This is a genomic window from Saccharothrix australiensis (genome assembly GCF_003634935.1).
In the GTDB taxonomy this organism is placed as follows: Bacteria; Actinomycetota; Actinomycetes; order Mycobacteriales; family Pseudonocardiaceae; genus Actinosynnema; species Actinosynnema australiense.
On sequence record NZ_RBXO01000001.1, the window covers coordinates 733507 to 790630 of the forward strand.

Consider the following 57124-nt stretch of genomic DNA (forward strand, 5'->3'; position numbering starts at 1 on the left):
GGCGCTGTCGGTGGTGGTCGTTAGCCTGCGTGCCGTGGTGAAGAACGGTCGGGTCGCCAAGGCGACGAGCTACCGGTGCGCCGAGTGCGGCCACGAGGTGGCCAAGTGGGTGGGGCGCTGCCCGGAGTGCCAGGCGTGGGGCACGGTCGAGGAGCGCGGCGTCACCCGGTCGGCGGGCACCCGGCTGGTGGCGGGCGCGCCCAGCTCGCCCGCGCGGCCGATCGGCGAGGTGGACGTCGAGTCGGCGCGGGCCAGGCGCACGGGCGTCGGCGAGCTGGACCGGGTGCTGGGCGGCGGCCTGGTGCCCGGCGCGGTGGTGCTGCTGGCGGGCGAGCCCGGCGTCGGCAAGTCGACCCTGCTGCTGGAGGTCGCGTACCAGTGGGCGGTGAAGGGCGCGGTGCCCTCGCTGTACATCACGGGCGAGGAGTCGGCCGGGCAGGTCCGGCTGCGGGCCGAGCGGACCGGGAACATCCACGGCCAGATGTACCTCGCCGCCGAGAGCGACCTCGCGGCGGTGTACGGGCACGTGGAGGCGGTCCGGCCGGGCGTGCTGATCGTCGACTCGGTGCAGACGATGTCCTCGCCCGAGGTGGACGGCACGCCGGGCGGCGTCACGCAGGTGCGCGCGGTGACGTCGGGCCTGGTGGCGCTGGCGAAGGAGCGCGGGCTCCCGATCGTGCTGGTGGGCCACGTCACCAAGGACGGCTCGGTGGCCGGTCCGCGCGTGCTGGAGCACCTGGTGGACGTGGTGCTCCAGTTCGAGGGCGACCGGCACTCCAGCCTGCGGCTCGTCCGGGGCATCAAGAACCGGTACGGGGCGGCGGACGAGGTCGGCTGCTTCGAGCTGCGCGACGACGGGATCGTGGGCGTGCCGGACCCTTCGGGGCTGTTCCTCAACCGGCGCGAGCAGGACGTGACCGGCACGGCGGTGACGGTGGTCGTGGAGGGCAAGCGGCCGATGCTGGGCGAGGTGCAGGCGCTCGTGACGCCCACCAACCTGCCGTCGCCGCGCCGCGCGGTCAGCGGGCTCGACTCGGCGCGGGTGGCGATGGCGCTGGCCGTGCTGGAGAAGCGCGGCCGGATGTCGCTGCACAACAAGGACGTGTTCACCGCCACGGTCGGCGGGATGCGGCTCGTGGAGCCCGCGGTCGACCTGGCGGTCGCGCTGGCGGTGGCGTCGGCGGCGAGCGACCAGCCGTTGCCGCACGACCTGGTGGTGGTCGGCGAGGTCGGGCTGTCGGGCGAGCTGCGGCGGGTCAACGGCGTCGGTCGCCGGCTCGCCGAGGCGGCCCGGCTGGGGTACACGAAGGCGCTGGTGCCGCCGGACGCCGGCCCGCTGCCGCCGGAGACGCGGGCGCTGGTGGCGCACGACCTCATGGAGGCGCTGCAACTGCTCAAGCTGCGGAAGTGAGCCGGGCCGCCGTAGCCGTCGCACGGGCCTGACGGGTTCGCGCGGGCATCCGTCCGAACATGTGTTCGAAGTTGTCCACGGGTGTGGACAGCGCTGTGGACAACCCCGGAAAGCCGGTGGGGCCGTGCCGCGAACGAGTCGCGGCACGGCCCCACCGGGTCGTTCGGCGCGCTACTTCGCCAGCAGCTGGGCGCAGCGGATCAGGCCCAGGTGGCTGTACGCCTGCGGGTGGTTGCCCAGCGAGCGCTCCGCGATCGGGTCGTACTCCTCGGGCAGCAGGCCGGTCGGGCCCGCGGCGTCGACCATCTGCGCGAACAGCTCCTCGGCCTCCGTGCGCCGCCCGGTGAGCAGGTAGGACTCGATCATCCACGCCGCGCACAGGTGGAAGCCGCCCTCGTCGCCGGGCAGCCCGTCGTCCCGCCGGTAGCGGTACACGGTCGAGCCCGAGCGCAGCTCGGCCTCGATCGCGGTCACCGTCGCCTGGAAGCGCTCGTCGGTCGGGTCGATCAGCCCGGACAGGCCCACGTGCAGGGAGGCCGCGTCCAGGTCGTCGCCGTCGTACGCGGTGGTGAACGACTGCGCCTCGTCGCTCCACCCGTGCTTGAGCACGTCGTTCGCGATGGTGTCGCGCAGCACGGGCCACGACGGGTCGATCACGCGGCCGTACGCCTCGGCCAGCGTCACCGCGCGGTCCAGCGTCACCCAGCACATGACCTTCGAGTACACGTGGTGGCGCGGGGCGTGGCGCTCCTCCCAGATGCCGTGGTCGGGCTCGTGCCAGCGGCGGGCCACCGCCTCGGCCATCGCCTGCACCATGAGCCAGTCCTGGTCGGTCAGCTCGCCGCGCGCCGCCGCGAGCTGCGCCACCAGGTCCACCACCGGGCCGAACACGTCCAGCTGGACCTGCTGGTTGGCCAGGTTGCCGACGCGCACGGGCCGTGAGCCCGCGTAACCCGGCAGGGTGTCGATGACGGCCTCGGCGCCCAGCATGGCGCCCTGTAGCGTGTACAGCGGGTGCAGCCGCTCCGGGCCGGGCAGCGTGTCCAGCACGCCGTGCACCCAGCCCAGGAACGCCTCCGCCTCGCTCAGCGAGCCCACCGACACCAGCGCCTGCGCGGTCAGCGCCGCGTCGCGCAGCCAGCAGTACCGGTAGTCCCAGTTGCGGATGCCGCCCAGTTCCTCGGGCAGCGACGTCGTGGCCGCGGCCATGATCGCGCCGGTCTCGTGGTGCACCAGGCCCTTGAGCGTCAGCGCGGACCGCACGACGAGCTCCGACTCGACCGCGGGCACCTTCAGCGTGGCCGCCCAGTCCGACCAGAACGAGCCCGCGCGGGCCCGCCGCTCCGGCTCGCCGAGCGTGGACTCGGACAGGTCGTCCGTGCCGCACCGCAGCTCCAGCAGGATCGGGGAGCCCTCCCGGGGGCGCACCACGGCGGTCGCGGTCTCCTGGAGCCCGTCGGAGGTGATCTCCCAGTCGACGCCCGGCGACCGCAGCACCATCGGGTCCGACGTGCCGACGACCCGCAGGCCGTCGCGCTCGCGCAGCAGCCGCACCGGCACCTGCCCGAACTCGGGGCGCGGCGCGAACGTGACCACCGCGTCGGTCGAGCCCGAGACGCGCCGCACCAGGTCCGTGCGGTGCTTGGCCAGGTCGTGGTCCAGGTAGTCCGTCACCAGCAGGCGCGACCAGCGGGTCTCCACGATCATCGTGCCCGGCACGTACCGCTGGCCCAGCGGCAGCGAGCCGTGCTCCGGCTTGATCGAGAAGTGGCCCGCCGCCGGGCCGCCGAGCAGGTCGGCGAACACCGCCGCCGAGTCCGGCTCGGGGTGGCACAGCCAGTTCACGCGGGCGTCCGGCGTGAGCAGCGCGACGGAGCGCTCGTTGGCGAGCATGGTCAACCGCTCGATGGGCACCGCCTGGTCGCCGTGCAGCCAGGCCCGGCGCTCCTCCAGCAGGAACGCCAGCACGGTGGCGACGTCCACGGTGTCGTCGATGTGGAAGCCGGCCAGCGACTCGCCGTCGCCGACCTTGATGCCCACGTCGGGCCCGCTCAGCCGGGCGAACGCCTTCTCGTCGGTGACGTCGTCGCCGACGAACACGGCGGCGGTCGCGGACACGCGGTGCCGCAGGACGTCCAGCGCGTGGCCCTTGTCCGTCTGCACGACGGCCAGTTCGACCACGGCCTTGCCCTCGGTCACCTGCACGCCGTCCCAGGTGCACGGGCCACCGCGCACGGCGTCCAGAACCCGCTCCCCCACGGTGGGTTCGGCGCGCCGCACGTGGACCGCGATGCTCGCGGGCTTGACCTCCAGGCTGACGCCCTCGAAGCCCTCGACGATCGTCTCCAGTTCGGCTTCCAGCCGGCGGTGCAGCGCTCGCGCGTCGGCGTCGAGCGCGTGCACGAAGCCGACGTCGAACTCCGATCCGTGCGAGCCGACCAGGTGCACTTCGGACGGCAGTCGGGACAGTGTCGCCAAGTCCCGCAGGGCGCGACCGGAGATCACCGCCGTCGTGGTCTCGTGCAGCCCGGCCAGCGAGCGCAGCGCGCCCACGGACTCGGGCAGCGGGCGGGCGTCCTCAGGGTTGGCCACGATCGGAGCCAGTGTCCCGTCGTAGTCGCAGGCGACCAGCAGGCGCGGTGTGCGCGCCAGTTGCACGATCGCACGGCGAAGATCGGCGGGGAGGGCCTCGGCGGTCAACGCCCCTCCTCAAGACTCGGCGGGAAAGGTCGGGTGCGTGGTCTGAACCGATTCGGATGTCGTCCGGGTCAGACCGTAGACTGCGTACCCAAGGCGTCAAGGAACGAGCGAGCCCAGCGGTCGACGTCGTGCGTGAGGACTTGGCGGCGCAGCGCACGCATCCTACGGCGGCCTTCCGCCGGATCGAGCGTGAGGGCGGCTTCGAGCGCGTTCTTGACACCGTCGAGGTCGTGCGGGTTGACCAGGAACGCGCTGGTCAGCTCCGCCGCCGCGCCCGCGAACTCGGACAGCACCAGCGCGCCGCCGAGGTCGTAGCGGCTGGCCACGTACTCCTTGCAGACGAGGTTCATGCCGTCCCGGACCGGGGTCACCACCATGACGTCCGCGGCGGTCATGAAGGCGGTCAGCTCGCGGCGGTCCACGGACTGGTGCAGGTAGTGCACGACCGGGTGACCGACGGTGGAGAACTCGCCGTTGATCCGGCCGACGGCCTGCTCGATCTCGCCGCGCATCTGCTTGTAGTGGTCGACCCGCTCGCGGCTGGGCGTCGCGAGCTGGATCATGGTCACCTCGGTCGGGTCCACCCGGCCGTCGGCGATCAGCTCGTACAGCGCGCGCAGCCGGACGTCGATGCCCTTGGTGTAGTCCAACCGGTCGACGCCGAGCAGGATCTTCTTCGGGTTGCCGAGGTCGTCGCGGATCTGCCTGGCGTGCTGCTGGACGTCCTTGCTGCGCGCCAGCGCGTCCAGCCCGGCGGAGTCGATCGAGATCGGGAACGCGCCGACCCGCACCGTGCGGTCGCCGACCTGGACCACGCCGGGCCGGGTGCGCACGCCGACCGCGCCGCGGCTGGGCTCCAGGCCGACCAGGCGGCGGGCCAGCCACAGGAAGTTCTGCGCGCCGCCGGGCCGGTGGAAGCCGACCAGGTCCGCGCCGAGCAGCCCGCGGATGATCTCCGTGCGCCAGGGGAGCTGCATGAACAGCTCCACCGGCGGGAACGGGATGTGCAGGAAGAACCCGATCCGCAGGTCCGGCCGCAGCTCGCGGAGCATCGCGGGCACGAGCTGGAGCTGGTAGTCCTGCACCCACACGGTCGCGCCCTGGGCCGCGACCTTCGCCGTCACGTCGGCGAACCGCTGGTTCACCCGCACGTAGGCGTTCCACCACCGGCGGTGGAAGGCGGGCGGCGCGACCACGTCGTGGTAGAGCGGCCACAGGGTGCCGTTGGAGAAGCCCTCGTAGTAGTCGCGCACCTCGGCCGCGCTCAGCGTCACCGGGTGGAGCTGGAGGCCGTCCTCCTCGAACGCCTCCACCTCGGCGTCCGCGATGCCCGGCCAGCCGATCCACGCGCCGCTGTGCGCGCGCAGGAACGGCTCCAGCGCGCTGACCAGGCCGCCGGGGCTGTGCTTCCAGCGCTGGGTGCCGTCGTCCAGGCGTTCCAGGTCAACGGGCAGGCGGTTCGCCACGACCAGGAAGTCCGCGCCGTTCTCGCCAATGCTGCTCACCGGGTAACGCCTCCTAGGGGATTCGCCTCGCCCGCACCCGAGGTTATCGGGAACGCCTGTTCCGGATGCCCTTCCGTCGCACCCGTCACACCGGGTACGAGCAGGTTGGACGCACATCACGCCCGACCGGACGCCTACTCCAGGCGACGCCTGGCCGGACGCAGTGGGCCGGACAAGCGGGGCCCTGCCAGCTTCCGCTCCAGTCTGCTCAATCCCGAGCGGACCGGCCGGCCGAGGAACTCGCCCAGCACCACGCCGCTGGCCAGCGCCAACGCCGTGCCCGCGGCCAGCACCAGGGTCGAGAGGCCGGCCGCGTCGCCGTCGATGGTGAGCTGGTAAAGACCGCGGTAGGTGGTCCAGCCGGGCAGCAGCGGCACCATGCCCGCCACCGCGACCACGAGCGGCGGCGTGCGCAGCCGGCGGGACACCACCGCGCCGCCGAAACCCACGACCGTGGCGGCGACGGCGGCGCACGCGATGGCGTTCGTGCCGGTGAGCGCCAGCAGGCCGTACGACGCGGTGCCGACCGCGCCCGCCGCCGCCGCGATCAGCAGGGCGCGGGGCTGGGCGTACGCGGCCAGCGCGAAGAACGCCGAGGTCGCCGCGCCCGCCGCGAACTGCATCGGCACGTCGGAGATCAGCGGCGGCAGCGGGTCGGCGGCGGACGTGCGCACGCCGAACTGCACACCCGCTCGCAGGGTGAGCGCGATGCCGGTGATCAGGCCCGCCGTGAGCAGGGCGATCTCGACCGTGCGGCCGGCGGCCGTGACGTTGTAGCCGGTGATCGCGTCCTGCACCGTGCCGACCAGCGACAGCCCGGACAGCAGCACCACGATGCCGGTGGCGATCAGCAGCGACGGGCGCACGTTCGGCAGCAGGTGCGTCGCGTGCAGGGCCAACGCGGTGGCGGACGCCAGCGCGCCGCCCACCACCTGCTGGAAGAAGAACGGCAGCGCGCGCCGGTTCAGGATCCGCCCGACCCGGTCGATCATCGCCGTCACCAGGGCCGCGAGGACGGCCAGCACCGCGCCGCCGCCCACCAGGAACGCCACCGCCGCCGCCATGCCCGCCCACGCCAGCGTGGCCACCCAGCGGGGGTAGGGGTGGGGCTGCTTGCTGATCCGGTCCAGCTCGGCGTACGCGTCCTCGGCCTTGATCCGGTTGGCGGTGATCCGGCGGATCAGGTCCTCGACGGCCGCGAGCCGCGTGTAGTCCGAGCCGCGCGAGCGGACCACCCGCAGGGAGGTGATCGGGGCGGCCTCGGTGCCCCGGTGGCAGGACACGGTGATCGACGTGTAGATCACGTCGACCTCCGTGCGGGGCAGCCCGTAGGCGTCCGCGACGGCGATCACGGTGGCCGTGACGTCGGCGGCGGACGCGCCACTGGCGAGCTGCACCTCGCCCACGCGCAGGGCCAGGTCGAGTACCAGGTGGACGGTCGAGTCGTCCGGAAGGGACGGTCCCTCGACCGGTTGCCACAGGCCGGGTGCGGTCCTGGGGTCGTGGTACCGCCTGCGTCGCAGCCGCACGGGCATCCCTCCTCGCTCACGGTCGAAGCCTGCGCCACGCCCGACGGTGTCATATTCGTCGCTGTGTCATGCGCCACGCCTGGTCGAGGTACCCAGTGCGGGTGATTCGATCACATTGGGTTCAGCTCTGTTGATACCGCTGGCCAGCGGTTTTAGGATTTTCCTGGACCACTCGGACGGGCACGCCACCTCCGGATGGACCAATGGCGGCACACGGTGAGCAGACCGTTCGCCGCAGGTAGCACCCCGTGCGGACGCTTACGATGTTCCCGGCCTACCGCCGCGCCGGTGTAGCTCAATTGGCAGAGCACTCGCCTTGTAAGCGAAAGGTTAGGGGTTCAAGTCCCCTCACCGGCTCCACACAGCCCCTGACCAGCCACGACGGCTGGTTCGGGGTGGGGCTCGACCTCGGCGGACCCAAGCACAGCGCTCGGTGACACTCCGCTTGGAGGGTTCGAGCGTGTCGAAGACGATCACCCACCCCGGTGGTGACTGGGGCCTGCACGCGCGTGGCTGGTACCGCGCGTTGAAGGCTCACAACAAGTCGGACAACACCGCACGCATCTACGTGTACGCGGTGCGGCAGCTCGGCGACTGGGCGCTCGCGCAGCCGAGCCGCTCGAAGCCGACGACATCACACCGGACCACATCAACGAGTTCACGGCACAACTGATCGACAAGACGTCGGCGGCGAACGCGCACACCAACTACCGGGCGTTGCGGACCTTCTTCAAGTGGCTCGTCGAGGTCGAGGAAGAGATCGACCGCTCGCCGATGGACCGCACGAAGCCGCCGCGCGTTCCCGAGCAGCCGGTGCCGATCGTGAGCGACGACGGCGTCAGCGGGCTGCTGAAGGTGTGTTCCGGCAAGGGTTTCGAGTCGGTCCGTGCTTGACACCGGCGCAGCGCGCCTTGCGCGCCAAGCTCGCCGCCCATGCCTCATGGGCCAACACGGAAGATCGGACAGCCCGGACGGAAGCCGCTCGAAAGGCGGCCTCAGATCGTTTCCTGCGAGAGGTCGACCCCGAGGGGGAGCTGCCGCTCGCCGAGCGTGTCAGGCGAGCGGAGAGTGCACGCAAAGCCCACATGGCCCGGCTTGCCTTGCTGAGCGCACAGTCTCGGCGTCGTGGCGGCGCATCGGGTCGTTCGACAGGTCGAGAGGAACACGCGAAACGCTGAGAGGGTGCCCTGGGCACCCCCTCGCATCGTCGATGCAGACGGATGGGACGCTGCCGACCACCCCTGAGCGTTGTCGGCGTGGTCCTAGCGCAGGCCGCGCAAGAACGCCGCGAAGGCCGTCCGAGGCGTATGCAGCACAGGGCCGTCCGGGTTCTTGCTGTCACGAACCGCAACCCGCGTCGCGTCGACGGCGATCTCGACGCACTGGCCTTGACCGCCGCTGTAACTGCTCTTGCGCCACGTGACGGTGCCAAGGCGGTTCGGGCCAAGCGTCCCCATGTAGTTACTCCTAGTGAAGATCAGCGATCAGTCGATCGAGCATCGCCCGAGAGGCATCCTCGCTGAGAGCCTTGCTCTCGATCCGGCTGAACGCGAGCGTATAAGTGTCGGACTTCTTGACGTAGTCCGCGCCGGTCAGCCACTCGATGTAGGCGATGGTGCTCTTGGCACGTTCGAGGTAGAGCAGGGTGAACGGGTAGCCGATCGCGGGATGCGGACCTGCGTCGAGCGGCACGACGCGGAACGAGACGTGCGGCAGCTCGGAGAGAGCGCGAAGCCGTTCGAGCTGGCCCCGCATGACGGCAGGCGTCCCGACTCGTCGGATCAAGGCTTCCTCGCCGACCACGACCCACACGGCCGGGGCGCTGGGCTGGAACAGGGCGTTGCCGCGCCGCTCTCGATCCTCCGCGATCGGTCCGACTTCGGCGGCGGAGATCACGACCGACTCGGCGAGGCACTCGCGGGCGTACGCGGCGGTCTGCACCTGACCGGGGATCAGGTCACCGGACCACATCCGGATCTCGTTCGCCGAGTGCGACAGCGATACGAACTGCTTGAACCAGTCGGGCACTCGTGAGGGCGCGACCTTGCGCCGGGCCTCGCGGGCGAGCTGCTCGACCTCGGCGGCCTGCTGGCCGGTGACGCCGTACAAGCTGAGCAGCTCGGCCACCTCTGCCTCGGTGGTCTTCAACCCGCCGTTCTCGACCTTGTTCAGCTTGGTTCGGTACCACTTCGGCAGGCGTTCCTTGAGCTGCGTCTCGACCTGTTCGAGCGACATGCCGGTGCCCTCGCGGAACTCCCGCAGCCTGTCGCCGAGCAGCAAGCGTGCGACTACTGGGCCGGGCTCGTCCTCCGTCATGCCGATCAGTGTCTCGGAGTGGCTGTCAGTCAACAGGATTCTCCCATTCGGAGGTCTTACCAACTTGCTTAAGCAAGTGGCACTATCAAACAGAAGCTACGGGTTGAGTCAACCACTTGCGCACCCAACCTGTACGCAGAGCTGCGGGGCCGGAGGTCGTGACGCCAACCGGTCCGCCGGTCCCGCGTTCCACGTGCGCACAAGAAGGGGGTTGGCCGTGTTGCAGCTTGAGGCGGTCCTGGTGACCGCGGGATGGGTGCTTGGCCCGTTCTGTCTCGCCTTGCTGTTCCTGCGGTGGTTGCTGTCCGGTTCGTCCGGGCAACACGGGAACGCGGGAGATGGCGCGCTGTCGGTCTCGCGCCTGCGGCAGCAGCTCGAAGAGGAGGGTGCCGCACTCGCCTACGGGGCTCACGCAACATCTTCGAAGCTGGCGAGCGTGCACTCGCTGCGGCGACCTGGGGGCCGCTGCGATCCGGTGTGCTGCTCGCTCGACGAGGTGGCGTAGGAGATGGCTAGGACGATCAAGTTGAGGGCGAGGGCCTTCAGGAAAGCGGCGATCTTGGCCGGCTACGCGTCGGACTACGGGCTGGCGAAGGCGATGGAGGTCAACCGGTCCACGGTGGCACGGGTGCTCAATGGCGAGCTTCAACCGGGTCCGTTATTCATAGGCGGCGCGTTGACTGCGCTTGCGCCGATGCAGTTTGACGACCTGTTCGAGGTTGTTCCCTTCTGAAGGGTGGTCTCGGACGACTGGGCTTCCCTGCTGGCAGGGAATTGGTGAAACCTATTCGTGGAAGGGTGTGGGTAATTGAGTATCGCGTCACGGCCCGATATCACGCTCTCGGTCGGCTTCGATCGTGAGACAAGGATCGAGCACCGGCTCGGGGTGGAAGGGGCGGTGTTCTCCTTTCCGGGCGGGTTTGTCGAGCTGATTTTCGACGAAGGAGCGTTGGAGCGGATGATAGCTCAAGGGGTGGAAGCGCTGGCCGTCATGCGGGATCACACGGCGGACTAGTGGGGTCGCCTGTACTGGGCGACTGAAAGGAACTGTCGAACGCCGCTGCTGGCACCGTCAGCCCGTCAGGTTCGGACTCGTGTCTCTGGCGGGCTGGCTGCGCTCAGTGGCGCTCGTGCTGGGCGTTCGAGCACGTCCGGTCACGATGTCGCCTTTTTGGCGGTACGTGTCAGTTCGAGCCCTCGGCAATGTGGGTACGGCTTACTTGATCGGGAGCTTTCGAGTTGAGCGACCTTTCTTTCGTGTGGTTGGAGATCACCGGAAAATGTCAATTGCGGTGTACGCACTGCTACGCTGAATCCGGGCCGCAGGGCACCAACGGCCTGATGGTCAAAGCGGATTGGGAAAACGTCATCGACCAGGTGGCCGGCTTAGGTGCCGCAATGGTGCAGTTCATCGGCGGCGAGCCGACCTTGCACCGGGACTTGCCCGCTCTTGTGAGGCACGCGCGTAGTCGGGGGCTGCAAGTCGAGGTGTTCACCCAACCTCGTACACATCTCGCCGCAGCTCTGGGACGTGTTCGCGCAGCCTGGCGTACAACTCGCGACGAGCTATTACAGCGACCGTGCCGACGAGCACGAGCGCATCACCAAGGGCCGCGGTAGCTACACGCGCACCAAGACCAACATCATCGAGGCACTGCGCCGGTCAATCCCGCTTCGTGTCGGGGTGATCGACCTCGGTGACGGGCAGCGGGTCGAGCAGGCGCGCGACGAGCTTGCGGCGCTGGGCTTCGATGGTGAGGTGCGCGTCGACCACCTGCGCGGAGTAGGTCGCGGGTTTCGTGCCACGGCGCCCGACACGTCACAACTGTGCGGGCAGTGCGGCGACGGCAAGGTCGCTGTTGCTCCCGACGGTTCCGTGTGGCCGTGCGTGTTCTCACGCTGGCTGCCGGTCGGTAACGTGCGGGTCGACCCCCTTGTTGAGATCCTGAACGGACCGGCCATGCCGGCTACAACGGCGGCGCTGGCCGAGCAGTTCGCCCACGTGTCGCCCTGCGTGCCGAACATGTGCGACCCGCAGTGCGGGCCGAGCTGTAGCCCGGCGTGCAGTCCCGCGAACAACTGCACGCCCAAGGGGAAGTGCGTCCCGACCGAATACTGATCAAGGACACGCCATGCTCGCCCGTCGCGCGTACATCCCCGACGAACTGCTGCCCTCCGAGGCAACCGACTCGTGGCCGTGGCCGCTCACCGTGCCGTGCGTGGCGCAGTTGGCCGAGGAAGGCATGACCTTCGAGCGGCCGATCACGTTCCTGGTCGGGGAGAACGGGTCGGGGAAGTCCACCCTTGTCGAGGCGTTCGCCGAGGCGTGGGGACTGGACGCGCGCGGCGGGCGAGCGGGGCGCAAGTACGTCAACGACCGGCCGAAGACCCCCCTTGGTGAGCTGCTCCGCTGGGAGACCACGAGCGCGGGGGTCCGCCACAAGAGCGGTGCGCGGACCAAGCGGCGGGGGTACTTCCTTCGTGCCGAAACCGCGTTCGGGTTCATGGAAGCCGTCAGTGGGATGCGCGGCTACTGGGAAGAGGACACCAGCGAGATGAGCCACGGCGAGGGCTTCCTCACCGTGCTGTCGACCATGTTCCGCGAACCCGGCTTCTACCTCATGGACGAACCCGAGGCGGCACTGTCGTTCAAGTCCTGCCTGCGGCTGGTCAGCCTCCTGCACGACCTCGGTGAATCCGGCGCGCAGGTGATCTGCGCGACCCACTCGCCGATCCTCGCCGCCACGCCCGGCGCCGACATCATCGAGGTGGGCGACGACGGGTTCCGGCGAACCAAGTGGGCAGACCTCGAACTGGTCGACCACTGGCGCCGGTACATGAACAACCCCACCGCCTACCTGCGGTACATCACCGAAGAGTGAGAGGCGCCGAGGTGACGGTCGACACCGGCGAAGCCGACGCGCGATTCCGGCAGTGGATGCGCGACAACCTCGACCGCGCCGCCGAACATTTCGGGTTGGTCGTGACCGGCGAGCCGCTGCTCGGCTGGGTCGATCGGTCGATCGGCGCTCCCGTCCGCCTCGGCGCTGAGGACCTGTGGCTCCGTGTCGTCTCGGAGGACAAAGCAGTGGATCGGTGGCGATTTCTGGACGGGCAATCTCGACGCGAACGTCTTCGCCGACCTCGCCAAGCCCCGCGTGCTCAACGTGTTCGAGTGGGAGGAATGGCGGCAACAGCGCGCCGAGGTCATGACCCGGATGCCGGGCAGCCCCTGCTCGCCGACCGACGCCCTGCGCGCCGAGGTCGCCCTGTCCGACCAGTGGTGGACGGAGCTGCGGCGGACGATCGACACCGTCGCCGCGACTCCCACCCACCGGATCAACGCCGACCAGGACAAGGTCACCGAGCGCATTCGACGGTGGTTCGGCAACGAGGTCGACCCCACCGTGACCGAGTGGGAAACCGCCCACGGTGACCTGCACTGGGCGAACCTGTTCCGCCCGCGGTTCGGTCTGCTCGACTGGGAGCTGTGGGGCAGCGGGCCGCGGGGAACGGACGCGGCGACCCTGTTGTGTTACAGCCTGCTGGTGCCTGCGGTCGCCGAGCGGGTGCACGCGCTGTTCGCCGACGTACTCGACACCCCGGCCGGACGCTTGGCGCAGCTCTACGTCCTCGCGCGCTTGCGGCGGCGAGCCGACACAGGTGACTACCCCGACCTTGCCGAGCCACTCGACCGGCACGCGCAAGCGTTGCTCTGCCTGTAATCGCCGAAGGCCAACGTCGCCCGCGTGTCGAAGACGATCACCTACCCCGGTGGTGACTGGGGCCTGCACGGGGCTGTGCGCAACTACCGGCGGCAGGGGTGGCGCGTGGTGCGGGCGGTTCCCCATCCGCGCAAGCCAGGGGAGATCACGGTGTGGTCGCTCGCGCGTCGGGCGGCGAGGCAGCCCGACCTCGTCGACATCGTGACCGAGGTCGAACACCAGGGCGACGAGTCACGGACTCACCTCGCGCCCGCCTGAACGTTCCGAAGCGGCGGCTCGGCTGTGTTGGATTGCCCTCCTCCGTCGGGCGGCTCGGCCGCCTGGGAGTCGGCGGCTCGCGGGGCGTCTCTCACCGATCGAAGGGCGTGATCGACAAGGAATGCGCCGCGAACCACCGACGCGGCCTCGCGCGGGGGGCGGGGGCTGCGGGCGTGGCCGCGTCGGGGGTGGTTATTGCTTGGTCACGGTGATGTTGTAGCCCACGCCGCCGATGTCGTGGCCCTCCGACAGCTGCACGATGTGCTGCACGAAGTCGCCCGGCTCCGCGCCGCCCACGAAGGTCAGTTCGGTGGTGAAGCGCTCACCCGGATTGATCGGCAGGCCGCGCAGGACGGCCCGCTTCGGGTCGGCCACCTCGACCTGCGTCTCGCCCACCTGCCTGACGCCCTCGGACTGCGCACCGGTCGAGCGCCACAGCTCGAACAGGCGCGGCCCCAGGTCGATGATCACCCGGCCGGTGCCGACGAGGGGGCGTTGGGGGCTCGTGATCAGCAGGTCGGTCTTGATCGGGCGCTCGGTCGCGTTGCCCACGGCGAACCAGGACTTGCCGGGGCCGTGCGGCTTCACGCGGATGGTCTGGAAGTTGCGCCACGCGATGTTGTTGTTCCGCTGGGTGTTGAGCGCCGTGTCGGAGGTCTCCGGGTAGCCCATCGGGTCGGACGCCGAGACCCACCGCGCGAGCAGGCAGAAGTGGCCGGGGCCCGGCACCGGGTTCCACGGGATCTTCGCCACGGTCGTGCCGCCGGTCGGCACGGAGAGGCTCTGCTCGCCGATGAACGTCCAGTCGCCGTTCGTCACCGGGTGCCAGTTGGTGGAGCCGCCGGGTGTCGTGCGGTAGACCTTCAGCGTGCCGGACGCGTCCGCGTTGGCGTACGGGCCGGGGTTGTTCAGCCGCACGTGGATGTAGTTCAGCGCGTTCACGACCGGCTGGATGCCGGGGCCGCAGTCGGCGAGGCCGGGGCACACCTTGATGTCCGGGCTGTTCCAGAACGGGGTGTTGCCGTTGGGCTCGACGCCGTTGTCCGCGGCCTGGTCGCGGATGAACACGTCGGTGCGCTTGCAGTCGCGCAGGAAGTCGATCACCGCCGCGCTGACGCCCGAGCCGTTGGGCTGCGCCTGCGTGAACAGCCCGCCCGTGGTGGTGGCGTAGTTCTGCATGATCGGGACGATCGGGTTGGTGTAGACCGTCGACGTGGGCACGTGCACCGAGGAGATCTTGATGCCGTTGGCGAGCGCCTGGTTCGCCCTCAGGCCGGCGTTGGCGAGGTCACCGTTGTCGTAGTTGTCGTCGAACCCGCCGGGCCGCGCGTCGGTGATCAGCACGGTCAGCTTGGTGGCGTTGGACCGCCAGCCGACGCCGAAGTCGGCGTTCTGCGGCCTGCCCGCCGCGGGCAGGTTGTTGACCACCGTGTTGAGCGCCTCGTCGGACGCCTCCGGCTCGCCACCGCCACCACCGGCCACGAGGGCGTTCACGCCGGCGGTGACGGCGTTCTTGTTGCCGGGCGCGAAGTTCTGGACGACCGTGATGTCGTCCTTGAACCGGACGAGGCCCAGCCGGTAGTCGAACCCGGACAGGTTCTCCACCTCTTGCGCGATCTGGTTGATGCCGGTCTTCAGGTTGGCGATCGCGCCGCCCATGCTGCCGGTGTCGTCCACCACGAAGGCGACGTCCATCGGCCCGCACTTGCGCGGCGCGGGCGGCAGGGGCGCCGCGGCGGCCGGGCCGGTGGCCTGGAGGGCGGACGTGGCTAGCGCGACCGCGGCCAAGGCCGCGAGCGCCGGTCTGCGAAAGCGATGCATCGTCGGGATCTCCTCGCTCGGGCACGCGGGCGCGGGGCCCGGTGCCGACCTGGTGCGTTCGGACGTGGTGTCCGATCCGCACCAGGAGGAGTCGCGGTGATCCGGGCGCGTACTGCTCGATTCGCACGGATTTCGCTGTCCGGCGGATGGCCGCCCCGCGCCCCGGCCGGGTGATCCACCGGGCGGGTGGTGCCCGAGGGGGGCGACCGAGGGGTGGCGATCAGTCGCGGGGCAGTCGGATGGTGAACTCGGTCGCGCCCGGCCGGCTGTCCAGTTCGATCGTGCCGCCGTGCGCGACCACCAGCGAGTGCGCCACCGCCAGCCCGAGGCCGCTGCCGCCCCGGTCGCGCGTGCGGGAGTCGTCCACCCGGTAGAACCGGTCGAAGATCCGGCCCTGGTCGGCCTCCGGGATGCCCGGACCCGAATCGCTCACGCGGATCACCGCGTGGTCGCCCTCGACGCCGACGGACAGCGCCACGGGCGTGCCGGGCGGCGTGTGCAGGGCGGCGTTCGCGAGCAGGTTGTCCACCACCTGCCGCATCCGCATCGGGTCGAACCGCAGCCGCACCGGCTCCGGACCGGCGAGCACGGTCAGCGGGTGGTCCGGGCGGGCGGCGCCGAACGCGTCCGCCGCCTCGCGGATCAGCTCCGCGAGGTCGCCCCGCGACGGTCGCAGCGGCGTCTCCGACTCCGCCGAGTCCAGGCGGGCCAGCAGCAGCAGCTCCTCCAGCAGCACGCTCATCCGCGCCGCCTCCGAGCGCAGCCGCTCCAGGTGCGCCTCGCGCTCCTCCGGCGCGTTCGCCGCCGCGTAGCGGAACAGGTCGGCGTAGCCCCGGATCGACGTCAACGGCGTGCGCAGCTCGTGCGAGGCGTCCGCGATGAACCGCCGCAACCGCTGCTCCGCCGCCGTCCGCGCCGCCAGCGACGAGTCGATGTGCTCCAGCATGGTGTTGAACGCGGTCCGCAGCTCCTCGACCTCCGCGCCACCGCCGACCGCCTCCGCCCGCACCGCCAGCCGGGCCGAGTCGGTCAGGTCGTGGGAGGTGATGTCCCGCGCGGTGTTCGCCATGTCGCTCAACGGCTGGAGCCCGCGCCGCAGCACCGCCCGGCCGATCACCACGAACGCGACGAGCGCCAGCACGAACGTCGCCACCACGACCGTCACCAACTGCCGCACGGTGGTGGTGATGTCGTTCATGGGCGCGGCGCTGACCAGCACGACCCCGCCGCCGACGGGGCAGCCGCGCAGCCGGTACGTGCCGTCGCCCTCCAGGTACGCGGTGCGGAACACCGGCTGGGTGCCGGTCACCTCCCGCGCGACCTCGCCCAGCTCGACCGCGTCCCGCGGCAGGTCGGCGGGCAGGCGCGGGGTGGCCCGGCCGTCCCGCACGTCGTAGACGGCGACGAACCAGCCGTAGACCGACTTGTGCAGCTCGCCGTAGTCGAAGATGTCCTTCTCCAGGTCGATCTGGGTCAGCTTCATCTGCTCGTCGAGCTTGCGCTCCAGGTAGCCCTCCATGTTGGTGACCATCACCGTGCCGACGGCGGCGAACACGCCCAGCGCGAGCGCGGCCAGGGCGAGGGCGAGCCGCGTGCCCAACCGCCGTTGGCGGCCGAACAGCCGGTGCCAGGCCGATCCGAGGCGCGACGCTCCGGCGGCCATCAATCGGGGGCCTTGCGCAGGGCGTAGCCGACGCCGCGCACGGTGTGGATCAGCGGCTCGTGCCCGTCGTCGAGCTTGCGCCGCAGGTGCGACACGACCAGCTCGACCACGTTCGACCGGCCGCCGAAGTCGTACTCCCACACGTGGTCCAGGATCTGCGCCTTGGTCAGGACGGCGGGCGAGCGGCGCATCAGGTAGCGCAGCAGCTCGTACTCGGTGGGCGTGAGGGTGACCAGCCTGCCGCCCCGGCGGACCTCGCGGGTGTCCTCGTCCAGCGCCAGGTCCGACACCTTCAGCACCGACCGCTTCCACTGGGGCCCGGTGCTGCGCCGCAGCACGGCCCGCAGCCGCGCCATCAGCTCCTCCACCGAGAACGGCTTCACGAGGTAGTCGTCGCCGCCCCTGGTGAGGCCGGCGACCCGGTCCGCCGTGCCGTCGCGCGCGGTGAGGAACACCACCGGCACCATCGCGCCCGACGACCGCAGCCGGTCCAGCACGGTGAACCCGTCGAGGTCGGGCAGCATCAGGTCGAGCACCACGATGTCGGGGTGGAACTCGGCGGCGGCGGCCAGCGCGGCCTCGCCGCTGCCCGCCGTCGCGGCCTGCCAGCCCTCGTACCGGGCGACCGTCGCGACCAGGTCCGCGATGTGGGGCTCGTCGTCGACGACGAGCAGTCGAACCTCGTTGGGCTTGTCCACGCCCACATGGTGCGCCAACCGCCTCAGGTGCGGGAACCCGCCCGTCACGCGGCCCTTGATCTACAGCGAATCGACAGGTTGGGGACAGGTGCCGGGGGTGGCGGCGTCGGGTCCGCCCCGCTCGGTGGGTGCGGCGCGGGTCGGCGCGGGGTCGTGCCCGGTCGGTTCGCGCGCCGTTACCCGGCCGGCGCGGCCGAACGCGGTCCGCGCCGCGCGCGGGCTGGTGAACACCGGCGGCGGCCCGTCCCACCGGCCCAGCGCCGACAGCGTGCGGAACCGCATGGCGCGCACCACTTCCCGGAACCGGAGGTCGTCGTCGGCGGGGAAGGTCCCGGCCGCCTCCGCCAACCGGCCCAGGTTCGCCAGCACGGCGGCCCGGTGGGCGCGCACCTCCGTCTCGTCGATCCACCACGCCCACGGCGGCGCGCGGTCGTCGTCGTCCAGCGCGGCCCACGCCCGGTCCACCGCGCGCAACGCCTCGGCCTGCCGGCGCGTCCGGGAGTGGACGCGGGCCCGCCGCAGCGCGAACATCGCCCGCACCCTGGTCGACCGGGTGGTCGACTCGCCGCGCGCCACCAGGTCCAGCGCCGCGCGGAAGCGGCCGACGTGGGTCTGCTGCATGGCCATGTTGAGCAGCGTGGGCGTCCGGGCGTCGTCGTCGCGGGCCAGGGCCAGTGCCGCCAGGTTGTGGGCGTGCGCCTCGGCCTGGCGCTCCTCCTCGAACAGGATCCAGCCCGCCACCCCGGCGAGTTCGGCCAGCGCGCCCGCGTTCGCGGCGGTGACCGGCGGCGCGGCGCGGAACGCCCGCACGGCCAGGTCGCCGAGGCCGCGCACGCCGGGGCGGGCGTCGAGGTCGAGCAGCAGCCGGGTGACGGCCCGGATGCCGGCGGGCACTACAGGCCGACCACCGGCGGGGCATGGCGCTCGTCGTGCAGGAACTGCTCCTCCGGCTCGTCGCGGGGGCAGCAGTGCGCCCACGCGGCCGGCCCAGCCTCCGGGAGGGGCCGGGGTGGCGGGAGCGGCTCGGCCCAGGGCGGTTCGGGTGAGCGCGGTCCGGGTGAGCGCGGGTCGGGCGAGGGGCCGCGCCGGGTCGCGGTGCCGGGCGGTTCGGGTGTCGGGTGGGACACGGGCACCTCCGGGTGATCGCCTCGACGCCGACGTTACCCGCCGGACCGGGACGGCGGCAGGCCCGACGACCGCAGGCACGGGCAGCGGGGGCCCGGCGGTCGCGGGCGCGAACCGCCGTCGACGCGGCGGCGGGCCGGGTGTGATGGTGCGCACGCGCTCTGCTACGGTTCCGGGCACGGGTTTCCCGCTCTGCGCAGGTCAGCCGGGTACCGCGCTCGGGGCGTGCCCCGGCGCCGACCGCGTGGAGAGCCGGCCTCGGTCGCACGCATTCGGGAACGTGCGGCCGAGGCCGGCTGTCATCCCGCTACTCGTAGCGGCCGTAGTCGAACTCGGCTCCCACCACGGAGTGCCCCAGATCGCTGCCCAACCGCGTCAGCAGGTCCACCAGCTCCAGCCCGGCCAGCCAGTCGCGCGGCAGCGCCGCCGTCCCGTGCAGCGCGCCCAGGATGTTGCCGGTGAGCGCGGCGGTCGCGTCACTGCCGCCGGAGTGGTTCGCCGCGGCGCGCAGGGCGTCCACGACCTCCGACCGGCGGGGGTACACCAGCACGGTGTGCACGGCGATCGCCAGCGCCTCCGGACCGGTCCAGCCGCTGCCGAGCCGGTCCACCCGCACCGAGTCGAACCCGAGCGCCCGGTGCTCCTCGGCGAACACCAGGGCCCGGTTCAGCGAGTTCGCCGTGTACGGGTCGTCGCGCAGCACCCGCCCGATGACCTGCTCCACGGCCTCGCGCAGCGGTCGCCCGCGCACCGCCACCAAGTGGATGAGCAGCGCCAGCGCGCCGCCCGCCACCCAGCCGCCCGTCCCGCCGTGGGTGAGCGCGGCGAACCGGCAGCCCAGGTCGTAGGCGATGTCCGCGGTCGGCGCGAACCCCGCCGGTGCGGTCCTCGTCACACCGTTGCACCCGGAGGACTCGTTGTGCGGCTCCTCCGGGGTCGGCGCGGTGTCGGCCGCGAGCGCGCGCAGGCAGGTGAGGCCCGGCGACCGGCTGGAGTACAGCCGCTCGTCGCCGACCAGCCCCGTCGCGCCCGGCTCCGGCGCCGCGACCTGCTGGGTCGTCAGCCAGCGGCGGTAGCTCTGCCACACCATGTCGACCGGTTCCCACTCGCCGGTGTTCCGGCCGCGCACCCACGCCCGCAGGTAGCCCTCGGCGGTGAACAGGGTCAGCTGGGTGTCGTCGGTGACCAGAGCGGGACGCGGTGGTTCCAGAACACCCTCCGGCCCGTGGTCTCGTTGGATATCCGTCCACCCGAGGTACTGGATGGGCGCGCCAAGGGCATCGCCCAGGGCGCCGCCCAACAGGCAGGCGGCGCCGCGGTCGACCACGCTCTTCGGCTCGCGCGGCACTTGCCCTCCTGCACTGCGTCGTCCGGGGTCCAAAACCCTAGCCGTCGCGAGGTCGTCCGGTCATGGGAGCACGAATAGTTGAGCAAACAACATCTACTCACAGGTATCCACCGGGGCCGCCGGCGCACCTCACCTGTGACCGAGCCGAACTGACCGGAGCACGTACCGAGGCGGGGGAGGGGCATGGTCGACCGGAGCAGGAGCGGGCTGGAGTTCGGCGTCCTCGGGCCGTTGCAGGTGCTCGCCGACGGCCGACGGCTCGTCATCGGGCGCCGGGGGATGCGCGGCCTGCTCGCGATGCTGGTCCTGGAGGCGAACCGGGTCGTCCCGATCGACGAGATCGTGGACAGCCTGTGGGCGGACGACCCGCCCGCCACGGCCCGGACCATCGTGCACGGCTACGTCTCGCGGCTGCGGCGGATGCTGGAGCAGGCCGACCCGGCGGGCTCGGCGCGCATCCTCACCACGCCGCCGGGCTACCAGCTGGCGGTCGACCCGTGGCGGCTGGACTTCCACCGCGCGCGCCAGCTCGTGTCGTCGGCCAGGGGCAAGCCCGCGCCGATCCGGGCGCAGCTCCTGCGCGAGTCGCTGGGGCTGTGGCGCGGCCAGGTGCTGGCCGACGTGCCCGGCGCGCCGATCACCACCGACCTGGAGGAGCTGCGGCTCGCCGCGCTGGAGGAGCGCGTCGAGGCGGAGCTGGAGCTGGGGCGGCACCTGGAGCTGGTGGGCGAGCTGCGGCAGCTCGTGGGCGAGTACCCGTTCCGCGAGCGGCTGGTGGGCCACATGATGCGCGCCCTGTACCGGTCGGGGCAGCGGGCCGACGCGCTGGACGCGTACCAGCGGTTCCACCGGCGCGTCGTGGACGAGCTGGGCATCGACCCCGGGCCCGAGCTGCGGGTGCTGCACGAGCAGGTGCTGCGCGACGACCCGGCGCTCAGCTCGCCCGGCCTGGTCGAGCAGGTCGCGTCGGTGCCGCCCCGGCCGGGCGTGGTGGTGCCCGCGCAGCTGCCCGCGGCGGCCAGCGGCTTCATCGGGCGGGACGAGGAACTGGCCTGGCTGGACCGACTGTGCGACGCCCGCGACCTGAACACGACCACCATCGCCGTGGTCAACGGCGCGCCGGGGATCGGCAAGAGCGAGCTGGTGGTGACCTGGGGGCACCGCCGGGCCGAGCAGTTCCCCGACGGGCTGCTGTTCGCCTCGCTCAACGGGTTCGCGCCCGACCGCGAACCCGTCGAACCCGCCGAGGTGCTGGCGCGGTTCCTGCTGGCGCTGGGCGTGCCGTCCGACGGCGTGCCGCGCGACCTGGACGACCGGGTCGGCCTGTACCGGTCGGTGCTGGCCAAGCGGCGGGTGCTGGTGGTGCTGGACGACGCGCTCGGCCCGGAGCAGGTGCGGCTGCTGCTGCCGCCCGGCGCGGGCTCGGTGGTGCTGGTGACCTCCCGGCGGCGGCTGGAGTCGCTGGTGGTCAGCAACGGCGCGCGGATGCTGACGCTGGACGCGCTGCGGGACGACGAGTCCGTCCGCCTGGTCGACGAGGTGGTCGGCAAGCCCCTGTCCGAGCAGGAACCCGTGGCCACGCGGATGCTGGTCGAGCTGTGCGGCAACCTGCCGCTGGCGCTGCGGATCGCGGCGGCGAAGCTGGTCTTCAGTCCCGAGTGGACGGTCGAGGCGCTGGTGGCGCAGCTGTCGGACGACGACGCGCGGCTGCGCACCCTGGACCTCGCCGACACCGGGGTCGGCGTGGCGCGGGCGCTCGCGGTGTCCTACCGCAACCTGCCGCCGGAACTGGGCGAGACCTTCCGGGCGGCCGGCCTGGTGCCGGGCCGGTGGGTGAGCCCGCACGCCATCGCCGCGCTCTGCCGGACCGACCTGGGCACCGCCGCGAGCCGATTAGCCGACCTCGCGGACGCACACCTGCTGGTGGAGCAGTGGCGTGGCGGGTTCGTGCTGCACGACCTGGTCCGCCTGTACGCCCGCGAGGTGCTGGGTGACGAGCACCCCGACCGCCGGACCGCCGCGCTGCGCAGGCTGATGGACCACTACCTGGCGGCGTGCGACCACGCGCGCAGGCTCATCCGCCCGGCGTCCGACGGGCTGGACTTCGCGGGCGGCGAACCGACCGCGCCGCGCCCGGCCACGGCCGGCCAGGCGCTGTCGTGGTTCGACAAGGAGTGGCCCAACCTCATCGCGCTCGTGCACGCGGGCGCGGAAGTCGGGCTGCACCAACAGGTCTGGCAGCTCGTGCGGCTCGTGCACAGCTACTGCGTGGCCAGGCTGGTCAGCCGGGAGTGGCACGCGATCGCCGAGTTCGGCCTCGCGTCGGCCCAGGTCGCCGACGACCGGCTCGGCGAGATGCTGGTGCTGCACGCCCGGCACGCCATCAACATGCGCACCGGCGCGCTGCGCGGCACGCTGGCGGAAGCCCGGCGCGCGCACCGGATCGCGGAGGAGCTGGGCGAGCCGCGCTACCTCGTGATGACGCTGGACCAGCTCGCGACCACCCTGTCCGCCGAGGGGCACTACGAGGAGGCGCTCGGCTACTACCGCGAGGCCGTGGAGATGGCCCGGCGCGACGGCGACCCGCACGGCGAGGCGACCGTGCTGAACAACATCGCGCAGGTCGAACAACGCCTCGGCCAGCTCGAAACGGCCGTGCAGCACCAGTTCCAGGCGATGAAGATCCACCACGACAACGGTCACGAGCGGGCCTACGTGGTGGCGATGGGCAACCTGGCCGAGCTGTACGCGGAACTCGGCCTGCTCGCGGAGGCCGAGGAGAACGCGCGGCAGGGCGTGGAACTGGCCCGCGGCGGTTCGATGCTGTTCGAGGAGGCGTTCGGGCGGCAGGTGCTGGGGACGGTGCTCGCCAAACGAGGCGAAACCGTTGCCGCGCAAGCGGAGCTGGCTGAGTCCTTGCGGCTGTTCGAGCGCCTCGGGTCGCCGCAGGCGATGGTGGTCCGAACGGTCCTGGCCGCCTTGACCACCGAGGTTTAGCGAATGTTTAGCACACAACTATGGATCCGTGGGAACTTGGACGCACGCGCTGATCAACGCTGAGGCGGATCGGCGCGTCGGGTGGCTCTTGGAGGGGGACGCCAGGGGGGAAGCCACCCGGGCACCGGCCGGCCGGCATTCGGGGGAGAGTGCCGGCCGGCTGTGTTCGATTGCCGCTGTGTTCAATGGCCGCTGCTTCGCAGACGGCGGGCGAGGCCGCCTGGAAGTCGGGCCATCGCGTCCGATTCCCGCCGATCGAAAAGCGTGATCGGCGGGAATCGGACGCGACACCCCGACGCGGCCTCGCGGTGCGGGTCACCACTGGCCCGACCCGACCCCGACTCGGCCTCTGGCTGCCAGGACCGGCCGCGACCAGGTCGAACCGCCACCGTGACCGTCCCCGCGCCGCGAGGCCGCGTCGGCCTGTCGCGCCTGATTTCCCGCCGATCCCGCTTTTGGATCGGCGGGAAATCAGGCGCGATGGGCCGACTTCCAGGCGGCCTCGCCTGCCTCGGCGGAGCCGAGGCCATCGAACACAAGCAACTCCGGGCGTTTGGGGGCCAGGCCGTCGCCCATCGACTCGCCGCGCAGTTGGCGGCCGATCCACGGCACCACGTGTTCGCGCGCCCACTTCAGGTCGTGGCGGCGCTGGGTCATCCAGTCCTCGTTGTCCAGCGGCGGCCACGGCGTGCTCCAGTCGTCCTCCGGCTTGAAGCCCAGGACCTCCGCCGCGCGCAGCGCCACCCGCCGGTGGCCCTCGGGCGACAGGTGCAGCCGGTCCTCGCTCCACGCCCGGCGGTCGTGCAGCACGGACATCGACCACAGGTCGACCACCCGGCAGTGGTAGCGCTCCGCGACCGACCACAGGTGGCTGTTGTAAATCGCGATCTTGCCGCGCAGCGAGCGCAGGAACGGCGTGTGCTTCGGGTCGAAGCCCGTGAAGATCAGGACCTCGCTGCCCGCCGCGCGCAGGTCCGCCACCGCGATCTCGTACACCTCGGCCAGCGCGTCCGGGTCCGAGCCGGGCACCAGGAGGTCGTTGCCGCCGCCGCAGAACGTCACCAGCTGGGGCTTGAGGCCCACCGCCAGCGGTATCTGCTCGTCGACGATCTCCTGGAGCATCTTGCCCCGGATCGCGAAGTTCGCGTACCGGAGGCCGGGCTGGTGGGTCGAGATCATCCCCGCCAGCCGGTCCGCCCACCCCAGGTAGGTCCCGTTCGGGCCGGGGTCGTCCATGCCCTCGGTGAAGCTGTCCCCCAACGCGACGAAACTGGTCAACTCGTCCATCCCGCGTCCCTCTCCTCGCTCGCGGCACCCCCGTGACCGCGCAAGACAGGATGCCCCCCGAGGCCGACCCGGCGCCACCGCCCCGTGGGAACGGTGTTACCGAAGAGACACCCGATGGTGGGATGTCTGTCGGGTTTGGGCGTTTCGTCGCCCGTCGGCCGGCCGGTGTCGGGGGTGCGCGTGACCGCGAGGTGGATCAACGCGAGGAGAGGCCCCGCGACGACGTCGGGCGCATGACGTCGTCGCGGGGGTGGGCCCGCTGTCCGGTGGAGCCGCCGCCGACCATCCCCCGGACAGCGGGGGTCGTGGGCCGGTGCGCGAGGAGGGCCGCCGCCGAAACCTCCCCGCGCACCGGGGTCCGTCAGTCCCCCGCCGCCACGGCCGGCGGGACGGGGGTCTCGTACGCGGTGCGCAGGCGCACCTCCGCCTCCGGCGGCGCGCCGAGCGCGTCCAGGCCGAGCAGGGCCGCGCCCACCACCGGCGGCACGTCCACCACGCGCACCCGCGCCAGCGGGGCCAGGTCGCGCAGCCGGTCCCGCACCGCGCCGACCACCACGTCGCGCGTGCCGGTCACCACGCCGCCGCCGAGCACGACGTCCACCTGCTCGTCCAGCAGCGCCAGGCGGCTCAGCGACACCGACGCGAGCAGCGTGATCTCCTCGACCAGTCGGTCGACCACCGCGCGGGCCACCGCGTCGCCGCCCGCCGCGACCTCGAACAGCAGCGGGCACAGCGCGTGCGGGTCGAACTCGACCTGCTCGAAGTGCAGCCGCTCGACCGCCTCGGCCATCGTTCGCGTGCCGTAGTGGGAGAGCAGCGCGGGCAGCAGCCCGGTGGGCGCGCCCCGCCCGTCCTCCGCCCGCACGGCCAGCCACAGCGCCTCGCTGCCGATGTGCCCGCCGCCACCCCAGTCGCCGGAGATCCGGCCCAGCGCCGGGAACCGGTGCGTGCGGCCGTCCCGCGCCACGGCGATGCAGTTGATGCCCGCGCCGCACACCACGGCCACGCCGATCCCGTCGGACGTGCCCGCGCGCAGCAGGGCGAACGTGTCGTTGCCGACGACGGTGGACGCGGACCAGCCGCGCCGCTCGATCGCGGCGCGCAGGTCCTGCTCCTCCTTCGGCAGGTCCGCGCCCGCGAGGTAGGCGGCGGTGTGCGCGGCGATCGGCTCGTCGGCGGGCAGCCCGGCCCGGTCGGCCGCCTCGCGCGCCAGCCCCTCGAACACCTCCAGGCTGCGCGCCAGGCCGACGTTCTGCGGCGACGCGCCGGGTCCACGCACCTGCGCGAGCACCCGCCCCGCCACGTCCACCAGCGCCACGGCCGTCTTGCTGTTCCCGCCGTCGATGGCGAGCACCCGGTCGGTCATCGAGCCCCCTGGTCCTTCGCCCACGGCAGGAAGTCGCGGTTGCGCGCCACCAGCTCGTCGGCCAGCTTCTCGGCGATCGCGTGCTGCCCGACCAGCGGGTGCGCCAGCAGGGCGTCCGCGACCCGGTCCCGCCCGCCGCGCACGGCGGCGTCCAGCGCCAGGTGCTCGTACGCGGTGACGTGCGCGACCAGCCCCGAGATCGACGGCTCCAGGGGGTCGACCGGCAGCGGTCGCGCGCCCTGGTCGGTCACCACCGCGGGCACCTCGATGACGGCGTCCTCGGGCAGGAACGGCAGCGTGCGGCCGTTGCGGACGTTCACGACGTGCTGCTCCGCGCCCGCGCCGCCGGTCAGCGCGTGCACGAGCTGCACCGCCGCCTCGGAGTAGTACGCGCCGCCGCGCTGCGCGAGCTGCTCGGGCTTGGTGACGACGCCGACGTCGCCGTAGATGCCGAGCAGCTCCTTCTCCACGTTGGCCACGACTTCCGCGCGCGGCGGGTCGGTCTTCTGCTTCCGGACCACCTCGTCGTGGTCGTAGAAGTACTTCAGGTAGTACGACGGCACCATGCCCAGCCGCCGCATGAGGTCGCCCGGCACGCCGATGTGCTCGGCGAGCGCGTCGGCGTGGTGCGCCAGCAGCTCCGGGAGGCGGTCGACGCCGTCGACGAACACGCCGCGCTCCCACGTGAGGTGGTTGAGCCCGACGTGCGCGAGCCGCACCGACTCCGGCTCGACCCCGAGCAGCGCGGACGTCCAGCGCTGGAACGTGATCGCGACGTTGCACAGCCCGACCGCGCGGTGCCCGGCCTGGAGCAGCGCCCGCGTGACGATGCCGACCGGGTTGGTGAAGTTCACGATCCAGGTGTCGTCACCCGCGACCCGCCGCACGCGCTCGGCGATGTCCAGCACCACCGGCACCGTGCGCAGGGCCTTGGCCAACCCGCCCGCGCCGGTCGTCTCCTGCCCCACGCAGTCGCAGACCAGCGGGAACGTCTCGTCCTGCGCGCGGGCCCGCTGCCCGCCGACGCGGAGCTGGAGCAGGACGGCGGACGCGCCGTCGACGCCCTCCTCCAGGTTCGCGGTGGTGCGCACCACCGCGTGGTGGCCGGCGTGCCGCAGCAGCCGCTGCGAGAACGCGCCGACGACGTTCACCCGTTCCTCGTCCGGGTCCACCAGCACGATCTCGTCCACCGCGAGACTGGTGCGCCGGCCCGCGATCCCGTCCACCAGCTCGGGCGTGTAGGTCGAGCCGCCACCGACAACGGTGAGCTTCATCCTTTGACTCCAGTGAATGTGATGCCCTTGACGAACGAGCGCTGGGCGAAGGCGAACAGCACGACGGCGGGGAGCATGGTGAGCAGCGTGACGGCCATCGCGAGGTTCCACTGCACGTGGTGCAGGCCCTTGAACGAGGACAGGGCCAGCGACAGCGTCCACTGGTCCGGCTTCTCGCCGGTGTAGAGCAGCGGGCCGAAGTAGTCGTTCCAGGTGAAGAGGAAGCAGAACAGCGCGGTGGCCGCGATGCCCGGCCGGGCCATCGGCACGATGATCCGCACCAGGGCCTGGAACTCCGAGCAACCGTCCACCCGCGCCGCGTCCACGTAGGACTGCGGGATGGTGAGGATGAACTGGCGCAGCAGGAAGATGCTGAACGCGTCGAACAGGAAGTACGGCGCGATCAGCGGCCACAGGGTCCCGGTCAGGCCGAGGCTGGACCACGAGTCGTACAGCGGCACGGCCACCACCTGCGGCGGCAGCATCATCGCGCCGACGACGAGCAGGAAGACCGCGTTACGGCCCCGCCACTTCAGCTTCGCCAGCGCGTACGCCGCCGGGATCGACGACAGCAGCATCCCGGCCGTCGCCAGCAGCGAGTACATCAGGCTGTTGCCGAGGTACTTCAGCAGCGGCGCCTTGTCGAAGACCTCCAGGAAGTTGCCCCAGTGCCACTCGCGCGGCCACAGGTCCTTGGTGAACGCCTGCGCGTCCGACATGACGGCGGTCAGGAACACGAACACGATGGGCAGCGCGAACATCAGCGCCAGCGCGAGGCCGAGGCTGTGCACGGCCACCCAGTCCAGGGCACCGCGCCAGTCGCGCGCCTTCGGCCGCGCCTGCGCGGGCGAGTCGAGCACGGCGGTCATGCGCCCGCGCTCCCTTCCTCTTGGTGCGTGGCCTTGCGCATCCGCTGCACCAGCAGCGCGGTGGCGGCGAAGGAGACGACGAACAGCACGGTCGCCATCGCCGAGGCGTAGCCCATGTCGAAGTACCGGAAACCTTGCGTGTACAGCCACACCGGGAACGTCAGCGTCGAGTTCTCGGGGAACCCGAGGTACCTCGTCGCACCGGTGATGTCCGCCGCGCCGCTGGCCGCGGAGCCCGCGACCACCGCCTGCGTGAACAGCTGGAGGGAGACGATCACCGAGTTCACCACGCCGAACATCAGCACCGGCGAGATCGTCGGCAGCGTGATGTGCCACCACCGCCGCGCGGCGCCCGCGCCGTCCAGCTCCGCCGCCTCGTACTGCTCCTGCGGGACGTCCAGGATGGCCGCCAGGATGATGATCATCAGGTCGCCGGACACCCACAGCATCACCGCGGCGATGCCGGGCTTGGCCCACGCCGGGTCGGCGAACCACAGCGGGCTCTCGACGCCGAACCAGCCGAGGAACGCGTCCAGCGGGCCCTCGTTCGGCCGCATGACCAGGAAGAACGACAGGACCGCCGCGACCGGCGGCGCGAGCGACGGCAGGTAGCACAGGGTGCGCACCAGGCCGACGCCGGACTTCAGGCGGGCGATCACCGACGCCACGCCCAACGCGAACACCACGCGGGCGATGGTCAGCACCACCACGAACCACAGGGTGTTGTAGACCGCCGTGAGGAACAGCTTGTCGGCGAACATGTACGTGTAGTTCTCGAACCCGATCCACACCGGCGGGTTGATCAGGTCGTAGTCGGTGAACGAGAACCCGACCGTCGCGATCAGCGGGTAGGCGAAGAACACGGCGAACCCGGTGATCGCCGGCGCGAGGAAGGCCAGCACGGTCAGCCGGTGTCGGGCGCGGGCGCGGGACCGCCCCTTGGCGGGGGCGGCCCGCACCGCGCCCACGCGTTCGAGCGTGGCGGTCATGGCTACTTGCCGCTCTTCGCGATCTGGTCGTCGATCTGCTTGTCGACGTCCTTCAGCCCGGCCATCAGGTCGGGCACCTTGCCCGCCTGCCACGACGTCGCGAAGTCGCCGATCGCCTTGATGTGCGCGTCACCGATGGGCGTCACGGGGTTGCCCTTGAGCTTGCCGCTCTGCGCGAGGTCGATGAACGTCTTGAAGTTCTCGTCCACCTCCAGGCGCGGGTCGGCCAGCCCCGCCTTGGTGTTCGGGATGTTCTTGATGGCGTTGGCCAGGCCGACGATCGTGTCGGTGTCCAGCGACATGTGCTTGATCAGCTCCCACGCCGCGCCGGGGTTCTTCGCGCCCTTCGGCACACCCATGATCGTGCCGGTGGTGAAGCCCGTCCCGTACAGCTCCGGCTTGATCGTCGGGAACGGCGCGGTGCCGAAGTTGACGTTCGGCGCCTGGTCCTCCAGGAACGCGGTCCGGTACTCGCCGTCCATCATCATGGCGATCTTCTGCTGGTGGAACGCGTGGTCGCTGGAGTACTCCTGGCCGAGCCCGGCGCGGAACCGCTCCAAGGCGTCGAAGCCGTAGAAGTCGACCAGTTCCTTCTGGAACTTCAGCATGTCCGCCCACTCGGGCGTGGCCAGCGACGACTTGCCGTCCGGGCCGGTCCACTCCGCGCCGAAGTTCGGCGCCCAGATCGGCGGGCGGTTGGCGTAGAACAGCATGGTGGGCAGGAAGCCCGCGACCTCGATCGAGCCGTCCGCCGCCTTCTTGGTGGTGCGCTTGGCGAAGTCCAGCAGCTCGGCGGTGGTCTTGGGCGGCGCGCTGATGCCGGCCGCGGCGAACATGTCCTTGTTGTAGTACAGGCCGTACACGTCGCTGAGCATCGGCATCGCGCAGCGGGTGCCCTTGTACTCGGTGTAGGAGCGCACCGCGTCGGGCATCTGCGAGAGGTCGACCTTGTCGCGGTCGATGTAGGGCTTGAGGTCCTGGAACGAGCCGGACGAGCAGAACTGGCCGATGTTGTCGGTGGTGAACGACACCGCGACGTCCGGCGGGTTGCCGCTGCGGATGCCCGCGGTGATCTTGTCGTCGTCCTGGCTGCCCTCGTGCTTGATCTCGGCGTTCGGGAACTTCTTCTTGAAGCTCTGCAACGCCTTGGTGACCTCCTCCTGCTCGCGGCTGGAGTAGTTGCTCCACATGGTCAGGGTGAACTTGTCGTCCTTGCCGGGAGCGGCGCCCACGCCGCCCGGCTGGTCGGACTTGCCCGCGCCTGCCGCGCAGGCGGACAGGGAAACCGCAGCGGCCACGCATAGCAACGCTGCGCGGGGGAACTTGCGCATGTGCTCTCCTTCTCAACGTGCGGACGGGGACGTCGTGCGGCCCTCGGTCGAGCGCTCGGCCGGTCGGCCCGGCGGCCGGCCCTCGGTGGGTCCTCGGGTCGCGTTCCGGGTCGGTGTCCGGTCGGGCTGATCGGGTGTCGGGTGGGTCAGGCGTTGTGCGGGCCGCGGAAGGGTTCGGTCGTGGCGGCGGGTAGGCCGAACACCTGTTCCCTGACGACCGACAGCGCGGAGTGCAGTGCGCCGGAGCGCACCGGTTTCCCGGTCACCAGGGCGAGTCGGACGGGGGTGCGGGGCACCACCAGCTTGCGCAGCTCGGCGGCGACGAGGTCGGCGAGCGCCGTGCCGCCCGCCTGCGCGATGTCACCGGAGAGCAGGACGAGTTCGGGGTCCAGCACCGAGATCACGTTGGCCACGCCGGTCGCGATCCGGCGGGCGAGGTCGACCAGGAACTCCCGGCCGGGCGTGCCCTCGGCCAGGGCCTTGCGCACGGCGGCCTGCCCGCTGCGCGCGGACACCCCGTGCGCGCGGGCGAGCCGGACGATGGCGGCGTTGTCGAGCAGGTCGCCGTAGCGGCTGCCGCCCCGCTCGGTGCCGGTCTCGGCGGTGGCGTGGTCGGGGACCTGCATCGCGTCTATCTCGCCCGCGCCGCCGGTCGCGCCGCGCAGCAGGACGCCGTTGACGACCACCGCCGCGCCCACCGCGTCGGCGGGCCAGAGCAGGACGAAGTCCTTCACGTTCGTCGCGCGGCCGGCGACCATCTCCTCCAGCGCGACCAGGTTGACGTCGTTCTCGACGGTGACCGAGGTGCCGAGGAGGTCGCGGAGCCTGCCGGGGATGTCGAAGCCCTCCCAGCCCGGCATGTGCGGCGCGTAGTTCAGCTGACCGGTGGCCGGGTCCACCGCGCCGGGCGAGCCGACGACGACGTGGTGCAGCACCTCGGGCGAGAGCCCGGCCTGGTTGGCGGCCTTGGTGACCGCGCCGTGGAACGCCTCCAGCACGTCGGCGCGCGGCATGGGCGCGCTGTGCTCGGTGACCAGCGCGCCGGAGATGTCGGCGATGGCGACGTCGACCGTGTCGGGGGTGAGGTCGATCGCGGCCACGTGGGCGAGCGCGCCGTTGACGGTCCAGAGCTGGGCCCGCGGACCCCGCCCGCCGCCGCGCAGGCCGTTCCGCAGGACGGTCCCCTCGGTTTCGAGGCGGGTCAGGAGCTGGGCCGTGGCCGGCTTGGAGAGCCCGATGATGCCCTCCAGCTCGGAGCGCGTGAGCGGTCCGTTGCGCAGCAGGGCCTCGATCGCCGCGCGGTCGTTGATCTCGCGCAGCAGACGTGGGCTCCCGGCTCGCATCCCGCCTCCTGTCTGTTAACTTTCCAGACGATTTCGGGCCACGGTAGTGACGGCCCTCACCCCGGTCAATGCCCCGAGACGGGTCCGTTACCTGGGTTAGGTTTGCCTAAGGCACCCTGGAGGCATGACCGACACCCGTGAGTCGCTGGCTCAGCTGCTTGGTGGGCGCGGGGGTGCGCTGGACGCCTCCCTGCCGCCGTTGGCCTTCGCCCTGGGCTGGGTGCTGGCGGGGCGGTCCATCGCGGTGGGCGCGCTCGCCGCCGTGGTGTGCGGCGTGGTCATCGGTGTCGTGCGGGTCGTGCGGGGTGACCGGCCGCGGGCGGTCGTCGTCAGCGTGGCGCTGGTCGTCGTGGCCGCGTACGTGGCGCTCCAGACCGGGCGGGCCGAGGACTTCTTCCTGTTGCAGGTCTTCCTCAACGCGGCCAGCGCGCTCGTGTGGGCGGCGAGCATCGTCGTCCGGTGGCCCCTGCTGGGTGTCGTGGTCGGGTTCGTGACCGGGCAGCGGTTCCGGTGGCGGCGCGACCCGGACCTGATGCGCGCCTATCGGGCCGCCAGCTGGCCTTGGGTGGGGCAGTACGTGGTGCGGGTGGTGGTCTTCGGCGCGTTGTGGCTCACCGGGCAGGTCGTCGTGCTGGGTGTCATGCGGGCGGTGCTGACGTGGCCGTTGCAGGCGGTGTGCATCGCGGTCAGTTGGTGGGTGTTGCGGCGGGCGTTGCCGGCGGATCACCCGGGGTTGCGGCATCCGCGCGTTGAGGAGTCGGCGCGGGGGTGAGGTCGGTGGAGCGGTGTGGGGAGGGTGTCGGGGCGTAGAAGCGGGCGCTCGCCGCTGGGCAGGCCGCCAAGGAGGGACAACACGAGGCCAGGGCTCTGCGCGGCGCGGGCGAGGGCGGGTGTTTGCCCGGCGTGAGTGGGGGCGCGTGGGTGGGGGTCAGGATGGGCGGGGGGCGTTGTCGCCCAGGATTTCCACTGCGGCCAGCCAGGCCGCGCCGGCCGCGCCTTCGGTTGCGGTGCGGATGGGGGCTCGGGTGCGGTTGGCCAGTTCCGCGCGGAGGCGGGTGCCCAGGGGGTGGGCGTGGATCAGGCTGCCCACCAGCACGATCGGGGTGTCGTCGTCCTCGGTGCGGTCGGCCAGGGCCAGGGTGGTCAGGTGGGTCACCGCCTCGGTGATGATCCGGTCGGCGCTCGGGGCCGTCCTGTGGGCGGTGACCAGGGGCGCGTAGCGGGCCAGGGCGATCGGCCTGGACTGGTTGGCCGTGGTGATCAGGTGGCGCCAGGCGGTTCGCGGCGGGGTCGGGGTGATGCCCGCCTTGTCCAGCACCGCCCTGGTGAGGGCGTCGAGCGCGTCCGTCTCCAGCGCGCGCAGGGTCGCCCGCACGGCTTCCCGGCCCAGCCAGTAGGCCGAGCCCTCGTCGCCCAGCAGCCAGCCGTAGCCGCCCGACGTCGACGTCAGCCGGTGGTCGGTGATGCGGGCCGCGATGGAGCCGGTGCCCGCCACCAGCACGGTCCCGGTCGGTGCGGCCGAGCCCGCCGCGAAGGCCGCCTCGCAGTCGGTGATCACGCGCATCGGGCAGCGCAGGCCCGCCGTCGTCCAGGCGTCGGTGAACAGCGCCGACACGAGCGGGTCGGTGAGCTTGCTCGAACCCGCCATGCCCAGCACCCCGGACTCGACCTTGGCGGCGTCGAGGCCGTCCAGCGCGGCCGTCAGGGCCTGCGTGATGTGCGCCGCGGCCTCCTCCGGCGGGTGGGAGTTGGGGTTGGCCCCGCCCGCCACGCCCTCGCCCAGGCGGGTGCCGTCCAGGTCGAGCACCAGCGCCCTGGTCGCGGTGCCGCCTGCGTCCATTCCGACCACGAAGCCCATTCGACCGAGTATGCCCAAGGGATCGACCGGCCCGGCACACCCGTACGGGTTGCCTCAGCCGCGCGGCTCGACCACCTCGGCCCGTGCCCCTGGACCGTTGTGGTGGTGCAGCAGCAGGAGGCCGCCCGACCGGTCGGCCGCCAGTGAACCGGGGTCGCGGTGGACGTCCAGGCGCGTGCCCGGTTCGGCCACGTAGGACAGCGCGGGCGTCGCTCCGGACCGGACCGCGTAGCCCGGCTTCAAGGGGTCGAACGACATCGGCTCGGCGATCCGGTCGACGAGGCCGTCCTGGTTGCCCGGCGCCGGGTACGAACCGGCGGTGCCCGCCGTGTACGACAGGCGGAACGACGACGCCGCCGGGTCGATGCCGAGCGCCTTGAGGGCGACCGGCAGGACGACCACGTTGCTGTCCATGACGTTGGTGTCGACGTCGCCGTGCCGGCCGTTGACCGGCTGCTCGTCCACGACCTCGCCGTCGGCCACCCGGACGGTCCGGGCGAGCCACACGTCGGCCACCACGCCGCCGTTGCCGTCCAGCGGCTTCCCGACCCGCACGAGGTAGTCGTGCGCGCCGTCGCCGGTCGTGTCGATGCGGATCTCCGGGGTGTTGGGCGCGCCGAGCGTCACCCAGTCGTCCCAGGTCACGACGCCGAACGCGAGCAGCGCGCCGTCCGAGCGGTCGACCGGTGCGGTGGACGCCGCGCCCACGTAGCGCAGGTCGCCGCCCCTGGCCGAGGCGTTCACCGCGCAGTCGACGCCCACGTCCTCGGCGCAGTCGGGCAGCCGGCCGGAGACGCCCTGGAGCTCGAACGCGCTCACCAGCGACCGGTACGCCTGACCGCCGGCGCCCTGGTCGAGCGACCGGCCGTAGAGGCGCAGGGGGGCGGTCGTCCCGCCCCGGAACGCGAGCGCGCCCGCCGCCACGTCGGCCACCGGCTCGGGCGCCGCGTACACCGGCACCCGCAGGGTCGTCGCGCCCGAGGTCAGCAGCACGCGCCCGGACGCCTCGGCGAGGAACTGGCGCGCCACGCCCGCCTGCTCGCCGGCCACGGTCGGGTCGGCGACCTTGCGCAGCTCCCACGGCAGGACGCGCAACGTCACGCGGACGTCCGCGGTCCCGCCCGCCGGCACCTGGACGACGCGAGGCCAGACCTCGACCTCCGTGCCGGGCACCGCCGTGGCCGCCCGGTAGGACGCGGTGAGCGTGCGCGGCTCGTCGCCCTTGTTGACGACTCGCACCGTCTTGGTCCGCCACGTCGGGTGGGCGGCCGCGACCGGGCCGAACGACACGCCGACCGAACCGGGGTTGTCCCGCACCATCGCCAGCAGGTCCGCGGCCACGGCGGCCGCGGCGTCGACCCGGCCCGCGCCGACCCGCATCGGCGCCTGCTCGACACCGGTCGCGTGGTCGTCGCCGGACCGCACCTCGCCGCTCGCGGTGTTCATCACCGCCGCCTTGACCTCCTCCACCGTCCAGTCCGGGTGGGCCTCGCGGACCAGCGCGCCGATGCCCGCCACGTGCGGCGCGGCCATCGACGTGCCGCCCATGCCCACGCCGTCGTCGCCGGTGCCGGCGGCGGCCGACAGGATGGTGTCGCCGGGCGCCGCGACGTCGGGCTTGGCCGCGACCGGGCCGCGCGCGCCGCGGGCGGAGGACGGCGTGATCGTGTCGGCCAGGGACGGTGTCGTGGTGGGCACCGAGCCGCGCAGCGCGCCCGCCATCCGGACCCGCAGGTCGCCGGCGGCGAGGGCCGGGCGGACCCGCTCGGTGGCCGTGCCGGTGAACTGGAAGACCGGGATGTCCGCGTTGCCCCCGATGGCCGCCGCGAACACGTCCTTGGTGGCAGGCAGCAGCACGCCCACCGCGCCGGCGGCCTTGGCGTGGTCGGCCCGCGGGCCCGAACCGCACCGGCGGGTCGCGTCGGACTCGTCCCACTCCAGCCAGGCGATCCGGCCCGCGAGGTCCTGCCGGATCGGGTCGCAGCCGTCGGCGTTGGCCGGGTCGGCGAGGGTCACCACCGGTGCGGTCAGGTCCAGCGCGTCGTAGCCGGGGTAGTTCCGGCTGTACTGGCCGGGCCGCTCGCCGCCGCCGGGCACGGCGACGCCGTCGAGGAGCGCGAAGCCGTCCCGCGTGTTGGCCACGGCCAGGGCTTCCGGCGTGTTCGCGGGCGAGCCGCCGACGTCGTAGAGGTCGCCGCCGTTGCCCGCCGCCGCCACGACCAGCACGCCGTGCTCCACCAGCTTGCGCACGAACCGGCCGTCCGGGTCGTCCTGGCTGCCGAAGTCCGAGCCGAGGGACAGGTTGACGACGTCGAGCCGGTCGGCGAAGTCACCGTCGCCGTCGGGGTCGAGCGCCCAGTCCAGCGCCTGCGCGACGAGGTCGGTCGACCCGGTGCAGCCGAACACCTTCAGGGCGTACAGCTGTGCCTCGGGCGCGGTGCCGGGGCCGATCCGCAGGGTGTCGAGGCGCGCGTCGGTCAGCTCCCGGTGGTCGCCGGTGAACGTGCTGCCGTCGGCGTTCTGGCCGTACCCGGCGGCCGTGCCCGCGACGTGCGTGCCGTGGCCCTGGCAGTCCATCGGGTTCGGGTCGGGTCGGGGAGTGGCCTTGGCGGGGTCGTCGGCGTCGTACGCGTCGCCCGCGAAGTCGTGGCCGCCGACGACCTTGGCGGTCGGCGTCCACGGCCCGGCGCGGTCGACGGCCGCGTGCGCGGCGGGCGTGCCGGGGCCGCCGAAGTCGGCGTGCGTGTAGTCGACGCCGGTGTCGACGATGCCGATCCGCACGCCGGCGCCGTGGCGGCCGGTCCGCCGCCACACCTCGGCGGCCCCGGTCAGCCGCACCGAGCCCGCGTTCCGCACGGACTTCGGCACGGCGCGCCGGACGGCGGTGACCTCGGGCAGGGCGATCAGCTCGCGCACCTCCGCCGCGTCGGCGGTGACCACGACGCCGGGCACGGCGTTGACCGTCCTGGCGACCTCGCGCGTGGCGGAGTCCCTGCCGCGCAACACCTCCAGCACGCGGGTGGCCTGGTCGCCGATGCGCTGCCGGGACGCCAGCGCGGCGCGGGCGGCCCCGGCGTCACCCGCGCCGCGCGCCTTCTCGCCGTCGAACGCCGCGGCGGCGGGCGTCCCGGCGAGTTCGACGAACGCGGTGACCGGGCCGGTGGCCCCGGCGAGGCCGGCACCGACGTGCTCGGCCGGTCCGGCGTCGGCTCCCGGCACGCGCCCGACCGCCGTCCGGTCGGGCGGCACCGGCTCCGCGAGCGGCTCGTCGGCGGCGACCGCGCCCGGCGTGGTGAGCGCGGCGATCAGTGCGGCGATGGCGGCGGACGCCCGCACCCCGCGGTGGTGTCTCATCGGAACCCTTCGTCGACCGGTTCGGGCGCGCGTCGGACCTCGTCCCATGCCGGGGCGCGGTCCGGTTGCCGTCGGGTCGCGACGGTGCGCACACGAATGGTCGCAGCGGGTGGCCGGCTGGCGAGTCATCGGAGGGTTCACCGTGTCGGGTGGCGGCGGATGGGTGGCGACCGCCATGCCTCGGACGGGTGGGGGTGGCACCCCGGGGTCGGATCGGGGTGATCCCTGATGATCAAGCCGCCGAACGGCGGGAAAGTCCTGCCCATGAAGAAGTTGTTGGTGCTGCCCCTGCTGGCGCTGGCGGTCACCGCCACCGCCGTGCCCGCCCATGCCTCGTCCGTGCCACCGATCAACCGCGCCGCCCTGCGCGCCGCCGTCGCCGGCCTTCCGGGCGACGAGGCGTCCGGCGCGCTGGTCCGCGTCTCCGGGACGGCCGGGAGCTGGCGCGGCAGCGGCGGTGTGGCGCGCATCGGCACCGGGCGGCGCGTCGACCCGAACGGCCGGTTCCGCGTCGGCAGCATCACGAAGCTGTTCACCGCCACCGCCGCCCTCCAGCTCTCGGCGCAGGGCAGGCTGGACCTGGACCAGACCGTGCAGCACTACCTGCCGGGCCTGCTGGAGCCCGCGGCGGACTGGGGCCCGATCACGGTCCGGCAGCTCCTGAACCACACCCACGGCATCGCCGGCGTGCCGGTGGACGCCAAGGACCCGTCCTGGTTCTTCGAGCACCGCTTCGACACGTTCGAACCGCTCGACCTCGTCCGCCGGGGTGTGGCGCGGGGACCGGAGTTCCCGGCGGGCACGCGCCAGCAGTACGGCAACATGGGTTACCTGGTCACCGGGCTGGTGATCGAGGAGGTCACCGGCAAGCCCTACGGCGACGCGGTCCGCGAGGGCATCATCCGCCCGCTGCGCCTGCACGACACGTACCTGCCGGGCCGCGACCACCGGATCAAGGGCCCGCACGCCCGCGGCTACGAGGCCACCCCGACCGGCTACGTGGACATCACCGAGGCGAACCCGTCCCTCCAGTGGGCGGCGGCGGAGATCATCTCCAGCGCACCCGACCTGGACCGCTTCCTCAACGCGCTGCTGCGGGGCGACCTCCTGCCCGCTGACAAGCGCGTCGAACTGCTCACCCTGCCGCCGGTGCCCGACGCGTCGTACGCCCTCGGCATCCAGCGCCTCGAACCGGCGCCCGGCCTGGTGGTGTGGGGCAAGAGCGGCGACCGCCCCGGCTACAACAACGGCGTCGGCATGACGCTCGACGGCTCCCGCACGCTGGTCTACTCGGTGAACACCCTCCACATGGGCGGGGACCAGCCCGCCGCGGCCAAGCGGATCATCGCGGCGGCGTTCGCCTAGCCGCGAGGCTCAGCCCTCGCCGGGCAGCCACCGCTCGGCGCAGGCCACGTGCACCGTGGACCAGGACCGGGCCAGCTCGGTCTGGTGGTCGGCCAGCGCGTCGACGATCGCGCGGTGCTCGGCGAGGGCCCGGTCCACCGCTCCACCCCGCGTGATGCCGCGCCAGATCCGCACCCGCACGGTCGGGCCGGCCAGGGTGTCCAGCAGCCGGGCCAGGTAGGCGTTGCCCGAGCACCGCGCGACCGCGCGGTGGAACGCCAGGTCGTGCTCGACCAGCTCGTCCACGGACGTCGCCTGCTCGCCGGCGTCGCACAGCGCCCGCAGCGCGACGACCTCGTCCGGTTCGATCCGCTGCGCGGCCAGCGCGGCGGCGGCGGGTTCCAGGATGCGCCGGACCTGGAGGACCTCCAGCACCGAGTCCTCGCCGCGGTGCAGGTCGAGCACGAACGACAGCGCGCCCAGCAGGTCGTCGGCCCGGAGGCTGGACACGTAGGTGCCGTCGCCCTGGCGCACGTCCAGCACCCGGACCAGCGACAACGCCTTGACGGCCTCGCGCAGGGAGTTCCGCGACAACCCCAGCCGCTCCGCCAGGTCGGCCTCGCGGGGCAGCCGGTCACCGGGCTTCAGCTCACCTGACGTGATCATTTCCTTCACGCGCAGGATCGCGTCGTCGGTGACTGCCACGGCCAACCTCCGTAGACCTCGGATGTCTGGGCCAAGTATGAGCCAACGCCGCGGCGTCCCGCGTGCGGAACCGGGTTACGAGGACTATTCACTGTTTGAACGAAGGTTCGGTTATCTTCTCACCATGCGTGACGCCGCCCACGCGCAGCCGCCATAATGGTCTGGACCATTTGAGGAGGGACCTTGGACACGGTTGTCGCAGCTCCGCGAGCGCTGGTCGGTCGCGCCATCACCGGTCCCGTCAGCGTGCGCGTCGCGGCGGGTCGGATCGTCGGGGTCGACCCGGGCGAACCGCCCGCCGGCGCCGAGGTGCTGACCGGCGGGCTGCTCACGCCCGGCCTGGTGGACGTGCAGGTCAACGGCGCGGTCGGGGTCGACTTCGCCGAGGTGGACGACGAGGGGATGCGCTCCGTCGCCAGGGCCCTCCCGCGGACCGGCGTGACCCGCTTCCTGCCCACGCTGATCACCGCGCCGGTGCCGGTCGCGCTGCGGCAGGCGCGGGCCGTGCTGGCCGCGTCCGCCGCGCTGCCCCCCGGCTCCGGCGCCCGACCGCTCGGCGTGCACCTGGAGGGGCCGTTCCTGTCGCCCAAGCGGCCGGGCGTGCACGACCCGGCGCTGATGGTGGAGCCGGGGCCGGCGGAGATCGACCTGCTGCTGGCCGACGACCTGCGGCAGGCGCTGCGCGTGGTCACCCTCGCGCCGGAGCGGCCCGGCGGCCTGGCCGCCGTGCGCAGGCTGTCCGAGGCGGGCGTGCTCGTCGCGGTCGGGCACAGCGACGCGACCGGTGAGCAGACCAGGGCCGCCGCCGAGGCGGGCGCGCGGATGGTCACGCACCTGTTCAACGCGCAGCGCCCGCTGGGCCACCGCGAACCGGGCGTGCCCGGCGTCGCGCTCGTCGACGACCGCTTCACCCTCGGCCTGATCGCCGACCTCGCCCACGTGGGCCCGGACGTGTGCCGCCTGGTGTTCAACGCCGCCGGCCACCGGGTCGCGCTGGTCACCGACGCGATGGCCGCCGCCGGGATGCCGCCCGGCCGCTACCAGCTGGGCGGCGCCGACGTGCTGCTCGCCGAGGACGACGTGCCGCGGTCGCCGGAGGGCACCATCGCGGGCAGCGCGCTCACCCTGGACCGGGCCGTGCGCAACATCGTGTCGGTCGGCGTGCCCCTCGCCGACGCCCTGGCGTCGGCCACGATCGTCCCGGCGGACGTGATCGGCGAGCCCACGCTCGGCCGGCTCGCGCCGGACGCGGTGGCCGACCTGGTCTGGTGGGACGACGACCTGCGCCCGCGCAAGGTGTGGGTGGACGGCGAGGTGGTCTTCGACGCGGAGGTCGACCTGAGCCCGGAACTCGCCGCCGCGGGGTAGCGGACCGGAACGCACGGCGGCCCGGCGTCCGAGGGGACGCCGGGCCGTTCGCCGCGCGGGGTGGATGCGCCGCGCGCCGCGGTCGGTCGCGGGTGGTGTCGCCGTGCGCCGGCCGGCGACGCCGCGCACCGGTGGTGTCGCGCCGGGGCCCCGGGCACGCCGACGGCCGGGGAGGACGCCGCGCCCTCCCCGGCCGTCGCCGCCCGACTAGCGGGTGCGCGTGACCTTGTTCAGGCCGCGCGGGCTGTCCGGGTCGCCGCCGCGCGCCAGCGCCAGCCCGTGGGCCAGCCGCTGCACGGGCAGGATCTCCAGGATCGGCGCGACCTCCTCGGCCGTCTCGGCGACCGGGATGCGCAGCGCCGCCGCGACCTTGTCCGCCGCCGAGCCGACGGCCAGCACGTCCGCGCCGCGCCCGTGCACGACGTCCAGCACGTCGTGCATCGCCTCGCCGCCCTTGCCCGCGCTGGTCACGGCGAGCACGGCGGTCTCGCCGTCCACCGCGGCGACCGGGCCGTGCAGCAGGTCCGCGCCGGAGTAGGCGCGGGCCGCGAGGTAGCTCGTCTCGGCCAGCTTCAGCGCCGATTCGAGGGCGGACGGCAGCGAGTAGCCGCGCCCGGTGGTGAGCACCCGGTCCACGAAGCGGTACCGCTGGACGGCCTCCGCCACGGCGTCCGCCGAGTTGTCCAGGGTGGACCGGGCCAGGTCGCCCAGCCCCTCGACGGCCGCGCCGTTGCCGCCCCGGATGGCGTCCACCAGCAGGTACAGCGCGAGCAGCGTGGCGGAGTAGGTCTTGGTCGCCGCGACGGCCTGCTCCACGCCCGCGCCGACGTCGACCGACAGCTCGGCCGCGCCGTTGAGCGGCGAGTCGGACGTGTTCGTGACGGCCACGGTCAGCGCGCCGCGGGCCCGCGCCGACTGGGTGACCTCCAGGAGGTCGGGCGAGCCGCCGCTCTGGCTGACCGAGACGACGAGCACGTCGCGCAGGTCGGGCTGCGCGCCGTACAGCGTCGTGGTGGACGGCGACACCAGGCCGGCGGGCAGCTGGAGCAGCACCTCGGTCAGGTACTTCGCGTAGATGGCCGCGTGGTCGGACGACCCGCGCGCCGCCAGCAGGACGAACCGCGGCCGGCGGTCGCGGATCGCCTCGGCGACCGCGGCGATCGAGGAGCGCCGGGACACCAGGTCCGCGAAGATCGCGGGCTGCTGGTCGATCTCGGCCGCCATGTGCCTGCCGGGCAGGTGGTCGGTCATGGGAGTGCCCTTCATCAGGTGCCGGCGGCGATGCGCTCTGCCGCGGCGCGCAGGCACACCCGTGAACCGCCGTGGGTGTTCACGCGGGCAGCGGTGCCCAGGTCCGGACCGGGCACGCCCGTCTCGACGTGCACTAGGTCTAGACCAATACTACCCAGCGCCAGGATCAGGTCGCGAACCCACGGATGGCGATGTGCCTCTCTCGTCACGACCACGATGGTCCGCCCACCGGCCGCCGCCGCAACCTCTTCGGCCGTGCGCTCCGCCAGGACGGTGGTGCCGGGCAGCAGCTCGACCAGGTACGGGCCGAGGCCCCACGGCACCTCGCCGACCGCGATGGACGGCGCGACCGCCAGGTCCAGCACCACCGGGGGACCGGACAGCGCCAGCGTGCCGCGCACCTCCAGCGCCCGCCGCGCGGCCCGCAGCCCGATCTCCGGGTCGTGCCCGTCGACGGCCGCGGGCGGCGTGCCCAGGGCGGCGGTGCGCCGCGCGGCCTCCTCCAGCCGGGCCCGCGGCAGCTCACCGCCGTCCACGGCCGCCACGATGCTGTCGATCAACCACTGGAGCCCGGCGTCGTCCAGCGGCTCGCCACCCAGGCACAGCCCGTCGACACCGGCCACCAGCGCCCGCACGCACCCCCGGGCGAGGTCGCCGCCGACGGCCTTCATGTCCAGGCCGTCGGTGATGACCGCGCCGGTGAAGCCCAGCTCCTCGCGCAGCACGGCGACCGCCCGCGGGTTCAGCGTCGCGGGCAGCGAGCCCCACGCCGACACCACCAGGTGACCGGTCATGACCGACCGCACCCCGGCCCGCACGGCCGCGCGGAACGGCACCAGTTCGACGTCCCGCAGCTCCTGCTCCGACCGCGGCAGCACGGGCAGCGCCTCGTGCGAGTCCACGGTGGACGCGCCGTGGCCGGGGAAGTGCTTGGCGCACGCCGCGACCCCGACCGCCTGCATCCCCTCGACGTACGCGGCCACGTGCGCGCCCGCCGCGACCGGGTCGGACCCGAACGACCGCACGCCGATCACCGGGTCGTCCAACGTCAGCGACAGGTCCGCCGACGGCGCGAAGTTCAGGTTCACCCCGCACGCCGCCAGCCGCGCGCCCATCGACGCGGCCACGGCGCGGGTCAGGTCCGGGTCGCCCGCCGCGCCCAGCGCGTGGTTGCCCGGCACCTCCGACCCGCGCCCGTAGTCGAGCCGGGTGACGTCGCCGCCCTCCTCGTCGATGCCGACCACGAGGTCCGGCCGCACACCGCGCAGGGCGGCCGTCAACGCCGCCACCTGGGCGTCGTCCACGACGTTGCGGCCGAACAGCACGACACCGCCGAGCCCGTCCGCCACCCGCTTGAGCAACCAGTCCGGAGCCGTGGTCCCGTGGAAACCGGGCAGCAGCACGGCGGCGGCGAGCTGGTGCAAGGACATGAGCCTCTACCCCTTCACGGCACCGGCGGTGACGCCGGTGACCATCTTGCGCTGCACGATCAGGAAGAACACCAGCACCGGCAGGGTGAACAACGCCGACGCGGCCATCGCGCCACCCCAGTCCGTGCCGAAGTTGCTCTGGAAGCCGGACAGCCAGACCGGCAGCGTCTCCTTGGACTGGTCCTTGATCAGCGACAGGCCGAACAGGAACTCGTTCCACGCCGTGACGAACGCGAACACGGACGTGGCGACGAGGCCGGGCCCGAGCAGCGGCAGCGTGACGCGGCGGAACGCGCCCCACCGGCCGCAGCCGTCGACCATCGCCGCTTCCTCCAGCTCGTACGGGATGCCGTTGACGAAACCGCGCAGCGTCCACGCGCAGAACGGCAGCGTCACGGCGAAGTAGATCAGCGCCAGCGACGGCAGCTTGTCCAGCAGGTCGAGGTCGCGCATCATCAGGAACATCGGGATCAGCAGCGCCTCGAACGGGGCCATCTGGGCGACCAGCATCAGCATCAGGAAGCCCTTGCGGCCCCGGAACCTCATGCGCGACATGGCGAGCGCGGCGAGCATGCCGACGACGATGGCCGCCACCACGGCGGTCAGCGTGACGAAGAGGCTGTTGCCCAGCGAGCCGAGGAAGCCGGGCTTGGTCCACGCGGTCGCGAAGTTCGCCCCGGTGACGGAGAACGGGATCAGGTCGTAAGAGGTGGACAGCAGGTCCTTGGTCGGCTTCAGCGCCGAGGACACCATCCAGTAGGTCGGGAACGCGAAGAACAGCGCGATGACGATCGCGACGACGTTCCCCGTCACCTTCTTGCCGTTCACAGCGTGCCCTCCTGACGGAGCAGCCGGCGCAGGTACTGGAAGGTCAGCAGGCCGAGCAGCACCATCATCACGACGGACACCGCGGCGGCCACGCCGAAGTGGCTCTTGGAGATGCCTTCCAGGTACTGGTAGACGGGGAGCGTGGTGCTGCCGCCGTCCGGGCCGCCCTTCTTGACCGCCCAGATCTGGGCGAAGACCTTGAAGTCCCACAGCATCGACAGGAACGTCACCATCAGCAGCAGCGGGCGCAGCTCCGGCCACGTCACGCTGCGGAAGGTCTGCCACGCCGACGCGCCGTCGATCGACGCGGCCTCGTACTGGTCGCGTGGAATGCCGATCGCGCCCGCGTACAGCGAGAACGCCAGGAACGGGATCGCCTGCCACACGATGAGCAGGCCGACCACCGCCAGCGTCGACGTGCCGGTGGTGAACCACGAGAACCCGGCGAACGAGTCGAAGCCCAGCCCCACCAGGGTCTTGTTGAGGATGCCGTACTGCTGGTCGAAGATCCACTGGTAGACCGTGGTCGCCGCGAGCAGCGGCATCGCCCACGCCAGCAGCATGGCGACCTGGAGCACGATCCGCACCACCGGGCTGATCTGCCGCATCAGCAGCGCGATCAGCAGGCCCGCCAGCACCGAGACACCCACGACGACGACGGTGAACACGACGGTGCGCACGGTGATGGACCAGAAGTCCGGGTTGCCGAGGATCTCCGTGTAGTTGTCCAGGCCGCGCCAGACGACCTCGCCGCGGGTCAGCTCCCTGAGGTTGAGCCTGCGGAAGCTGGTCACCAGCAGGGACAGCACCGGCCACCCGATCAGCCACAGGATGCCGATCAGCGCGGGGGCCAGCAGCAGGTAGGGCAGCGAGCGGTCGAACCTGCTGCCCCGACGGCGCGGTGCGCCGCCCCGTGCGGCACGCCGCGGTGCCGACGAGTTCGTCGGCACCGCGGCGTCGGTGGTGTGAACCGCCGTCATGCCCGCGTCATCCGCCCAGGGTCTTGGACAGGGCGGCGTTGGCGTCGGACGTGGCCTGGTCGAGCGACTTCGCGCCGGTCAGGTACGCGGTCAGCATGTCCTTCAGCGGGTTCTGGCCCGCCTCGACACCGGCCCACGACGGCGTGGTCGGGGTGACCTTGCCGGTGGGGGCGGACTCGGCGAGCGCCTTGCCCAGCGGGCTGGACGCCAGCTTGGTGGTGTCGGTCGAGGTGCCGGGGACGGCGCCGCCCTCGGCCAGCTGGTCCTGGTACTTCTTGGAGCTGAGCAGCTTCAGGTAGTCCTTGGCGAGGTCCTGGTTCTTGCTGCCGGCGGTCACCGCGACGTTCGAGCCGCCCAGGAACACCGGGGCGGTCTTGCCCGCGGTCTTGGACGGGATCGGGAACGCGGCGGTCTTGTCCTTCAGGGTCGGGTCGGCCTTGACGGCGCTGCCCAGCTCCCACGGGAGGGCGATCATCATGCCGACCTTGCCCTTGGCGAAGACCTCGTACTGCTGCGGCTGGGCCTCGTCGGTGTCCTTCGGGGCCTTGGTGGCGGAGGTGTCGACCAGCTTCTTGTAGAAGTCCAGGCCGGCCTTCGCCTCGGGGGTGTTCAGCGCGCCGGCCCACGCGGAGCCCTGCGCCTTGGCGACGTCGCCGCCCTCGTCCCAGATGAAGGAGAGCAGGGCGTACCAGGACTGGCCGGGCAGGTACAGCGACTGGAACTCCGGGTCCGCCGCGTTGGCGGTCTTGAGCTTCTCGATCGCGGCGATCCACTCGTCGCGGGACTTCGGGGTGTCCTGGATGCCGGCGGCCTGGAACAGGTCGGTCCGGTAGACCACCGTGCGGTTGGCGGCGTAGAAGGGCATGCCGTACTGCTTGCCGTCCCAGGTCAGCGAGTCCTTGAGACCGCCGAGCCACTGGTCGCCGTTGAGGGCGGAGACGTCACCGGAGAGGTCGAGCAGGGTCTCCTCGGCCGCGAACTTCGCCGTCTGGGTGTTGCCCAGCTCGATGACGTCCGGCGGGTTGTTGCTGCTCAGCGCGGTGGTCAGCTTCTCCTGGATGCCGGGCCACTTCTGGACGTCGTACTTGACGGTGACGCCGGGGTGCGCGGCCTCGAACTCCTTGTGCAACGCCTCGGTCAGGGTGGAGGGCGCGGAGCCGTCCATCAACCAGACCGTCAACGTCTTCGCGTCTCCGGAGTCGCCGCTGCCCTTGTCGCTGCTCGTGCCGCATCCGGCCACGGCGACCGCGAGTGCGGCGGCACCTGCGGCCAGTCCTCTCCAGCCCTTCACGTCTGCGCCCTTTCCCAATGCCCGGCCCCAGTGACCGGAACGCCTAAAGTGGTGTAGACCAATGCGGCCTAGAGTGTGCCTCGCCACAGGGCATGTCAAGGACGTTGCCGAGACGTTGCAAAGTCATCGGATCAATTTCCTGTCTCTTGTCGGGGGTTCGGCCGCACGATCCGACGTGGACAAGGCATCCTGTCCTGGGAGCGCTGGCAAGGTCGAGGAGGAAGGCAATGCTGGAGACGAGCCCGGCAACTGGCGTCGACGCCAGGTCTCGCGCGCAGCGCGAGCCGAAGTACTGGGGCCTCAAGCGGCACCTGCTCGACCTGTTGCGCGCGCTGCCACCGGGGTCACCGATCCCGACCGAACGGTCGCTGGCGGCCGAGTTCGACGTGTCGCGGACGACGGTGCGGCAGGCGCTCGCGGAGCTGACCGTCGAGGGTCGGTTGCTGCGCGTGCAGGGCAAGGGGACGTTCGCCGCCGAACCGAAGGTGGCGCAACGGCTTCAACTGTCCTCGTACACAGAGGACATGAAGGCGCAGGGCAGGCAGCCGTCGTCGCGGCTGATCGAGGCGTCGGAGATGCCCGCGGAGGCCGAGCTGGCGAGGCTGCTCGGCGTCCGGGCGGGCGCGAAGGTGCTCCGACTGCACCGCCTCCGGTTGGCCGACGGCGAGCCGATGGCCATCGAGACGACCCACCTGGCCCTCGGGCGGTTCCGGGGCCTGCGCCGCTACCTGGCGCCGGGCGCGTCGCTGTACCAGGTGCTGCGGGAGCGCTTCGGGGTCGAGATGGGCCACGCGGAGGAGACTATTGAGACCGCGCTGGCCTCGCCCGAGGAGGCCGAACTGCTGGGCGCGGACATCGGCCTGCCGATGCTGCTGCTGTCCCGGCACTCCTTCGACACCGAGGGCAACCCGGTCGAATGGGTCCGCTCGGTCTACCGGGGCGACCGCTACAAGTTCGTGGCCACGCTGAACCGCCCGACGGACTGACCCTCCCGGCCGAGGCGGCGCGGCGTTCGGCGGAGCAGCGCCCGCCGGCCCGGCCGCCGCCCGGTCGGCGATCGCCCGGTCGGTGATCTCCCGGCGGGGTCACCGTCCGCGAACCGCACGCGCGCACGGCGCGGGACCGCCACCCCCCGAGCACAATGGCCGGGTGGCGAACACCATCCAGTGGGGCACCCCGCGCGCGAGGGCCGTACTGGCGACCACGATCCTCGGTTCCGGGATGGCGTTGCTCGACAGCACCGTCGTCAACGTCGCCCTGCCGCGCATCGGCGGCGAACTGCGCGCCGACGTGGCCGGCCTCCAGTGGACGCTCGACGGCTACCTGCTGTCGCTCGCCTCGTTGATCCTGGTGGCGGGCTCGCTCGGCGACCGCTACGGCCGCCGCAGGGTCTTCACCTTCGGCGTGGTCTGGTTCGGCGCGGCCTCGCTGCTCTGCGGCCTCGCGCCGACCACCGAACTGCTCGTCGCGGCCCGCGTCCTCCAGGGCGTCGGCGGCGCGCTGCTCACACCGGGCTCGCTGGCGATCGTCCAGTCGGCGTTCGCGCCGCGGGACCGCGCCCGCGCGATCGGGGCGTGGTCGGGGCTGTCCGGCGTGGCGACCGCCGTGGGTCCGCTGGTCGGTGGGCTGCTCGTGGAGCTGTGGTCGTGGCGGCTCGCGTTCCTGGTCAACCTGCCGGTGGCCGCCCTGTGCGTGTGGCTGGCCCGGCACGTGCCGGAGTCGCGCGACGACCGGCTCACCGGCAGGCCGGACGTCCTGGGCTCGGTGGTCGGAGCGGTCGGCTTGGCGGGCGTCACCGGTGCGCTGGTCGAGGCGCCGACCAGGGGAGCCGACGCGCTGGTCGTCACCGCCGGCGCGGTCGGCGTCGCGGGCATGGTCGCGTTCGTGGTGCTCCAACGCGTCGGCAGCGCGCCCCTGGTGCCGCCCCGGTTGTTCGCGAACCGGACGTTCGTGCTGGCCAACGCCCTGACGTTCCTCCTGTACGCCGCGCTCGGCGGCGTCATGGTGCTGATGGTGCTCCAGCTCCAGGTGTCCCTCGGCTACGGTCCGACGGCGGCCGGGCTCGCGAGCCTCCCGATCACCCTGATCATGCTCGCGCTGTCGGCGAGGTCGGGCCGGGTGGCGCAGCGGATCGGGCCGAGGGCCCAGCTGGTCGTCGGACCTCTGCTGGTCGGCGCGGGGATGTTCCTCCTTCGGGGAGCCGAACCGGGCGCGGGCTACCTGGACGGCGTGCTGCCGGGCGTCCTCGTCTTCGGCGTCGGGCTGGCGGCGGTCGTGGCCCCGGTGACGGCGACCGTGCTGGCCGCCGTGCCGGAGCGGTACGTGGGCGTGGCGTCCGGTGTGAACAACGCCGTCGCCCGCACCGGCAGCCTGGTGGCGGTGGCGGTCCTGCCCGCGATCGGTGGCCTGTCGGGCGCGCGGTACACCGACCCGGTGGCCATGACGGCCGGGTGGCAGGCGTCGCTGCTGGTGTGCGCCGCGGCGGCGGCGGTCGGCGGGTTGTTGGCGTTGGGGACGGACAACGACGTGCTCCGCCCGGTCGAGCCGGGCCGCGAGTGCCACAGCTGCGGCGTCGACGCGCCACCGCACCGGACGCACACCTGAGCCGACACCGACACCGACAACACCCGCCACCGCCACCGCCACCGCCACCGACACCGCTCGGCACTAGAGCACACGCGCGAGGACCTCGGGGTCGACGTTGCCGCCGGACACCACCGCGACCGTCCGCGCGGGCCACTCCGCCGCCCGCCGCAGGTACGCCGCCACGGCCACCGCGCCGCTGGGCTCCACCACCAGCCGCGTGTCCCGGACCAGCCGGCGCATCGCCGCGCCGATCTCCTCCTCCGACACGGTCACGATCTCGTCCACGTGGGCGCGCAGGTGGGCGAAGGTCAGCTCGGACGGCTCCGCCCGCAACCCGTCCGCCAGGGTCCGCTCGCGGTCCGCCGCCGGCCACCGCACCAGCTCACCCGCCCGCAGCGACGCCGCCGCGTCCGCCGCCAGCTCGGGCTCCACCCCGACCACCCTGGCCGACGGCCGCAGCGCCTTCACCGCCGCCGCCACCCCGGAGATCAGCCCGCCGCCGCTCACCGGCGCGAGCACCACCTCCACGTCCGGCTGGTCGGCGACGACCTCCAGCCCGACCGTGCCCTGGCCCGCGATCACGTCGGGGTGGTCGAACGGCGGGATCAGCGTGGCACCCCGCTCGGCGACCAGCTCGTGGGCGCGCGACTCGCGCTCGGCCATCGGCACCAGCTCCACCGCCGCGCCCCACGACCGCGTGGCCGCGACCTTCACCGCGGGCGCGTTCTCCGGCAGGACGATCACCGCCGGCACGCCGAACGCGTGCGCCGCGAACGCGACGGCCTGGGCGTGGTTCCCGCTGGAGTACGCCACGACACCGCGCGCCCGCGCCTCGTCGGACAGCCGCGCCAGCGCGTGGTACGCCCCGCGGATCTTGAACGCGCCCACCGGCTGGAGGTTCTCCGGCTTCACCGACAGCCGGTCGTCGAACCGCAGGAGGGGTGTGCGCACCACCACCGGCGCGATCAGCGCGGCGGCGGCACGGATGTCGGCGAGCGTCACGAGTCCCATGCCGACGATCTTCACCTCGACGCGGCGGTGCGCGCCATCGACCGGACGTCGGCGCTCGGCGGGCGGACCGCCCCGGCGGCGACCAGCCGCCGGGCCGCCCGCACGGCCCGGTTTTCACAGTGACGCTCGTCACACTTGATGTCCCGCGCAAGTCGTCGGCCCGTCGGCGGCCTCTCTCCCCGGGGTGGAGGAGCGGTCCGATCGCCCGACCATCGCCCGCACCGGCGGGAACACCACGTCGGCCGGGCTCCGCACAACGCTGACCACCGGATCGTCCGGTCCGCCACCCCGGTCGCCGCCACCGACGGCGACGGGCCGGAGTGCTACCCAAAGTCTTCCGGTATCACTCGTTCGGGGGAGTTGCATTCACACGTGAGGGGCAGGAGGCACCGCAAACTTCACTTCTGGCAAAACAGCCCAAATCGGTGATCGCGTCATTACCTTGAGTGAGAGTTAACTGTCAATTGCTACACAGCGCAGTCAAATGGTCGTGAGCTGTGACACACTTCGCCCTCAGACGCCCTGATGCGTAATAGATAACAGGGTCATAACGTCGCTCGAATGGGCGAGTACTGGTCAGTAGATCCGGGAAGGAGGCGCCGTGCGACAGCTGCGAGCGCCACTCGCCCGGCCCGAGCGCGTCACGACGGAGAAAAGAAAAGGGGTGGGGCGACCCCTGCCGCCGCCCCACCACCCGTCCCCCTAGAGCCCCCGAGAGCGGTCCCTGCAACCAGGCTCTCGGGTTCCCTGCACCCGAAGATGAGGGAGACGCCTGAATGAACCGCACGAGTGCGGCCCGCCTCGCCACGGCTGTCCTGCTCGCCACCGGCGCGGCTACAGCTCTCAGCGTACCGGCGATCGCGGACCCCGCCGCCCCCCACCGGACAACGTCCCCGGACACGGAGAGCTACCCGGCCGGGTTGCTCCAAGCGGTGGAGCGAGACCTGGGCCTTACCGCCGAACAGGCACGCGTCCGTCTGGCGAACGACGCCAGGTCGGGTGAACTGGAGGTGAAGGCCCGCGATGTGCTCGGGGACACCTTCGCCGGCGCCTGGATCGACCAGGCGACGGGCAAGCTGGCGGTCGGTGTCACGGACCGCGCCAAGGCGGACGCCGTCCGTGCCGTGGGCGCGGAGCCGAAGGTGCTCGCGTTCTCGCACCGCCAGTTGACCGGCGCCAAGACCGCGCTGGACACCCTCTCCGCACCGCCCTCCGTGACCGGCTGGCGCGTCGACGACGCGAGCAACACCGTCGTGGTGGAGGTCAACCGGCACACGCGGGACGCGGCGGCCGACCGGTTCCTCGACGCGGCCAAGGGCATCAGCCCGGCCGTGCGCGTGGTGGAGGTCGACGAGTCGCCCACCACGCTGTACGACACCCGCGGCGGCGACGCGTACTACATGGGCAGCGGCGGACGCTGCTCGGTCGGCTTCGCCGTCTCCGGCGGGTTCGTGACGGCCGGCCACTGCGGCCGCACGGGCGTCACCACCACGGGCTTCAACCGCGTGTCCCAGGGCACCTTCCGCGGCTCGTCGTTCCCCGGCAACGACTACGCCTGGGTCGCGACGAACTCGAACTGGACCTCGCGGCCGTGGGTCAACCGCTACAACGGCTCGAACGTGACCGTGCAGGGCAGCACCGAGGCGGCGGTCGGCGCGTCGATCTGCCGCTCGGGCTCGACGACCAACTGGCGCTGCGGGACCGTCCAGGCCAAGAACCAGACGGTGAACTACCCGCAGGGCTCCGTCAGCGGCCTCACCAGGACCAACGCCTGCGCGGAGCCCGGTGACTCCGGCGGTTCGTGGGTGGCGGGCGCGGGCTTCGGCCAGGCGCAGGGCGTGACGTCCGGCGGCTCGGGCAACTGCTCGTCCGGCGGCACGACCTACTTCCAGCCCATCGGCGAGATCCTGCGGGCCTACGGGTTGCAGCTGACGACCGGCTGAGCCGTCCGCCGGGCGCGCGGCCGACCTCCCCTGCGGGCCGCGCCCCGGTCGCCGAACACCCCTCGGGCCGGCCCTCCCCCGGCCCGCGGGGTGTTCGCCCGTGCTCAGTCGAACTGGACGGAGCGCTTGGACAGCCCGTACCAGAAGCCGTCCACCGCGGTCCTGGCCTCCTGGTCGGCGCTCGCGCCCAACGACACGAACAGCGGCGCGAAGTGCTCGGTGCGCGGGTGCGCGATGCCGGCGGCGGGCGCCTTGTGCTGGAAGTCCAGCAGGGCGTCCACGTCCCGGTCGGCCAGCGCGCGCCCCGCCCAGTCGTCGAACTCGGCCGACCAGTGCGGCGGCCGGCAGTCCGGGCCGGAGCGCATGTCCACGCAGCTCAGGTTGTGCGTCATGAAGCCGCTGCCGACGATCAGCACGCCCTGCTCGCGCAGCGGCGCGAGCTTGCGGCCCACGTCGAACAGCCGGCGCGGGTCCAGGGTCGGCATGGACAGCTGGAGCACGGGGACGTCCGCCTCGGGGTACATCTCCTTCAGCGGCACGTAGGCGCCGTGGTCCAGGCCGCGGGCGGGGTCCTGCGCCACCGGCTCGTCCACCAGCGCGGCGACCGACCGGGCGAGGTCGGGCGCGCCGGGCGCCCCGTACTCGACCTCGTAGTACCGCCGGGGGAAGCCCCGGAAGTCGTAGGTCAGCGGCACGGTCGTGGTCGCGCCGAGGGTGAGCGGCTGCTCCTCCCAGTGGGCGGACACGATGAGGATCGACTCCGGGCGCGGGAGCGCCGCGGCCCACGCCCTCAGCTCGCCGGTCCACCGCCGGTCGTCGGCCAGGGGCGGGGCGCCGTGGCCCAGGTACAGCACAGGCATCACGCCGACGACTGTACGGCCTCTAGTTGAAATTTCAACCAGGATGCGGCCGCGCGGGGGTCCTCCGCCTCGGTGATGGCCCGCACGACCACCACCCGCTCCGCGCCGGCGGCCAGGACCTCCGGCAACCGCTCCCGGTCGATGCCGCCGATCGCGAACCAGGGCCGCTCGGTCGTCCCGGCCGTGGCGCGCACCAGGTCCAGGCCGGGCGCGGGCCGTCCCGGCTTGGTGGGCGTTGGCCAGCACGGCCCGGTGCAGAAGTAGTCCACGCCCGCTTCGCCTGCGGCGGCCCGCGCCTGCGCCACGTCGTGCGTCGACCGCCCGATCGCGATCCGCTCGCCGACGAGCCGGCGGGCGACGGGCACCGGGAGGTCGTCCTGGCCCAGGTGCAGCACGTCGGCGTCGACGGCCGCCGCGATGTCGGCGCGGTCGTTGACGGCGAGCAGCGCGCCGTGCCGGGCGCACGCCTCGGCGAGCACCTCCAGCGCCGCGATCTCCTGCTTGGCCTCCAGCCCCTTGTCCCGCAACTGCACGACGTCCACGCCACCGGCGAGCGCGGCGTCGGCGAACTCCGCGAGGTCCGGGCGGGTGGGGGTGCAGAGGTACAGCCGCGCGTCGGCGAGCCGCCGCCTGATCCGGGTTGCGTCGAGTCCTGGCACGGCCGCACGGTAACCGCCGGCCGGAGTCGTGCGCTACGGTGGACGTGGTCCGCACGGGAGCCCGGAGGACACCGGGCTGAGAGGGAGCGTGGTTCGCTCCGACCGTCGAACCTGATCCGGGTCATGCCGGCGCAGGGAGCGTGAGTGCCTTGGTGAGTGCGAGTCGGGTGACCGTCGTGGGCGGCGGTGTCATCGGGCTGTCCGTGGCGTGGTTCGCGGCGCGGGCGGGCTTCTCCGTCACCGTGGTCGACCACGCGTCGCCGCACGGCGGTTCGCGGGTGGCGGGCGGGATGCTCGCGCCGATCACCGAGGCGTGGCCCGGCGACGAGGACGTCCTGGCGCTGGGCGTGGAATCCCTGCGGCTGTGGCCGCGGTTCGCGGCGGACCTCGACGTGCCCCTGAGCGCCGCCGGCACGCTGGCCGTCGCGACCGCCCCGGCCGACGCCGAGGTGCTGGACAAGCTGTGCGCCTACCTCGGCGCGATGGGGCGCTCGGCGGCCAGGCTGACCCGGCGCGAACTGCGGGCGCTGGAACCCGGCCTCGGCCCTTTGGTCCGAAGTGGACTGTCGGTTCCCGGCGACCTCTCGGTGGACAACCGGGCACTGCTCACCGCTCTGCGCAAGGCATGTGAAGCGCACGGCGTCCACATCGGACGGCGATCCACAGTGGACACGGATGTCACGGTCATCGCGGCCGGCGCGTGGAGCCGCGACCTGCACCCGGCGCTGCGCGACGTGATCCGGCCGGTCAAGGGCGAGATCCTGCGCCTCGCCGCCCGGCCCGGCGCGCTGCCGCCACCGCGGCACACGATCCGCGCCCACGTGTCGGGCCGGCCGGTCTACCTGGTGCCCCGCGCCGACGGCCTGGTGCTCGGGGCGACCCAGTACGAGGCGGGCTTCGACCCGCACGTGACCGTCGGCGGGGTGCGCGACCTGCTGCGCGACGGGGAGGCGGTCTGGCCGGCGATCGCCGAGTACGCGCTGGTGGAGGCGGCGGCCGGCTTCCGGGCGGGCAGCCCCGACAACATGCCGGTCGTCGACTGGCTGGAGCCGGCGGTGATCGCGGCGACCGGCCACCACCGCAACGGCCTCCTGCTGGCCCCGATCACGGCCCACCGCGTGCTGGCCCTGCTCCGCGGCGACCCCACCCCGGAGCCCGCGACCGACCACCACTCCGCGAACGACCACCGCCAGGCGAAGGAGGCACCAGTTGAAGGCTCGGGTGAACGGTGAGGAACGGGAACTGGCCGACGACGCCACCGTCGCGACCGTCCTGGACCTGTTGGGCGCGCCGGCGTCCGGGGTGGCCGTAGCGCTGGACGGCGAGGTGGTGCCGAGGGCGGCGTGGTCGTCCACCCCGGTGCCCGCCGGTGCGGCGGTCGAGGTGCTCACCGCGGTGCAGGGGGGCTGACGTGGACGACGCCCTGGTGATCGCGGGCCGGGAGTTCGGCTCGCGCCTGGTCATGGGGACCGGCGGCGCGGCGAACCTGTCCGTGCTGGAACGGGCCCTCGTGGCGTCCGGGACGGAGCTGACGACCGTCGCCATGCGCCGGCTGGACGCCTCCGGCGGAGGCGTCCTGGAGTTGTTGCGGCGCTTGGGGATCGCCGTCCTGCCCAACACGGCGGGCTGCCGGGGCGCGGCGGAGGCCGTGCTCACCGCGCGGCTGGCCCGCGAGGCGCTGGAGACCGACTGGGTCAAGCTGGAGGTCGTCGCCGACGAGCAGACCCTGCTGCCCGACCCGGTGGAACTGCTCGACGCGGCCGAACAACTCGTGGACGACGGCTTCGTGGTCCTGCCGTACACCAACGACGACCCCGTGCTGGCGCGCCGCCTGGAGGACGTCGGCTGCGCGGCCGTGATGCCCCTGGGCTCGCCCATCGGCACCGGGCTCGGCATCCGCAACCCGCACAACATCGAGCTGATCGTGGCGCGGTCCGGTGTCCCGGTCATCCTGGACGCCGGCATCGGCACCGCGTCCGACGCCGCGCTGGCGATGGAACTGGGCTGTTCAGCCGTGTTGCTGGCCACCGCCGTGACGCGGGCGCAGGACCCGCCGCGCATGGCGGCGGCGATGCGCGCCGCCGTGGAAGCCGGCCGACTGGCCGGCCTGGCGGGCCGCATCCCGCAGCGGTTCTGGGCGCACGCCTCTAGCCCTGCGCCGGATGCCTGATCGGTTGATCACCCGAAGGCCGGTGGCCGGGCACAGGGCATGATGGACGCTTCCGATCCGACCCCGCGTCCGTAGGAGGTGCCGTGGCCGCCGATCAAGTGGAGGACGCCACCGCCCGGTTGTACCTGGCGATCGGCAGGCTGTCCCGCCTACTGCGCCGCACCGGTTCACCCGGCCTGGGCCCCGGCGCGGTGTCCGCGCTGGCGACGCTGGCGCGCTGCGGCCCCCTGCGCCTGGGCGACCTGGCGGCGAAGGAGGGCGTGGCGCCGCCGACGCTGTCCAGGATCGTGGCGGCGCTGGTGGAAGCCGGGTACGTGCGCCGCGACCCGGACCCGCAGGACGGGCGGGCCTGGCTGGCCACACCCACGCCGGAAGGCGAGACGATGGTCTCGGGCGTCCGCTCGGCCCGCGTGCGCGAGCTGCAACGACGCATCGAAGACCTGTCACCCGAACACCAGACCGCCCTGGTCAACGCCCTGCCCGCGCTGGAGGAACTGGTAGGCGAGGCCGGCTGACCGCCTCATCCTCGGCGCCGCGCGCACACCTCACCCGAGCGTGTCATCCCCGTATGGCCAGGCGTGGTGGTCTTTGACCAGGCCATACGGGGATGACACGCTTCGCTCTGCCTCCGCACCGCGCCGCACCGACCAGGAGCCAGGGGTCATCCTCGGTGGCCGGCCCGTCCGGCGAGGGCGCTTTCAAGCTCTGCGACCAAGACCCGCACCGCCCCGAGTCACACGCAGCACCGACCTGGAACGCGCCGACTTGGAACGCGCCGACCTGGAACACGCCGCCTTGGAACGCGCCAACTCCGTGCAGCTCCAACCGGAGCTACAACGCGAGCCGCCAACGCGAGCCGCCAACCCGAGCAGGCCGACGCGGGCGTCCCCCTGAACCGAACGCCCCCGACACACACCCAACCACCCGGGTACGACATTCCCCGCGACTCAACCTGAGAGCGCGGGCCATCCCCACCCAGACCGCCACTCAGCCCGCCACTCAGCGACTCACGACCATCTCCCGATCCAGCCGCCCAACACCCCGTTGCCCGGCATCCCGCCGACCACCGCCACGGCCACCCCCACCGCCGCCACCCGGTCGATCACCACCGACCACCGTGATCAGCCAGGCCACCAGCGCACCACCCACCGCCCCCACGGTGTTGTTGTAGAAGTCCTGCGCCTCGCACACGCCCAACCCCGTCATGACCTGCACGAACTCCACCGTCCCGCTGACCGCCGCGGACAGCGCCGCCACCACCAGCGGTCGGCGCGTGGCCAGTGTCGCGAAGAACGCGAAAGGCACGAGCATCACCAGGTTCAGGCGTTCCAGCGAGCCGGTGAGCGAGAAGTCGTTGGCGATGCAGGTGCCCACGGGCTCGGTCGTCCACACGTCCGCGTCCAGCACGCCGGGCCTGGCCAACGTCACCGCGAGCGCGAGCGCCAGGCCGCAGCCCGCCAGGGTCGCCGGCAGCGGTCGCCACCCCCGCCACCGCGCCAACGCCAGCGCGAGTGCGCCGAGCACCACGCAGCCGAAGAGCATCGCCGCGACGACTCCGGGCCGGCTCAACACCAGTTCCGCGATGTACGCGTCCTGTCGTGCGCTCATGCATTACTAGACGCACGAGTGCTGGTCCGGTTGGCCCAGCACACGGCGTCCTTCCCGCCCGGCGCGGCGGAGCCGCGAGCACCACACCTCAACAACATCACACTTCGGGGTGACCACACCTCCGGACGATCACACGTCCCGGTGGTCACAGCCGCACGAGGACCTCAGACCTCCTCGGGGCCGCCCTCACCCTCGGGGCCACCCTCGACCCCGCCCTCGAAACCGCCGTCGACGCCCGCCGCACCCAACCGCCACAGCGGGGACACCGGCCCCACCCCGCCACCCAGCGGGTACGCCGCGGCCACCGACCGCACGATGAACCG

Annotated in this window: 52 protein-coding genes, 1 tRNA gene and 1 riboswitch (1 of these 54 cut by a window edge); of the genes, 23 read left to right on the plus strand and 30 right to left on the minus strand. The window is 72.6% G+C overall.

Annotated features, from left to right (window positions below):
- The first annotated feature begins 34 nt into the window (after positions 1 to 34).
- Positions 35 to 1411, plus strand: a complete 1377-nt coding sequence (gene radA, locus C8E97_RS03575; protein ID WP_121001599.1) for a DNA repair protein RadA — start codon at positions 35 to 37, stop codon at positions 1409 to 1411.
- A 171-nt stretch (positions 1412 to 1582) separates the two neighbouring features.
- On the opposite strand, the gene otsB is transcribed toward radA, so the two are convergent.
- From otsB to C8E97_RS03590, 3 genes are all read right to left on the minus strand, one after another.
- Positions 1583 to 4111 carry a trehalose-phosphatase gene (otsB, locus tag C8E97_RS03580; RefSeq protein ID WP_121001601.1) on the minus strand — a complete coding sequence of 843 codons (2529 nt, stop codon included), beginning with the start codon at positions 4109 to 4111 and terminating at the stop codon, positions 1583 to 1585.
- A gap of 68 nt (positions 4112 to 4179) precedes the next feature.
- Positions 4180 to 5616: an alpha,alpha-trehalose-phosphate synthase (UDP-forming) gene (locus tag C8E97_RS03585; protein WP_121001603.1), complete on the minus strand. Its 1437-nt coding sequence runs from the start codon at positions 5614 to 5616 to the stop codon at positions 4180 to 4182.
- 134 nt (positions 5617 to 5750) lie between these two features.
- Positions 5751 to 7151 (minus strand): threonine/serine exporter family protein, encoded by a 1401-nt coding sequence (locus C8E97_RS03590; RefSeq protein ID WP_121001605.1) that lies wholly within the window; start codon positions 7149 to 7151, stop codon positions 5751 to 5753.
- 278 nt (positions 7152 to 7429) lie between these two features.
- On the opposite strand from C8E97_RS03590, the gene C8E97_RS03595 reads away from it, so the two are divergent.
- The 3 genes from C8E97_RS03595 to C8E97_RS35750 all read left to right on the plus strand — a co-directional run bounded on the left by C8E97_RS03595 (position 7430) and on the right by C8E97_RS35750 (position 8039).
- Positions 7430 to 7505, plus strand: a tRNA-Thr gene (locus tag C8E97_RS03595).
- Positions 7506 to 7605: 100 nt separating this feature from the next.
- Entirely contained in the window at positions 7606 to 7818 is a 213-nt protein-coding gene (locus tag C8E97_RS35745; RefSeq protein WP_246018652.1) for a hypothetical protein, read from the plus strand.
- Between the two features lie 44 nt (positions 7819 to 7862).
- Entirely contained in the window at positions 7863 to 8039 is a 177-nt protein-coding gene (locus C8E97_RS35750; RefSeq protein WP_246018653.1) for a hypothetical protein, read from the plus strand.
- A gap of 368 nt (positions 8040 to 8407) precedes the next feature.
- On the opposite strand, the gene C8E97_RS03610 is transcribed toward C8E97_RS35750, so the two are convergent.
- Both C8E97_RS03610 and C8E97_RS03615 read right to left on the minus strand, forming a co-directional pair.
- On the minus strand, positions 8408 to 8602 hold the full coding sequence (locus C8E97_RS03610) for a DUF397 domain-containing protein (protein WP_121001609.1): 195 nt from the start codon (positions 8600 to 8602) through the stop codon (positions 8408 to 8410).
- A 10-nt stretch (positions 8603 to 8612) separates the two neighbouring features.
- A complete protein-coding gene (locus C8E97_RS03615) occupies positions 8613 to 9461 on the minus strand; it encodes a helix-turn-helix domain-containing protein (RefSeq protein ID WP_147454987.1) in 849 nt (282 codons plus the stop codon).
- Between the two features lie 217 nt (positions 9462 to 9678).
- Between C8E97_RS03615 and C8E97_RS03620 the strand changes: the two genes are divergently transcribed.
- The 8 genes from C8E97_RS03620 (at position 9679) to C8E97_RS03650 (ending at position 13444) form a co-directional block, all read left to right on the plus strand.
- Entirely contained in the window at positions 9679 to 9966 is a 288-nt protein-coding gene (locus C8E97_RS03620; protein ID WP_121001613.1) for a hypothetical protein, read from the plus strand.
- Between the two features lie 3 nt (positions 9967 to 9969).
- Positions 9970 to 10194: a transcriptional regulator gene (locus C8E97_RS03625; RefSeq protein WP_121001615.1), complete on the plus strand. Its 225-nt coding sequence runs from the start codon at positions 9970 to 9972 to the stop codon at positions 10192 to 10194.
- A 75-nt stretch (positions 10195 to 10269) separates the two neighbouring features.
- Entirely contained in the window at positions 10270 to 10476 is a 207-nt protein-coding gene (locus tag C8E97_RS03630) for a hypothetical protein (protein ID WP_121001617.1), read from the plus strand.
- 242 nt (positions 10477 to 10718) lie between these two features.
- Positions 10719 to 11081: a radical SAM protein gene (locus C8E97_RS35755; RefSeq protein WP_246018655.1), complete on the plus strand. Its 363-nt coding sequence runs from the start codon at positions 10719 to 10721 to the stop codon at positions 11079 to 11081.
- A complete protein-coding gene (locus tag C8E97_RS03635; protein WP_246018657.1) occupies positions 10993 to 11580 on the plus strand; it encodes an SPASM domain-containing protein in 588 nt (195 codons plus the stop codon). Before C8E97_RS35755 ends, C8E97_RS03635 begins: the two co-directional genes overlap by 89 nt.
- A gap of 13 nt (positions 11581 to 11593) precedes the next feature.
- Complete coding sequence (locus C8E97_RS03640; protein ID WP_121001619.1) at positions 11594 to 12343, plus strand: AAA family ATPase; 750 nt, start codon at positions 11594 to 11596, stop codon at positions 12341 to 12343.
- A gap of 183 nt (positions 12344 to 12526) precedes the next feature.
- Positions 12527 to 13186: a phosphotransferase family protein gene (locus tag C8E97_RS03645; protein WP_246018658.1), complete on the plus strand. Its 660-nt coding sequence runs from the start codon at positions 12527 to 12529 to the stop codon at positions 13184 to 13186.
- Between the two features lie 24 nt (positions 13187 to 13210).
- Complete coding sequence (locus tag C8E97_RS03650) at positions 13211 to 13444, plus strand: hypothetical protein (protein WP_121001621.1); 234 nt, start codon at positions 13211 to 13213, stop codon at positions 13442 to 13444.
- Positions 13445 to 13636: 192 nt separating this feature from the next.
- Here the strand turns inward: C8E97_RS03650 and C8E97_RS03655 are convergent, their stop codons facing one another.
- The 5 genes from C8E97_RS03655 to C8E97_RS03675 all read right to left on the minus strand — a co-directional run bounded on the left by C8E97_RS03655 (position 13637) and on the right by C8E97_RS03675 (position 20099).
- Positions 13637 to 15265: a vWA domain-containing protein gene (locus tag C8E97_RS03655; RefSeq protein ID WP_121001623.1), complete on the minus strand. Its 1629-nt coding sequence runs from the start codon at positions 15263 to 15265 to the stop codon at positions 13637 to 13639.
- A 220-nt stretch (positions 15266 to 15485) separates the two neighbouring features.
- Positions 15486 to 16928 (minus strand): sensor histidine kinase, encoded by a 1443-nt coding sequence (locus C8E97_RS03660; RefSeq protein ID WP_121001625.1) that lies wholly within the window; start codon positions 16926 to 16928, stop codon positions 15486 to 15488.
- The gene (locus C8E97_RS03665) at positions 16928 to 17626 is read right to left on the minus strand and encodes a response regulator transcription factor (protein WP_121010702.1); all 699 of its coding nucleotides are present in this window, start codon (positions 17624 to 17626) and stop codon (positions 16928 to 16930) included. The genes C8E97_RS03660 and C8E97_RS03665 overlap by 1 nt, the downstream gene beginning before the upstream one ends.
- A gap of 60 nt (positions 17627 to 17686) precedes the next feature.
- Complete coding sequence (locus C8E97_RS03670; protein WP_484336670.1) at positions 17687 to 18931, minus strand: NsdA family TPR-like regulatory protein; 1245 nt, start codon at positions 18929 to 18931, stop codon at positions 17687 to 17689.
- A 127-nt stretch (positions 18932 to 19058) separates the two neighbouring features.
- Positions 19059 to 20099 carry an ADP-ribosylglycohydrolase family protein gene (locus tag C8E97_RS03675; protein WP_121001629.1) on the minus strand — a complete coding sequence of 347 codons (1041 nt, stop codon included), beginning with the start codon at positions 20097 to 20099 and terminating at the stop codon, positions 19059 to 19061.
- 183 nt (positions 20100 to 20282) lie between these two features.
- On the opposite strand from C8E97_RS03675, the gene C8E97_RS03680 reads away from it, so the two are divergent.
- Positions 20283 to 23096, plus strand: a complete 2814-nt coding sequence (locus C8E97_RS03680) for an AfsR/SARP family transcriptional regulator (protein WP_121001631.1) — start codon at positions 20283 to 20285, stop codon at positions 23094 to 23096.
- A 471-nt stretch (positions 23097 to 23567) separates the two neighbouring features.
- Here C8E97_RS03680 and C8E97_RS03685 read toward each other — a convergent pair whose 3' ends face one another.
- From C8E97_RS03685 to C8E97_RS03715, 7 genes are all read right to left on the minus strand, one after another.
- Positions 23568 to 24383, minus strand: coding sequence for an SGNH/GDSL hydrolase family protein (locus C8E97_RS03685; RefSeq protein ID WP_121001633.1), 816 nt, complete (start codon positions 24381 to 24383; stop codon positions 23568 to 23570).
- Positions 24384 to 24744: 361 nt separating this feature from the next.
- Positions 24745 to 25749 carry an N-acetylglucosamine kinase gene (locus tag C8E97_RS03690; protein WP_121001636.1) on the minus strand — a complete coding sequence of 335 codons (1005 nt, stop codon included), beginning with the start codon at positions 25747 to 25749 and terminating at the stop codon, positions 24745 to 24747.
- On the minus strand, positions 25746 to 27023 hold the full coding sequence (locus C8E97_RS03695) for a 6-phospho-beta-glucosidase (RefSeq protein WP_121001638.1): 1278 nt from the start codon (positions 27021 to 27023) through the stop codon (positions 25746 to 25748). Before C8E97_RS03695 ends, C8E97_RS03690 begins: the two co-directional genes overlap by 4 nt.
- Positions 27020 to 27892 carry a carbohydrate ABC transporter permease gene (locus C8E97_RS03700; protein ID WP_121001640.1) on the minus strand — a complete coding sequence of 291 codons (873 nt, stop codon included), beginning with the start codon at positions 27890 to 27892 and terminating at the stop codon, positions 27020 to 27022. Before C8E97_RS03700 ends, C8E97_RS03695 begins: the two co-directional genes overlap by 4 nt.
- A complete protein-coding gene (locus C8E97_RS03705; protein WP_121001642.1) occupies positions 27889 to 28881 on the minus strand; it encodes a carbohydrate ABC transporter permease in 993 nt (330 codons plus the stop codon). The genes C8E97_RS03700 and C8E97_RS03705 overlap by 4 nt, the downstream gene beginning before the upstream one ends.
- A gap of 2 nt (positions 28882 to 28883) precedes the next feature.
- Positions 28884 to 30212 carry an ABC transporter substrate-binding protein gene (locus C8E97_RS03710; protein WP_121001644.1) on the minus strand — a complete coding sequence of 443 codons (1329 nt, stop codon included), beginning with the start codon at positions 30210 to 30212 and terminating at the stop codon, positions 28884 to 28886.
- A 146-nt stretch (positions 30213 to 30358) separates the two neighbouring features.
- Positions 30359 to 31555, minus strand: a complete 1197-nt coding sequence (locus C8E97_RS03715; protein ID WP_121001646.1) for an ROK family transcriptional regulator — start codon at positions 31553 to 31555, stop codon at positions 30359 to 30361.
- A gap of 124 nt (positions 31556 to 31679) precedes the next feature.
- On the opposite strand from C8E97_RS03715, the gene C8E97_RS03720 reads away from it, so the two are divergent.
- Entirely contained in the window at positions 31680 to 32327 is a 648-nt protein-coding gene (locus tag C8E97_RS03720; RefSeq protein ID WP_121001648.1) for a DUF3159 domain-containing protein, read from the plus strand.
- A 156-nt stretch (positions 32328 to 32483) separates the two neighbouring features.
- Here C8E97_RS03720 and C8E97_RS03725 read toward each other — a convergent pair whose 3' ends face one another.
- Both C8E97_RS03725 and C8E97_RS03730 read right to left on the minus strand, forming a co-directional pair.
- Positions 32484 to 33413 (minus strand): N-acetylglucosamine kinase, encoded by a 930-nt coding sequence (locus C8E97_RS03725; protein WP_121001650.1) that lies wholly within the window; start codon positions 33411 to 33413, stop codon positions 32484 to 32486.
- Positions 33414 to 33467: 54 nt separating this feature from the next.
- Complete coding sequence (locus C8E97_RS03730; RefSeq protein ID WP_246018659.1) at positions 33468 to 36767, minus strand: S8 family serine peptidase; 3300 nt, start codon at positions 36765 to 36767, stop codon at positions 33468 to 33470.
- A gap of 264 nt (positions 36768 to 37031) precedes the next feature.
- Here C8E97_RS03730 and C8E97_RS03735 point away from each other — a divergent pair, with 264 nt between their 5' ends.
- Positions 37032 to 38132: a serine hydrolase domain-containing protein gene (locus C8E97_RS03735; protein ID WP_170211605.1), complete on the plus strand. Its 1101-nt coding sequence runs from the start codon at positions 37032 to 37034 to the stop codon at positions 38130 to 38132.
- Positions 38133 to 38141: 9 nt separating this feature from the next.
- Here C8E97_RS03735 and C8E97_RS03740 read toward each other — a convergent pair whose 3' ends face one another.
- Complete coding sequence (locus tag C8E97_RS03740; RefSeq protein ID WP_121010708.1) at positions 38142 to 38816, minus strand: FadR/GntR family transcriptional regulator; 675 nt, start codon at positions 38814 to 38816, stop codon at positions 38142 to 38144.
- 183 nt (positions 38817 to 38999) lie between these two features.
- On the opposite strand from C8E97_RS03740, the gene nagA reads away from it, so the two are divergent.
- The gene (nagA, locus tag C8E97_RS03745) at positions 39000 to 40184 is read left to right on the plus strand and encodes an N-acetylglucosamine-6-phosphate deacetylase (protein ID WP_121001654.1); all 1185 of its coding nucleotides are present in this window, start codon (positions 39000 to 39002) and stop codon (positions 40182 to 40184) included.
- Between the two features lie 207 nt (positions 40185 to 40391).
- Here the strand turns inward: nagA and C8E97_RS03750 are convergent, their stop codons facing one another.
- Genes C8E97_RS03750 through C8E97_RS03770 form a run of 5 tightly spaced genes read right to left on the minus strand, consistent with a single transcriptional unit; the run spans position 40392 to position 45964 of the window.
- On the minus strand, positions 40392 to 41435 hold the full coding sequence (locus tag C8E97_RS03750; protein WP_121001656.1) for an SIS domain-containing protein: 1044 nt from the start codon (positions 41433 to 41435) through the stop codon (positions 40392 to 40394).
- 14 nt (positions 41436 to 41449) lie between these two features.
- Positions 41450 to 42865: a glycoside hydrolase family 3 protein gene (locus C8E97_RS03755; protein WP_121001658.1), complete on the minus strand. Its 1416-nt coding sequence runs from the start codon at positions 42863 to 42865 to the stop codon at positions 41450 to 41452.
- A gap of 6 nt (positions 42866 to 42871) precedes the next feature.
- Positions 42872 to 43693, minus strand: a complete 822-nt coding sequence (locus C8E97_RS03760) for a carbohydrate ABC transporter permease (protein WP_121001660.1) — start codon at positions 43691 to 43693, stop codon at positions 42872 to 42874.
- Positions 43690 to 44673 (minus strand): carbohydrate ABC transporter permease, encoded by a 984-nt coding sequence (locus tag C8E97_RS03765; protein ID WP_121001662.1) that lies wholly within the window; start codon positions 44671 to 44673, stop codon positions 43690 to 43692. Before C8E97_RS03765 ends, C8E97_RS03760 begins: the two co-directional genes overlap by 4 nt.
- 7 nt (positions 44674 to 44680) lie before the next feature.
- Entirely contained in the window at positions 44681 to 45964 is a 1284-nt protein-coding gene (locus C8E97_RS03770) for a sugar ABC transporter substrate-binding protein (RefSeq protein WP_121001664.1), read from the minus strand.
- Between the two features lie 227 nt (positions 45965 to 46191).
- Here C8E97_RS03770 and C8E97_RS03775 point away from each other — a divergent pair, with 227 nt between their 5' ends.
- Both C8E97_RS03775 and C8E97_RS03780 read left to right on the plus strand, forming a co-directional pair.
- Positions 46192 to 46950 carry a GntR family transcriptional regulator gene (locus C8E97_RS03775; protein ID WP_121001666.1) on the plus strand — a complete coding sequence of 253 codons (759 nt, stop codon included), beginning with the start codon at positions 46192 to 46194 and terminating at the stop codon, positions 46948 to 46950.
- A 163-nt stretch (positions 46951 to 47113) separates the two neighbouring features.
- Positions 47114 to 48568, plus strand: coding sequence for an MFS transporter (locus C8E97_RS03780; RefSeq protein WP_121001668.1), 1455 nt, complete (start codon positions 47114 to 47116; stop codon positions 48566 to 48568).
- A gap of 63 nt (positions 48569 to 48631) precedes the next feature.
- Here the strand turns inward: C8E97_RS03780 and C8E97_RS03785 are convergent, their stop codons facing one another.
- Positions 48632 to 49561, minus strand: a complete 930-nt coding sequence (locus C8E97_RS03785) for a threonine ammonia-lyase (RefSeq protein ID WP_121010711.1) — start codon at positions 49559 to 49561, stop codon at positions 48632 to 48634.
- Positions 49562 to 50337: 776 nt separating this feature from the next.
- Between C8E97_RS03785 and C8E97_RS03790 the strand changes: the two genes are divergently transcribed.
- Positions 50338 to 51504, plus strand: a complete 1167-nt coding sequence (locus C8E97_RS03790) for a S1 family peptidase (RefSeq protein WP_121001670.1) — start codon at positions 50338 to 50340, stop codon at positions 51502 to 51504.
- Between the two features lie 104 nt (positions 51505 to 51608).
- Here the strand turns inward: C8E97_RS03790 and C8E97_RS03795 are convergent, their stop codons facing one another.
- Positions 51609 to 52364 (minus strand): dioxygenase family protein, encoded by a 756-nt coding sequence (locus C8E97_RS03795; RefSeq protein ID WP_121001672.1) that lies wholly within the window; start codon positions 52362 to 52364, stop codon positions 51609 to 51611.
- Complete coding sequence (gene thiE, locus C8E97_RS03800) at positions 52364 to 53023, minus strand: thiamine phosphate synthase (protein ID WP_121001674.1); 660 nt, start codon at positions 53021 to 53023, stop codon at positions 52364 to 52366. The genes C8E97_RS03795 and thiE overlap by 1 nt, the downstream gene beginning before the upstream one ends.
- Before the next feature lie 43 nt (positions 53024 to 53066).
- Positions 53067 to 53178: riboswitch (TPP riboswitch) on the plus strand.
- Here thiE and thiO point away from each other — a divergent pair.
- The 4 genes from thiO to C8E97_RS03820 all read left to right on the plus strand — a co-directional run bounded on the left by thiO (position 53176) and on the right by C8E97_RS03820 (position 55708).
- Positions 53176 to 54255 (plus strand): glycine oxidase ThiO, encoded by a 1080-nt coding sequence (thiO, locus tag C8E97_RS03805; RefSeq protein ID WP_121010714.1) that lies wholly within the window; start codon positions 53176 to 53178, stop codon positions 54253 to 54255. (Overlaps the previous riboswitch by 3 nt.)
- Positions 54233 to 54433: a sulfur carrier protein ThiS gene (gene thiS / locus C8E97_RS03810; protein WP_121001676.1), complete on the plus strand. Its 201-nt coding sequence runs from the start codon at positions 54233 to 54235 to the stop codon at positions 54431 to 54433. The genes thiO and thiS overlap by 23 nt, the downstream gene beginning before the upstream one ends.
- Before the next feature lies 1 nt (position 54434).
- Positions 54435 to 55193, plus strand: coding sequence for a thiazole synthase (gene thiG, locus C8E97_RS03815; RefSeq protein WP_121001678.1), 759 nt, complete (start codon positions 54435 to 54437; stop codon positions 55191 to 55193).
- 83 nt (positions 55194 to 55276) lie between these two features.
- On the plus strand, positions 55277 to 55708 hold the full coding sequence (locus C8E97_RS03820; protein WP_121001680.1) for a MarR family winged helix-turn-helix transcriptional regulator: 432 nt from the start codon (positions 55277 to 55279) through the stop codon (positions 55706 to 55708).
- Between the two features lie 484 nt (positions 55709 to 56192).
- Here C8E97_RS03820 and C8E97_RS03825 read toward each other — a convergent pair whose 3' ends face one another.
- Both C8E97_RS03825 and thiD read right to left on the minus strand, forming a co-directional pair.
- Entirely contained in the window at positions 56193 to 56801 is a 609-nt protein-coding gene (locus C8E97_RS03825) for a VanZ family protein (RefSeq protein ID WP_121001682.1), read from the minus strand.
- A 164-nt stretch (positions 56802 to 56965) separates the two neighbouring features.
- Positions 56966 to 57124, minus strand: the final stretch of a protein-coding gene (gene thiD, locus C8E97_RS03830; protein ID WP_121001684.1) for a bifunctional hydroxymethylpyrimidine kinase/phosphomethylpyrimidine kinase. Its footprint extends 726 nt past the window's final position; only the last 159 of its 885 coding nucleotides appear in the window; the start codon falls outside the window, past its right edge — the gene reads right to left on this strand; it ends in the stop codon at positions 56966 to 56968.

Excerpts from the sequence above, each read along its gene's own strand:
- C8E97_RS03735 (WP_170211605.1), top strand. The coding sequence starts at position 37,032 with ATGAAGAAGTTGTTGGTGCTGCCCCTGCTGGCGCTGGCGGTCACCGCC.
- C8E97_RS03775 (WP_121001666.1), top strand. The coding sequence starts at position 46,192 with ATGCTGGAGACGAGCCCGGCAACTGGCGTCGACGCCAGGTCTCGCGCG.
- C8E97_RS03710 (WP_121001644.1), bottom strand. The coding sequence starts at position 30,212 with ATGCGCAAGTTCCCCCGCGCAGCGTTGCTATGCGTGGCCGCTGCGGTT.
- C8E97_RS03785 (WP_121010711.1), bottom strand. The coding sequence starts at position 49,561 with ATGGGACTCGTGACGCTCGCCGACATCCGTGCCGCCGCCGCGCTGATC.
- C8E97_RS03690 (WP_121001636.1), bottom strand. The coding sequence starts at position 25,749 with ATGACCGACCGGGTGCTCGCCATCGACGGCGGGAACAGCAAGACGGCC.
- C8E97_RS03720 (WP_121001648.1), top strand. The coding sequence starts at position 31,680 with ATGACCGACACCCGTGAGTCGCTGGCTCAGCTGCTTGGTGGGCGCGGG.
- C8E97_RS03700 (WP_121001640.1), bottom strand. The coding sequence starts at position 27,892 with ATGACCGCCGTGCTCGACTCGCCCGCGCAGGCGCGGCCGAAGGCGCGC.
- C8E97_RS03610 (WP_121001609.1), bottom strand. The coding sequence starts at position 8,602 with ATGGGGACGCTTGGCCCGAACCGCCTTGGCACCGTCACGTGGCGCAAG.
- C8E97_RS03695 (WP_121001638.1), bottom strand. The coding sequence starts at position 27,023 with ATGAAGCTCACCGTTGTCGGTGGCGGCTCGACCTACACGCCCGAGCTG.
- C8E97_RS03625 (WP_121001615.1), top strand. The coding sequence starts at position 9,970 with ATGGCTAGGACGATCAAGTTGAGGGCGAGGGCCTTCAGGAAAGCGGCG.
- C8E97_RS03660 (WP_121001625.1), bottom strand. The coding sequence starts at position 16,928 with ATGGCCGCCGGAGCGTCGCGCCTCGGATCGGCCTGGCACCGGCTGTTC.
- C8E97_RS03765 (WP_121001662.1), bottom strand. The coding sequence starts at position 44,673 with ATGACGGCGGTTCACACCACCGACGCCGCGGTGCCGACGAACTCGTCG.
- C8E97_RS03755 (WP_121001658.1), bottom strand. The coding sequence starts at position 42,865 with ATGTCCTTGCACCAGCTCGCCGCCGCCGTGCTGCTGCCCGGTTTCCAC.
- C8E97_RS03725 (WP_121001650.1), bottom strand. The coding sequence starts at position 33,413 with ATGGGCTTCGTGGTCGGAATGGACGCAGGCGGCACCGCGACCAGGGCG.
- C8E97_RS03825 (WP_121001682.1), bottom strand. The coding sequence starts at position 56,801 with ATGAGCGCACGACAGGACGCGTACATCGCGGAACTGGTGTTGAGCCGG.
- C8E97_RS03655 (WP_121001623.1), bottom strand. The coding sequence starts at position 15,265 with ATGCATCGCTTTCGCAGACCGGCGCTCGCGGCCTTGGCCGCGGTCGCG.
- C8E97_RS03640 (WP_121001619.1), top strand. The coding sequence starts at position 11,594 with ATGCTCGCCCGTCGCGCGTACATCCCCGACGAACTGCTGCCCTCCGAG.
- C8E97_RS03705 (WP_121001642.1), bottom strand. The coding sequence starts at position 28,881 with ATGACCGCCACGCTCGAACGCGTGGGCGCGGTGCGGGCCGCCCCCGCC.
- C8E97_RS03615 (WP_147454987.1), bottom strand. The coding sequence starts at position 9,461 with ATGACGGAGGACGAGCCCGGCCCAGTAGTCGCACGCTTGCTGCTCGGC.
- C8E97_RS03685 (WP_121001633.1), bottom strand. The coding sequence starts at position 24,383 with ATGGACGAGTTGACCAGTTTCGTCGCGTTGGGGGACAGCTTCACCGAG.
- C8E97_RS03680 (WP_121001631.1), top strand. The coding sequence starts at position 20,283 with ATGGTCGACCGGAGCAGGAGCGGGCTGGAGTTCGGCGTCCTCGGGCCG.
- C8E97_RS03590 (WP_121001605.1), bottom strand. The coding sequence starts at position 7,151 with ATGCCCGTGCGGCTGCGACGCAGGCGGTACCACGACCCCAGGACCGCA.
- C8E97_RS03750 (WP_121001656.1), bottom strand. The coding sequence starts at position 41,435 with ATGACCGACCACCTGCCCGGCAGGCACATGGCGGCCGAGATCGACCAG.
- C8E97_RS03790 (WP_121001670.1), top strand. The coding sequence starts at position 50,338 with ATGAACCGCACGAGTGCGGCCCGCCTCGCCACGGCTGTCCTGCTCGCC.
- C8E97_RS03795 (WP_121001672.1), bottom strand. The coding sequence starts at position 52,364 with ATGCCTGTGCTGTACCTGGGCCACGGCGCCCCGCCCCTGGCCGACGAC.
- C8E97_RS03730 (WP_246018659.1), bottom strand. The coding sequence starts at position 36,767 with ATGAGACACCACCGCGGGGTGCGGGCGTCCGCCGCCATCGCCGCACTG.
- C8E97_RS03715 (WP_121001646.1), bottom strand. The coding sequence starts at position 31,555 with ATGCGAGCCGGGAGCCCACGTCTGCTGCGCGAGATCAACGACCGCGCG.